This is a genomic window from uncultured Phascolarctobacterium sp. (genome assembly GCF_934190775.1).
GTDB lineage: Bacteria > Bacillota > Negativicutes > Acidaminococcales > Acidaminococcaceae > Phascolarctobacterium_A.
The window spans coordinates 1-44,698 of sequence record NZ_CAKPTG010000021.1; the positions used below are offsets into that span (position 1 = coordinate 1).

Sequence of the window (44,698 nt, forward strand, 5' to 3'; positions counted from 1 at the left end):
AGTTGTAAAGAGTAATTTTACAGATTTCAGGGTGCTAAATTATTAAAAACCCCAAAACTTGACAAAGAACCAGTTTTTTGATTTTCTGTCTCAAAGAATATATAATATTTGCAACGGAACCGGGAGGCGAGTAGAGGATGCAAGTTAATTATCAAGGCAATCGCGACGCAAAAATAGTCTTGCTTCAAATAATAGGAGAACACGAGTTGTCGTTTATCGAAGAGGAGCTTTCCCATATAAAAGCCATAACGCATAGTACAGATTTTTTGTTTATTACAGTGCAGGTTGATAGCTGGAATGACGACCTTTCGCCATGGATGGCAGCGCCGATTTTTGGAGATGATGCCTTTGCTGGCAATGCAGAAAAACTTCTAACACGTATAAAAAATGAAGTAATTGTTCCGTTATTAAGTGAGCATCAAGGTATAAAGATTTTTGCAGGCGGCTATTCCTTAGCCGGATTATTTGTATTGTGGGCAGCTTATCAAACAAATTTATTCGAAGGTATAGCAGCAGTATCTCCGTCTGTGTGGTTTCCTAAATTTGTTGATTTTGTGCATAACAACAAAATATTAACCAATAGAGTCTATTTAAGTCTTGGTGATAAGGAGGCAAAGACACGTAACCCAATAATGGCACAGGTGGCAAATGATATTCGTGATGTGTATCGCTCATTGGAAGATTATAGGTTGAGTAGTATTCTTGTTTGGAACCAGGGAAATCATTTTAAGGAACCTGCTTTGCGTATGGCAAAAGGTTTTGCTTGGTTGATGAACAATGAAAAGATTCACTCATATGAATACCAATAGATTGTTGATTCGTCTGCAATCCAACTCCCGATGCACATAGGTGTGTCGGGAGTTTTTTGATTATATGGATTAACTTTCTTTAGAGTACAATTTGCTGTCTGCATATGCTATAATATAAAAGATGACATACTATATTACTGTGATAAAATGATTGAGTTTTTATAAAGGAGTTTCATATGCTTACAGATGAAAAACGTAAAAAGCTTTTAGCTGGTACGCTGATAGCAGTAATGCTGACTGGTGTTGCCGGTTGTGGCAGCAATAAAGACAGTGAGTGGAGGAATGATAATTCTGCTCAGAATAATCAAGATGAAAAGAAGGATGAAAATAACGGCGGCGGCTTTTTTTATGGCTTCTTTCCTTGGTTCTTTATCGGCCGCACCTTTGGTGTCGGCCCTGCAGCAGGCGTGCGCACTGCGCCTGCTGCTAATACAAAGCAGAATACTGCCACCGCAGGCTCGGCTAATGCTAAGGACAGCGGTAATGCTCCTAACGGAGCCTCTGTGCAGCAGGGAACTACAGGAAGCACGCAAAATTCCAAGCTGGGCAGCACAGGCAGCTCTGGTAAAAGCGGCATCGGTAGCGGCATGAGCCGCTCCAGCGGTAGCGCAATCTCCTGAGGTGATGAAGATGTATAAATATCGTAAGCCTGATACCTGGCTTGATAAAATTGATTTGAATATTATGCCGTATGTGGATGCGCCAGAGTGGGAAAACCGCTATCCTACGCTCAGTGCGCTGCTTATGAGCAGCGCGAATAAGCGTGAGCTGCAGCGCATCAGTACCGGCCTCTCAGCAGCACTGTCCCGCCTGGCAGATGCTTTGCGTAACAATAATAATGGCGCAATGCCCTTTAACCTGTTTAATATGACGGATAAACTCACGCCGTATATCCTTGCGGATAACTCAGATCATGTGAGCTATATCAGCCGTCTTGACTTTGTAAAGAATACCGACGGCTGCTATAAACTAGTAGAAATAAATTCGGATACACCCTGCGCTTTGCCTGAAACCTTTTATGCCAACAAGGTTGCGGAAGCATATTTTGCTAAGGGATACGGCCTGCATTTGCAGCCACGTTCTGACGGCGAGGAGCTGGCGGAGCCTTTCTTAAAGCTGTTGGAGCAGGCTAAGTATGCAGATAAGGATGTAGTGCGCATAGCCTTTGCTGCTGATAAAAGCTACAGCGAGGACTGGGCTAATGCCAAATTCTTATTTGAGCGCGTGCAGAAGGTGCTGCGTGAACGCATTTTGAGCAGGCAGCCCTTTATCTGTCGTCTTGTCGGCTTAGATGAGCTGATTGTACATGATGACGGAGTGTACATTCCCAATGAAATCTTCAAAAACAAGGAAGATAAGCTTGATATCCTCTATCGTCTGCATCCACTGGAGCTTTTGATGGATGATGAAAGTGAAGATGGTTATCCGGTGGGTTTAAAACTCATGGAGCTGGCTAATTTTGGCGCAGTTGATTTGGTTAATCCGGTGAAATCTATTGTGCTGCAGAATAAAGCTCTTTTGGCATTGGCCTGGTATTTATATCAGCACCGCTTGTTCTGGACACCGCAGGAGGAAGAGCTTATAGCTGCGCATTTAACGCCAACATATTTGGACAGCAAGCCGCTGGCAGGACAGCGTTATATCAAAAAGCCTATTTTTGGGCGTGAGGGTGCAGGCATTGCTATTGTAGAGTCTGATGGTGCGCTGAGCTACGAGGCAGAGGAATGTGATGACTGTGATTTGATTTACCAACAGTTTGTGCCTTCGGCTGATGTACAGCAGGAGACGGACAATGGTGAGGTAACCGGTAAATATACGTATTCCTGCTTTGTGATTAATGGTAAAGCATCAGAAACCTTTGTGCGTTTACAGCCAGGTGAAATTACCGGCGTAGAAGCATATTTTGTACCTGTTCTTGATGAAAAATAAGAATTTGAGGAATATCCGAAATGAATATCCAAGTATATCAATCTTTTTTGACTGTTGTACAGTGCCGCAGCTTTACGCAGGCAGCGAAATATCTTAACTTTACCCAGCCTACAATCAGCAATCATATCAACGCGCTGGAAGAGGAATATGGCGTCATTCTTTTTACCAGAGATGGCAAGAATGTTTATCTGACGCAGGCCGGTAAAAATTTTGTGCCGATAGCACAGCAGCTGATGGCTGATTATCAGAAAAGCCAGGAGGTAATGCGCCAGTTTCAGAAGAAGAATTACAGCTTAAAAATCGGCGTTTCTACTCAGGGCATAAACTTTTACCTTTTACCCGTACTGCTGAAGCTCAAAAAAGAATTTCCCGAGCTTGATATAGAGGTTAACCGCTGTATGACGGTAGAATCGACGATAAACGATGCCTTTGTGCAAAAGCTGTATGATTTTGCCTTTGTACATATTGATGTGCAGCCATTATATACTAAGCGTGTGCAGCTTTGGAACCAGCCGATGGTTTTTGTAACGTCCAAAGAACTGTATGAGCAGATGGGCAGAAATAATAGTATTTATGATTATCCGTTTATTGCTTATCCTGCAAGCGAGGTATACTATAAGCATCTGAAATCTAAGGTCGACTTTACACGTCTGCAAAGCGTTCTGACCTTCAGCGATTCGGAATCCGTACTGATGGCAGTGGAGCAGAATCTGGGCATAGCGTTGACGCCGCGAATCAAGGTGAGAAAAGAACTGGAGCAGGGGACGCTTATTGAATTCCCGGCAAAGTATTCAGGAAATATGCCAATCTCGGTTCTTTATGATTATGAATTTAACTTTACCTTGCCAACAAAGCGCTTTTTGGAGCTTTTAAAAGAGTCGCAGGAAAAGATCAAGGGCTAATTTACTTTCTATTGCTTATATAAGCAAAAATTATCAAAGTCTCATGATAACCAAAAAACTCTTATAAGAAATTCAACAAAGGACTTCTTCAGCATATTTGAAGAAGTCCTAAATTTTTAGTATAAAATAGTGTGTATTTAAGCAAATGTCTACGAAATATACTACAAATCTTGTATACAAAATACAAAACGCCTCTAAAAACGCTTATGTATACAAGAAAAAATCCAATAAGTATAGATAAAGAAAACTATTGAGCTAATTAAGTTATAATGATAAAATTTTTATAGATGACGTTGATGTCGCTAAATTAAGCCGGCTAGATGACCGGCAGAAACGAGGGTATTATGTCAAAGGATATGCAAAAAACTGAAGAAAAAACAAATAAGCGTATGCCAACCTTTACGGAATCTATTATTCCTATTATTGCTATGATGGTTATTCTGACTGTCGGCAAAGGTTATCTGGGTTACGCAACTGAGCCGCTGCTGCTTTTGGTAGCTGCTATTGCCGGCCTGATTGCCTACCGCGTTGGTGTTACCTGGGATGAAATGATGGATGAAATCTGCCAGAAGATTGCTAAAGGCATGCCGGCAATTTTGATCCTGACCTGCGTTGGTGCGCTGGTTGGTACCTGGATGGCTTCCGGTACTATCCCGATGATGATTTATTATGGCGTGCAGATTGTAAACCCGACCTTCATGCTGGTAACTGCGTTCCTGATTACCGCAGTTGTATCTATTGTAACCGGTACCTCCTGGGGCTCTGTTGCTACCATGGGTGTTGCACTGATGGGTATCGCCAGCACTCTGGGTGTAAACCTGGCAGCTACTGCTGGTGCTGTAATCGCCGGTTCCTATTTTGGTGATAAAATCTCCCCGCTGTCCGATACCACTAACCTGGCACCGGTTGCAGCTGGTTCTACTCTTTATGAACACATTGCTCATATGTTCTGGACTACTGTTCCGGCAACTATTATTTCTCTGGTTGTTTATGCTTTTGTAGGCTTAAAGGGCAATATCGGCGGTGATGTTTCTTCCGAAGCAGTAAGCACTATGCTGACTCAACTGGATGGCATGTATAACTTCAACATTCTGCTGATTCTGCCTGTACTGCTGATTCTGGCAGGCTCTATCTTTAAGAAACCGACTCTGCCGGTTATGATGGCTTCCACTGTTCTGGCAGGCGCTGAAGCATTGATTTTCCAAAACATCAACCTGAAAAATCTGCTTTTGGCTACCGTAAAAGGCTTCAAAATTTCCATGCTGACCACTCCTGGCTTTGACCCGGCTACTGCTGCTCCGCAGATTATTAAGCTGTTGAACCGCGGCGGTATGGCTGAAATCATGGGCACCACTCTGTTGGTATTCTGCGCATTCTGCTTTGCAGGTATCATGAGCAAGGCAGGCTGCCTGGAAGTAGTTCTGCAAAAAATCCTGACCTTTGCTAAGAGCACTGGTGATCTGATTGCTTCCACCGTTGCTTCCTGCATTACCATGGGCCTGTGCACCGGTAACTCCTACCTGTCCATTCTGATTCCCGGTGAAATGTTCCGTGATGCTTATAAAGCAAGAGGTCTTGCTGCGAAGAACCTGTCCCGTACACTGGAAGATGCAGGTACCGTATTTGTACCGTTGGTTCCCTGGTCTGCAGCAGGTGCTTATATGACGGCCTGCACCGGTATTGAAACTTTGGATTATGCTCCGTGGGCAATTCTCTGCTACACCGGCTTCATTATCGCTCTGTTCTATGGCTACACCGGTATTGGTATTGCTAAGCTGGAAGACGAAAAGAAATAAGCTGGCTGTGCAAGCAGGCTGGCAGTACTGAGCAGCTGCTTAGTACACAATGAAAGGAAAAGTGACAAATTTTGATTAAGTTAATTAGAAACGCTGACGTTTATGCACCTGCTCATCTTGGTAAAAAAGATGTGCTGGTTATTGCAGATAAGGTAGTGCGTATTGCTGATAAAATTGAAGGCTACGAAGGCATGCCTGAAGTAGAGGTATTTGATTTTAGCGGCAAAAAGCTGCTGCCCGGTTATATTGATATGCATATGCACATCACCGGCGGCGGCGGCGAGCAGGGTCCTGCTTCCCGCGTACCTGAAGCAATGCTCAGCCAGATTACCAGCTGCGGCATTACCACTGTGCTGGGCCTGCTGGGCACAGACGGTGTAACCAGAAGCGTAGAAAACCTGGTTGCCAAAGCACGTGCACTGACGGAAGAAGGCATTACCGCCTACTGCCTGACCGGTGCTTACGGAATTCCTTCGCCGACTATTACCGGTTCCATTGAAAAGGATATCATGATGGTTCCGCCGATTATCGGTACCAAGATTGCTGTCAGCGATCATCGCAGCTCTAATCCGCAGGGACCGGAGCTGATCGAGGTTGCTACTGCAACCCGTCGTGGTGGCCTGCTGGCTAATGTTGCCGGCCTGGTAACTATGCATATGGGTTCAGGTGTTGGTAAGCTGGATCCGCTGTTCTATGCATTGGATCATTCCGATGTTCCTGCCAAAAACTTCCTGCCGACTCATATGCTGCGTACGCATGAGCTGATGGAAGAGGGTGCAAAGCTTGTACGTCGTGGTGGTTACTTTGACATGACTGCCGGCAGCACTGATGAGGATATGGAAATCGGCGCAGAGCAGATTATGGAAATTCTGAGCTGGGAGGGTATGAGCACTGACCATCTGACTATGAGCAGTGATGCCTTCGGTTCCCAACCTAAGTTCAATGAAAATGGTGACTGCATTGGTCTCACCTACTGCTCTCCTAAATATCTGCATCTGACTATCAAGAGTCTGGTACGTCGTGGCCTGCCGCTTGAAGAAGCTATCAAGCTGCTGACCTCTACACCTGCTGAGCTGTTGGGCAAGACCGGTGTTAAGGGCTGCGTTGCTGTTGGCGCGGACGCTGACCTGCTGGTGCTTGATGAAAACCTGGATATTGACGCATTGTTTGCTAAAGGCCAGGTAGCTTTGCTGGATAAAGAGATTGTACTTAAAGGACGTTTTGAATAAGACGTGGCTATAAAGTTACAGACACCCATGCAAATGGTGTGTCTGTAATTTTTTTGAGTTAAATCTTGACAGCTTGCAAAATTTATGATAACATATCATACTACATCATTATTATTTTTGCAGGTGTAAATTTTGACAACAAATACTGCCGGGTCAGTGGTTGAACGGCGTATCTTGCTTATAATGAAAGATGAGGCTGCTCATCGAAGACAACTGACAAGGTCCTTGTGGTAAGAACCTTGTTGTTTTTTTTGTCGGGAGTGATGCTGCCAAGTTTAGTATGCTGATAATACAAGAAGGGGTGAGGAATTACATGTTTAAACCGGTTCCAGTAGGTGATAGGACTCGGTATAGTTATGCGAGAATCAATGAAATTCTGGCTATGCCGCATTTGATTGATATCCAGAGAAAGTCCTATGAGTGGTTCATTCAGAAGGGCCTCATGGAGATTCTGCATGACATTTCTCCTATTAAAGACTTTGCAGGCAATCTGGAGCTTTACTTCGAAAGCTTTGAATTAGGAGCTCCTAAATATAGCGTTGAAGAGTGCAAGGAGAGAGATGAGTCTTATTCTGCACCTATGAACGTAAAAGCTCGTCTCGTTTTCAAAGGTGAACTTGACGAGATGAAAGAATCCTCTGTGTTTATGGGTGACTTCCCGCTGATGACTGATACCGGTACCTTTGTTATCAATGGTGCTGAACGTGTTATAGTCAGCCAGCTGGTGCGTTCTCCTGGCGTTTACTATAGTGTAACTATGGATCCGAGCGGCAAAAAGATTTATGGTACTACCGTAATTCCTAACCGTGGCGCTTGGATTGAATATGAAACTGATATCAATGATATCATCTCTGCTCGTGTAGACCGTACCCGTAAGGTTCCGGCAACAGTGCTGCTGCGTGCTTTAGGCTTATCCTCTAATGATGAGATCCTGGCTTGCTTCGGCAATCATCCTGCATTGCTGGCTACCCTGGAGAAGGATACCACTACCAACAGAGATGAGGCAATGCTGGAGCTTTACAGAAAGCTGCGTCCCGGCGAGCCTGTTATCCTGGAAAATGCTGTACAGCTGATCGAGAATACCTTCTTCGACAGCAAGCGTTACGATTTGGCTAATGTTGGCCGTTATAAGCTCAACAAGAAGCTTGGCTGGCGCAACCGTTTGAGCGGTACTGTACTGGCTGAACCTATTGTTAATGAAGAAACTGGTGAAATCATCCTGCCGGAAGGCACTAAGATGACCGACGAAAATCTGGATAAGATTGAAGAGAGCGGTGTCTACAGTGAACGTGGCCTGCGTGCTGTTAAGGTTAAAAATCATGAAGCAGATATGCTGCTGATGTTTACCACTGGCATTGATGCAAAACTGCATACAGTTACCCAAGAGGATGTATTTACCTCCTTTAACTATCTGCTGAACCTGATGGATGGCCATGGTACCGGCGATGATATTGACCATCTGGGCAACCGTCGTGTACGTTGCGTTGGCGAATTGCTGCAAAACCAGTTCCGTATCGGCTTGTCCCGTATGGAACGCGTTGTTAAAGAACGCATGACAATTCAGGACAATGAGGCTATTACTCCGCAGGCACTGATTAACATCCGTCCTGTAGTTGCTGCTATTAAGGAATTCTTCGGCAGCAGCCAGCTGTCCCAGTTTATGGACCAGAACAACCCGCTGGCAGAGCTGACTCATAAACGTCGTCTGTCTGCCCTTGGCCCTGGCGGTCTGTCCCGTGAGCGTGCAGGCTACGAAGTCCGCGACGTACACAACTCCCACTATGGCCGTATGTGTCCTATCGAGACGCCTGAAGGTCCTAACATCGGTTTGATCGGTTCCTTGTCTACCTATGCTGTTATCAATGAATACGGCTTCATGGAAACCCCGTACCGTGTTGTTGATAAAGCAAATAAACGTGTAACTGAAGAAATCAGATACATGACTGCTGATGAAGAAGATAAATATATCGTAGCACAGGCCAACGAACCGTTGGATGATGATGGCTACTTTATGGGCGAGCGTGTAACTGCCCGTGCTAAGGATGATGTCCTGTCTATTACTCCTGATAAAGTAGACCTGATGGACGTTTCTCCTAAACAGGTAGTATCTATCGCAACTGCACTGATTCCGTTCTTGGAAAACGATGACGCTAACCGTGCTCTGATGGGTGCGAACATGCAGCGTCAGGCTGTACCTCTGCTTTGTACTCAGGCTCCGATTATCGGTACCGGTATGGAATACAAGGTTGCTTCTGACTCCGGTGTCTGCGTCCTGGCTAAACGTGCCGGCGAGGTTATCCGCGTAGTAGGCAACGAAATCCGTGTACGTGCTGAAAATGGCGAGGTAGATGTATATCCGCTGCTGAAATTCAAACGTTCTAACCAAGGTACCTGCGTTAACCAGCGTCCTATCGTCTTCAAAGGCGACAAGGTTGTTGAAAAGCAGATTCTGGCAGATGGTCCGGCTACCGATCACGGCGAGCTGGCTTTAGGCCACAACGTTATCGTTGCTTATATGCCTTGGGAAGGCTATAACTACGAGGATGCTGTTCTGCTGAACGAAGACCTGGTAAAGGCTGATATCTTTACTTCTATCCATATTGAAGAATATGACTGTGATGCCCGCGATACCAAGCTTGGTAAAGAGGAAATCACCCGCGAGATTCCTAACGTATCTGACGAAGCTCTGAAGGATCTGGACGAACGTGGCATTATCCGCATTGGTGCAGAAGTACGTCCTGGCGATATTCTGGTAGGTAAGGTTACTCCGAAAGGCGAAACCGAGCTGACTGCTGAAGAACGTCTGCTGCGTGCTATCTTTGGTGAAAAAGCACGTGAGGTACGTGACAGCTCCCTGCGTGTACCGCACGGTGAAGCTGGTAAGATTGTCAGCGTTAAGGTATTCAGCCGTGAAAACGGCGATGATCTGCCGCCGGGAGTAAACGAGCAGGTTCGTGTACATATTGCCCAAAAACGTAAGATCTCCGAAGGCGATAAGATGGCAGGTCGTCATGGTAACAAGGGTGTCGTTTCCCGCATCATGGCGCGCGAGGATATGCCGTTCCTGCCTACCGGCGAACCGGTACATATCGTACTGAATCCGCTGGGCGTACCTTCCCGTATGAACATCGGACAGGTACTTGAGAACCATCTGGGTTGGGCAGCACGTGCTTTGGGTATGGAAATTGATACCACTAACCTGGCAGCTAAGCTGAACGCAGTTGAAAAGACTGGCGCAGCAGAAGGTACTCCGGAATTTGAAGCAGCTTATAAGGAAGAGCTTGCTAATTCCGAAACCGCTAAGAAATTAGAGCATTACGGCTACGATTATGAAAAATATGGTATGCCGGAAACTGTTGAAATTGATAAATTCGGTGGCAAGAGCGTAAAAGCAGTACAGATTTCTGTACCTGTATTCGACGGTGCGCATGAGCAGGATATTGCTGATGCCCTAGAGCTTGCAGGCATTGATAAGACTGCTAAGACTACTCTGTATGATGGTCGTACCGGTGAGCCCTTCGATAACCCTGTTACCGTTGGTCTGACCTATTACCTCAAGCTTCACCATTTGGTTGATGATAAAATCCATGCACGCAGCACCGGCCCGTACTCCCTGGTTACCCAGCAGCCGTTGGGTGGTAAGGCACAGTTCGGCGGCCAGAGATTTGGTGAGATGGAAGTTTGGGCGCTGGAAGCATACGGCGCTGCTTACACCCTGCAGGAAATCCTGACTGTAAAGTCCGATGACGTTGTTGGACGTGTTAAGACCTACGAAGCAATCGTTAAAGGCGAGAATGTACCTGATCCTGGCATTCCTGAATCCTTCAAGGTACTTGTTAAGGAGCTGCAGTCTATCGGCCTGGATATCAAGGTTCTCAACGAGGACGAGGAAGAGGTTTCCCTGCGTGACGATGATGATGAAGATATCGCAACCACCGCTCGCGAAATGGACATGGATATCAGCGGCCAGGTAATTGAAAATGCACCTGAAAAGCCTGTTGATGATTATGCTGATAATGACGCTACCGAGGATGTAAGTGACTCCGGGGACATCATTGCTGATATGGGTAATTTCACAATTACCGATAATCCCGACGGTGACTTAAATGATCCGGATAATATGTAAGAGAAGGGAGCGAATGATTCTTGATCGACGTAAATAATTTTGTGTCTATGCGTATCGGTTTGGCCTCTCCTGACCAGATTAGAGCCTGGTCTTACGGTGAGGTAAAAAAACCCGAAACCATCAATTATAGAACCCTGAAGCCGGAACGAGATGGCCTGTTCTGCGAAAGAATCTTTGGCCCTACTAAGGATTGGGAGTGTCATTGCGGCAAATATAAACGCATCCGTTATAAGGGTATTGTCTGCGATAAGTGCGGCGTTGAAGTAACCCGCAGCAAGGTTCGTCGTGACCGTATGGGCCACATTGAGCTGGCTGCGCCGGTTTCCCACATCTGGTACTTCAAGGGTATCCCTAGCCGTATGGGCTTGATGCTGGACATTTCTCCGAAAAGCCTGGAGCAGGTTCTGTATTTTGCTAAATTCATCGTTCTTGATCCTGGTGAAGGCACTGACTTGGTTAAAGGTCAGCTGCTGACTGAGCCTGAGTATATGGAAAAGCGCGATAAATATCCTGAAGCAGGTATCCGTGTAGGCATGGGTGCTCAGGCTATTAAAGAGCTGCTGCAAGCTATTGATCTGGAAGCTTTGACAGAGCAATTGCGCCATGATATGAAGGAGCTGAGCGGTCAGCGTCGTGTACGCGCTATCCGTCGTCTGGAAGTTGCTGAAGCTTTCCTGAAATCCGGTAACCGTCCGGAATGGATGATTATGGATGTAGTACCGGTTATTCCGCCTGAGCTGCGCCCGATGGTACAGCTGGACGGTGGCCGTTTTGCTACCTCCGATTTGAATGATTTATATCGCCGCGTTATCAACCGTAACAACCGTTTGAACCGTTTACTGGAGCTGCATGCGCCTGATATCATTGTCCGCAATGAAAAACGTATGCTGCAGGAAGCAGTAGATGCTTTGATCGACAATGGTCGTCGCGGTCGTCCGGTTACCGGTCCTGGCAACCGCCCGCTGAAATCCTTGTCTGATATGCTCAAAGGTAAACAGGGCCGTTTCCGTCAGAACCTGTTAGGTAAACGTGTTGACTATTCCGGCCGTTCCGTAATCGTAGTAGGTCCTGAGCTGAAAATGCATCAGTGCGGCCTGCCGAAGGAAATGGCTTTGGAGCTGTTCAAACCCTTCGTTATGAAGCGTTTGGTAAACAGTGGTGAAGCAAGCAATATCAAGAGCGCTAAGCGCATGGTAGAGCGTGCTACCAATGCAGTATGGGACGTTCTGGAAGAGGTAATCAAGGAGCATCCGGTACTGCTGAACCGTGCGCCGACTCTGCATAGACTGGGTATTCAGGCCTTCGAGCCTATCCTGTCTGAAGGCCGTGCTATTAAGCTGCATCCTCTGGTATGTACCGCTTATAACGCCGACTTCGACGGTGACCAGATGGCTGTCCATCTGCCGCTTTCCGTTGAGGCTCAGGCTGAAGCACGTATGCTGATGATGTCTGTAAACAATATTCTGGCACCGAAGGATGGCAAGCCTGTTGCTGTTCCTACCCAGGATATGGTTTTGGGCTCCTACTATCTGACTATCGTCAAGACCAGCAAGGATGATCCGAACATCAAGGGTGAAGGCAACCGCTATAGCAGCGTGGACGAGGCTCAACTGGCTTACTTCCACCAGGCTGTAGATCTGCAGGCAACCATTGAGGTTTATATTCCTAATAGCGAAATCTATGACGAAGAAAAGGGTGCAGCCGTTGGTGAAAGCGGTGTATCCCTGGTAGTTACAACTGTTGGTAACACTATTTTCAATGGCGAGCTGCCTCTGGAAATGCGTTACTATCATAAAGAAAAAGATCAGGTTGTTGAAAAGCATCTTGATGCTGAAGGCAACGTTGTGGAAGAAACCGTTGAGGTTGAACGTTGGCACCTTGGCAAGCTGATTGACAAAAAAGAATTGGGCAAACTCGTTGCTAAAGCTCATAAGCTGTACGGCAACCTGCGTACTGCCGAGATTCTGGATATTGTTAAGAAGATGGGTTACGATAATGCTTGTAAATCCGGTATTTCTATCGCAACCTCCGATATTCAGATTCCTGCTGAAAAAGAAGTTATTCTGGAAGCAACAGAGCATGAGGTTGATAAGGTTGAGCGTCTCTTCCGTCGTGGTTTGATGAGTGATGACGAACGTTATCGTAAGGTAATCGACCTTTGGAATGATGCAACCGATAAAGTTACCGAAAAGCTGATGAAATCCACCATGAACAAGTTCAATCCTGTTTCCATGATGGCTGACTCCGGTGCCCGCGGTAACAAACAGCAGATTCGTCAGCTGGCTGGTATGCGTGGTTTGATGGCCGATCCTTCCGGTCGTATCATTGACCGTCCTATCAAATCCAACTTCCGTGAAGGCCTGACCATTTTGGAATACTTCATTTCTTCTCATGGTGCTCGTAAAGGCTTGGCCGATACCGCTCTGCGTACTGCTGACTCCGGTTACCTGACTCGTCGTCTGGTTGACGTTGCACAGGACGTAATCGTACGTGAGGACGATTGCGATATTGTAGGTATGAACCTGGTTAAGGAACGTAGCCGTCTGAGCAAGGCTGTTCTTGGTGCAAGCCAGAACAAAATCCGCGAAAAGGTTATGGGCCGCACCCTGGCATCCGGCGTACTTGACGCAGAAGGCAACCTGATTGCAGAAGCAGATACCAACATCACTGAAGAGCTTTTTGCTAAACTCAATGATGCTAAGATTGAAGAGATTAATCTCTATTCTGATGAAGATATGAATGGTGAGGACATTGAAACTGTCCGCATCAACATCAGCGATACCTTTGCACATAATGTGCTGAAGGAAGCTATGATGCATAACTTCAACAATAAAGAGGTAGCAGCTGATATTGTTAACGGTGCAGGCGAAGTGCTGGCACATACCGGCGACACCATGACTGAGGACATTATCAACGCTATTCTGGCTGACGGTACTGTTAAGGAAATGCGTATCCGCAACAACGAAATTGCCGGCATTGAGGTTGAGGCAATTACCGAAGGCAAGAAAGAGAAAACTATCATTGAAACATTGCATGACCGTATCATTGGCCGTAACCTGGCTGAGGATATTCTGGATGAAAATGGTGAAATTCTCTATCATATCAATGAATATGTTACTGAGCCTATGGCAGAACGCATCTGCCAGCTGCGTGAAAAGGTTAAGATTCGCAGCGTACTGACCTGTAAGGCTAAATTCGGCGTTTGCCGCAAGTGCTATGGCCGCAACCTGGCAACCGGCAAGAACGTTGATGTAGGTGAAGCAGTCGGCACTATCGCTGCACAGTCCATCGGTGAACCTGGTACTCAGCTGACCATGCGTACCTTCCATACCGGCGGTGTTGCAGGTGCTGATGATATTACCCAAGGTCTGCCGCGTGTCGAGGAACTGTTCGAAGCACGTAAGCCGAAGCATCCTGGTATTTTGTCCGAGGTTTCCGGTCACGTACATATTACCCAGGAAGGCAACAGCCGCAAGGTAACTGTAATGGCACTGGACGGCGAAAACCAGGAATATCAGATTCCTTATGGTGCTAAGCTGTCTGTTGTTGAGGGCGAGGAAATCGCTAAGGGCGACCGTCTGACTGAAGGTTCTCTTAACCCGCATGACGTACTGCGTATCAGCGGCGTTAAAGCTACCCAGAACTATCTGGTATCTCAGGTAGTTGGCGTTTATAAGTCTCAGGGCGTAGATATCAACAGTAAGCACATCGAGGTTATGGTTCGTCAGATGATGCGCAAAATCCGCATCGAGGAATCCGGCGATACTACGATGCTGCCGGGTGAAGACGTTGATGTGGCAGAATTTGAAGATCAGAATACCGAGATGCTGGAAGCAGGCAAGGCTCCTGCAGAAGGCCGCGCTATTCTGCTTGGTATCACCAAAGCTTCTTTGGCTACCGATTCCTTCCTGTCCGCCGCTTCCTTCCAGGAAACCACTCGCGTGCTCACCGATGCCGCTATCAAAGGCAAGGTTGACCCGCTGCTGGGCCTGAAAGAAAACGTTATCATTGGTAAGCTGATTCCTGCTGGTACTGGCATGAGCCGTTACCGTGATATCAAAGTAAAATATAATGTTCCGATGCCGGAAGTTCAAACTGTTGAAGCTACTGAAGCTGAAGCAGAGGAAACTACTGATAAGGAATAACGTATAAGCAAGTGCGCCTCAAAGCCTTAGGCTCTGAGGCGCTTTGCTCTATGAGGAGAACGATTTTATGCTGATAAAAAAATTTCCTGTTCCCTGTCGCGTTGACTACGTGCCTTCTCCCTATGAGCCTGATGAGGATGGCGTGCAGGATGTTGGCTATTATAACGGCAAGCTGAGCGATGGCCGCGCCTATCGCCTGGAATGCTGGCGTATGGACGATATGCTTATGCTGACAGTAATGTTTTCTGACCAGTGCCTGGAAGGCTACAGACGCGATGATATGCCGCTTTTGCTGGAGCTGGAAGGCATTGTAAGCTTTACCGGCACCAGCCGTAAGCTGCAGGCTACGCGTACTGAAGACGACCGTGGGCAAGCTGTATGGGCCATTAATCTTATGCTGGCCAATAAAAAAGGCACGTATGCGGAAATTGTGCCGCCATTGAACAGATATATCATGTAAGACAATCGCTGCTGAAGGCAATGCCCTGGCAGCGATTTTTTTCAGCTTAAATTAACTTTACCGGCCTATACTGCATTGTGGTACAATAGCAGTAATGGAGGCGGAAGCAATGAAGATTTTATTAGCTGAGGATGATATAAATTTAGGCAAGCTTTTAAGCATGCTGCTGAAAAAGCAAAACATAACAGTGAACTGGGTGCAGGATGGCGAAGCGGCCTATGATGCGGTGTATGCCGACGGCTATGATGTGCTGGTGTTAGACTGGATGATGCCACGTTTGAGCGGTCTTGATCTGTGCAAGCGTCTGCGAGAGGAGGATTATCAGGGAAAAATATTGCTGCTGACGGCCAAGGATACGTTGGCGGATAAAGTACAAGGGTTAAACAGCGGTGCCGACGACTATCTGGTAAAGCCTTTCGAGCTGGAGGAGCTGGTGGCACGTCTGAACGCCCTTTGTCGCCGCCAGGGACAGTACAGCGCGGAAAAGCTGCGCTACGGTGCTTATACGCTGGAAAGCTCTACCTATTGCCTGGCATACGGTGAGCGTCGTGTAGAGCTGCGACCGCGTGAATTTAAGCTGCTGGAGCTGCTTTTGCGCAACCGTGGGCAGGTTATGCCGCGTGCGGTGCTGCAGGACCGTATCTGGGGCATTGACAGCGATGTGACGGAGAACAATCTTGATGTGCATATCCGTCTGTTGCGTAAAAAAATTATGGAGCTGAACGGCGAAGAGCTGATAAAAACGATGCGGGGCGTGGGCTATTATGTGGAATAAGCCTTTTGAAAAGCTGCGCCGACGCATGACCTGCTTATATGCGGCAATCTTCGGTGTTTTGATTTTGGTTATTGTGGCTGCTGCCTATACCTTTATCTGGTGGGAAATATTGGCGCACGAAAAGGAAAACCTTGTAGCGCAAATTTACCATGAGGGCGAAGAATGGGTAGAGTCGGAGGAGGCTCCCTGCTCCGAAGCAGCTATCCGCAGCGGGAAGATGCTTGCATACTTTGTGAATTCAGATGGCTCGAAGGTAATTTTAAACCAGCTTGGAACAGGCGAGGCGGGGCAGGCGCTGATGAGTCATAAAAATGATTGGCCGAAGGAGCTGAATACATCGCGTCTTTTGCGGATGCATGGAGTGAATGGTGAGCGTTATCGCTATCTTGCCGCAGTTGCTCCTGTTATTGACGGTGATAAGCAGGTTGGCAGGCTGTATATGTTCAAAAATATGGAGTTTTATTATCATGCGGCTTATAAAACATTATTTCTGCTGCTATGCATGGCGCTGGTGCTGTATTTTGCCGCCTGTTATTTCGGTTATTGGCTGGCAGGCCGCAATATCCGTCCTATAAGCAACATGTACGCTAAGCAGCAGCAGTTCACGGCAGATGCTTCGCATGAAATGCGCACGCCGCTTGCCGTTATGAAGCTGGCTGTGCAGGGACTGCAGGAGGATGAGGACAGCAGGCTGAGCGATTTTGCCAAAGAGTCTGTAGATATGCTGCAAAGCGAGTCGGAAAGACTTAGCCGTCTTACGGAAAATCTTATGACGTTGGCGCGCAGCGATGAGGATTTTCTTCCCGTGTATACGGCGCAGGTGGATATTACGGCGCTGTGTAAAAAGGTTGCGGCGCAGATGTCGCTTTTGGCAGCAGAAAAAAAGCTGCAGCTCAAGCAGGCAATAGGTGATAATCTGGTAATGCAGGGTGATGAAATGGCTTTATCACGCTTGCTGATTATACTTTTGGATAATGCTATGAAGTATTCGCCGCAGCAGACGACAATTACTCTGCGTGCCGCTAAGGTAAAAACTCATCTCGTACTGGAGGTACGCGACGAAGGCTGTGGCATCAGTGACGAGGATAAGCAGAAAATATTTGACCGCTTCTTCCGTGTGGACAAGGCGCGCAGCCGCAGTCAGGGTGGCCTGGGCTTAGGCTTATCGCTGGCCTTGGCGATTGTGCGTCAGCATGGCGGTAGCATTAAGGTTCTCGACAACAAGCCGTGGGGAACTGTCATGTATGTGAAGCTGCCGCTAGAGGCTAAGTAATGCTTTGGCTATATTAACCTGATATAATCTAAAGGCAAGATTAATTTAAGATGAATACCCCTTTCAGTAATCGTTAAGCAGAAGCGTTTATACTGTGCTTAATGAAAAGCAGAATGACAATATTCTGCTGCTGAAGGGGGATTTTTTTATGCCACGAAAATATTGGCTGCTGCTTTTTGCAGCTGCCGTAGTATTGCTTTTTGCGGGCAATGCCAGCCTCTTGATAACAGACAGCGTAGAATCTAATTACGCTTTGACGGCGAAGGAGATGGTGCTGAGCGGCGATTGGCTTTCACCGCAGATTTATGGTCATTATTGGTATGATAAGCCGATTTTCTTTTATTGGCTGACGGCGTTGGCTTATAAGCTGTTTGGCTTTACGGAATTTGCTTCGCGCTTCTTCCCGGCGTTGTTCGGTTTTGGCAGTGTAGCACTGCTGGCGTGGGGCGGCAGCAAGCTGGAAAATGCGCGTAGCGGCTTTTTCAGTGCGTTGGTGCTGCTGAGCAGTGTGGAATTTTTCCTGATCAGCAAGTCCGTGATTACGGACGCGGTGCTGTTCTTTTTCTTCAGTGCGACATTGCTGTTTTTCTATCTTGGCTATCGTGACGGCAGGGCGCGCTATTGGTATATTATGTATGCTGCAGCAGGCTTTGCGGTTTTGACCAAGGGACCGATTGGCGTGCTGCTGCCGGGATTGATTATTACGTTATTCCTGTTGTGGCAGCGTGATTGGCACGTACTGAAGCGCATGCATCTTGTAAGCGGCACACTGCTGTGTGCCGCGGTTGCTGTGCCTTGGTATGCTGTTATGTACAGCCTGCACGGCAGCGACTTCGTCAATACCTTCTTTGGCACGCACAACTTCCTGCGCGCAACGGTATCGGAGCATCCTCGTGATGATGTGTTTTATTATTATACGCTGGTGAATCTGCTGGCGCTGTTCCCTTGGAGCGGACTGATTCCCTGGGCGGTTTATAAATGGTGGCGGCAGGAACATCGCAAGCTGGGGGTGCAGCAAAAATTTTTACTGCTGTGGGCTTTGGTTGTTTTCGTTTTCTTCCAATGCATGGCAACGAAATATATCACCTATACATATCCGTTGCTCTTTCCGGCAAGCCTTTTGCTGGGAAGCATGCTGGCAAAATATACAGACTGCGTGGATGGTGGTTATATGTATTTTGTCGGCAGTGGCTTTGGCCTGCTGCTGATAGGTGCGTGGTTTGCAGTAAGTAATCAGCTTATAGCCTCTGAGCTGCTGTTCTTGCTGCCGTTGGCGCTGATTGTCGGCGTGATGCTGGATTATATCTTGCGCTTAGTGACGAGCGAGCGTGCCTGCAGTGTTGCAACCATGTCAGTAGTGTTTTATATCGCGCTTATTTTCAGCATTGCTGTGCCGCTTAGTGAGCAGCGCAGTGCGAAGGATTTGGGAGAGATGCTGACGGAAAATGATGTGCAAGTGGTAGGCTTATATGGCAAATATCCTACTTCTGCAGTTTTTTACAGCAGCAGTAAAATTGTCAAGCTGATGCATGAGCGTGAGGTTGCAGGCTATGTTCCCAAGGATTTTTCCTGGACCAGCAAAAATGTTATGCCTTATGCGACGCTGGAGCAGAATCCGTATCGTATTGTGGTGGTTACGCCCAAAAGCTATGATGGATTTATCACTCAGCAGAATAATAAATGGCAGGTTATTGATGCCGATAATAGCTGGATTATGCTGAGAATGAAAAAGGGATGAACTTAGATATTATTGTCTATATAACCGATAAGTGCCTGTGACGTGATGTTGCAGGCACTTTTAGTAGTTTTTGGGTAAATTAAAGTGTAATTAAGCTTAAAATATTATGCTATAATAAGAGAATGATAACTGAATTGGAGGCGTAAGCATGCACAATAAAAATTCCGCTATGGCGTTTATCGTACTGCTAGGTGTTGTCAGCTTGTTCAGCGATATGACGCATGAAGCGGCGACAAGTATTAAGGGAGCTTATTTATTAATTTTAGGAGCGAGTGCTTCTACCATCGGTTTTATCTCCGGCGTAGGCGAGCTTTTGGGCTATGGCCTGCGTTATCTTTTTGGGCGTCTAGTAGATAAAACGCATAACTACTGGGGCTTTATGATTTTAGGTTATGTCGTGGATGTTTTTGCGGTGCCGGCATTGGCGCTGGTGCATCGTGACGGCTGGATAGCAGCTTGTGTACTGCTCGTTGTTGAGCGCATCGGCAAGGCGATAAAAAAGCCTGCGAAGAACACAATTCTTTCCTTTGCGGCCTCACAGGAGGGTGTCGGCAAAAGCTTTGCTATACAGGAAGCCTTGGATCAGCTTGGCGCTTTCATCGGCCCATTGCTGCTTTATGCGGTGATGCTGTATAAGCATGGCGATGAATACGAGGTATACAATGCAGCCTTTGCTTTTCTGGCTTTGCCTGCTGTCTGCACAATTGCTTTTTTACTGTTTGCTAAAAGACGTTTCCCAAATCCGGAAGCCTTTGAGCCGGAAGCTAAGACAGAGAAGAAGGATAGCTTTGTAGGCAAGAAAAGCTTTTATTTATATCTCGCAGGCATCAGCTGTTTCGCTTTCGGTTTTGTAGATTTTCCGCTGGTGACCATGCATTTGGCAAAAAATAAGCTTTTTGACGACAGCACTTTGCCGCTGCTTTATTCAGGGGCAATGCTTGTGGATGCGGTTGCGGCGCTTTTCTTTGGCTGGCTGTTTGATAAAATGCGCACGAGAGCACTGGTTATTTCTACAGCTATTTCAGCTTTCTTTGCAATTTTTGCCTTTGGTATGACTTCACCGGGAATGATTATGCTGGGCGTTGCTTTGTGGGGCGTAGGCATGGGCGCTCAGGAATCTGTTATGAAGGCTGCGGTTGCCACCATGACGAGCAAGGAGCATCGTGCCGGCAGCTACGGTGCGTTCGAATTTTTCTTTGGCTTGGCGTGGTTTTTAGGCAGCTGGCTGTTGGGAGCTATTTATGATTATTCGCTGAATACCTTCATCATTGTTTCCGTAGCAGCACAGCTTATCGCTTTACCATGTTATCTTTTGAGTGAGCGCAGTCTTGCACGTGAAAACTGCTAATGAATTGCTTCAAAAGTTACACTCCCTTATGTATTCGTGTATACATAAAAATTTGTTGAAAAAAAGGCTTGCGTTCTTCAAAAAGTGTGTTATAATAGCGTACATAAGTAAATAACGAGTGGATGATGTATATGGGAGAAGGCACTGCCTACCGAAGGAGCAAAACTCTCAGGTGCTTAATTTTTAAGCAGGAACCGTATGCTGACACAACTCTGGAGAGTCCCTTAAATGGGCGCCGAAGGTGCAAAGATGTCTTCTGAAATTCAGAAACGTCCTTATCTCTCAGGCCAGTGGACAGAGCAAAGCTTATGTGATGGCGCTATTGCCTATCATATGTCATTGACTTTTACCGGAGTATTTTTTGTATACTCCGGTTTTTTATTTGCTTATAAATAATTAATGGGAACTAAAAGGGAGATGTTTTAATCATGTTGGAAATTTTGAATGAAATTGATGCGTTTGTCTGGGGTCCGCCGCTTCTGGTACTTTTGGTTGGTACCGGTATTCTGCTGACCTTCCGTCTGAAGCTGCTGCAGGTTTTCAAGCTGCCGCAGGCTTTAGGCTTGATCTTCAGTGCTAAGAACGATGGCAGCGGTGATGTAAACAGCTTTAAAGCACTGTGCACCGCACTGGCTGCAACTGTTGGTACCGGTAACATCGTCGGTGTTGCAACTGCTATTAAAGCAGGTGGCCCGGGCGCTTTGTTCTGGATGTGGATGGCAGCCTTCTTCGGTATGGCAACCAAATATTCCGAATGTCTGCTGGCTGTAAAATATCGTACTGTCGATGCTAACGGCAATATTTCCGGTGGTCCGATGTACTATATTGAAAATGGCTTAGGCAAAAAATACAAACCGCTGGCTGTTATGTTTGCTGTATTCGGTGTTCTGTGCGCATACTTTGGTATCGGTACCTTTGCTCAGGTAAACTCCATTGTTGAAATTACTCAGATTTCTGCCGGTATTCCTGTTGTTTACACCGGTATTGCTCTGACTGTTGTTGTTGCCGCTGTAACCATCGGCGGTCTGAAATCTATCGCAACTGTTGCAGCGAAGGTAGTTCCTGCTATGGCTCTACTGTACTTCCTGACTACTGTTGGTATCATGATTGTTTTTGCAGACCAGGTTCCTGCTGCAATCGCAACCGTACTGAATTCTGCTTTCACTCCGACTGCTGCTCAAGGAGGTTTCCTTGGTGCAACTGTTATGCTGGCAATGCGCAGTGGTGTTGCCCGCGGTGTATTCTCCAACGAATCCGGCTTAGGTTCTGCTCCTATCGTAGCTGCTGCTGCTAAAACCAAATGGGCTGCAGAGCAAGGCTTGATTTCTATGACCGGTACCTTTATTGATACTATCATCATTTGTACTCTGACAGGCTTGTCCCTGGTTGTCAGCGGTGTATGGTGCGGACCTCTGAACGGTGCTGCAATGACTGAATCTGCCTTCACCATGGCATTCCCTGCATTCGGCAGCCTGCTGCTGTTGGTTGGCCTCGTGCTCTTTGCTTTCACCACCATCCTTGGCTGGAACTACTACGGCGAACGCTGTGTAGAATACCTGATGGGCGTAAAGGCAATTCTGCCGTACCGTATCATCTTCATCTGCCTGATTGCCTGCGGTCCTTTCCTGAAGCTGGAGGAGATTTGGGTTTTGGCGGATATTGTTAACGGCCTGATGGCTATTCCTAACTTAATTGCTCTGATTGCTTTGTCCGGCGTAGTTGTTGCCGAAACCAAGGCTTATCAGAAGCATCTGGATGAACAGAAGAATAAATAAGTAAGCCTAATATTTCATCTTTATATAGCAAAGCGGCGTTGTGCGACTCTCCCCAGAGTTCCCACAACGCCGTTTTGTTATTAAAAAAATCGAATAAAATACTTTAGTTTACAGTTTGATATGTATGCATGTATACATTGCTATAGACTCTTGATTTTTGTATAATGTGTGCTATAATCAAATACATAAGTAAATAGTGAGTGGATGAAGTACATAGGAGAAGGCAATGCCTACCGAAGGAGCAAAAACTCTCAGGTGCTTATCAAAAGCAAGAACCGTGTACAGACACAACTCTGGAGAGTCCCTTGAATGGGCGCCGAAGGTGCAAAGATGTGAATATTTACATCCTTATCTCTCAGGCCAGTGGACGGAGCAAAACAACGATGATAGTACAGCTATCAGGGCCGCTGACAAACCGGAGTATCAGATAATTATACTCTGGCTTTTTTATTTACTTAGGGAACTTTAAAAATGAGAGGGGAAATCATCATGTTGGAAACATTGAATGCAATTGATTCGTTTGTCTGGGGCCCGCCTCTGCTGGTGCTCCTTGTAGGTACCGGTATTATGCTGACTATACGTTTAGGCTTGCTGCAGGTATTGAAGCTTCCGCAGGCCTTGAAGCTTATCTTCTGTGCCAAGAATGAAGGTCATGGTGACGTAAACAGCTTTAAAGCACTGTGTACCGCTCTTGCTGCAACTGTTGGTACCGGTAACATCGTCGGTGTTGCTACCGCAATTAAAGCCGGTGGTCCCGGTGCATTGTTCTGGATGTGGCTGGCTGCTTTCTTCGGTATGGCAACCAAATATGCAGAATGCCTGCTGGCTGTAAAATATCGTACTGTCGACGCTAACGGCAATATCTCCGGCGGTCCGATGTATTACATTCAAAACGGCCTCGGCAAGCAATATAAACCCTTAGCTACTATGTTCTGCGTTTTCGGTATCATGTGCGCATACTTCGGCGTAGGTACCTTCGCTCAGGTAAACTCCATTGTTGAGATTACCAAAATTTCTGCAGGCATCCCGGTTCTCTATACCGGCATTGCGCTGACAATTCTTGTTGCTGCCGTAACCATCGGCGGTCTGAAATCCATCGCTACCGTTTCTTCTAAGGTTGTTCCCGGTATGGCAGTAATTTACTTCCTGACTACCTTAGGTATTTTGATAGCTTTCTCTGATCAGGTACCGGCTGCTATCGCACTGGTTATTGAAAGTGCTTTTACTACTACCGCAGCACAGGGCGGTTTCCTCGGTGCAACTGTTATGCTGGCAATGCGCAGCGGTGTTGCCCGCGGCGTATTCTCCAATGAATCCGGCTTAGGCTCTGCTCCTATCGTAGCAGCTGCTGCCAAAACTCAATGGCCTGCTGAACAAGGTCTGGTTTCCATGACCGGTACCTTTATTGATACCATCATCATCTGCACCATGACCGGCTTGTCCTTGATTGTTACCGGCGTTTGGAACGGTGAGCTCAACGGTGCTGCTATGACTAATGCAGCCTTCACCTCCGCATTCCCTGCCTTCGGCAGCTGGCTGCTGTTGGTTGGCCTGGTGCTCTTCGCCTTCACTACTATCCTCGGCTGGAACTACTACGGCGAACGTTGCGTAGAATACCTGATGGGTGTTAAAGCAATTCTGCCGTACCGCATCGGCTTCATCATTCTTGTTGCCTGCGGCCCGTTCCTGAAGCTGGAAGAAATCTGGGTTATGTCCGATATCGTTAACGGTCTGATGGCTCTGCCTAACCTGATTGCTCTGGTTGCTCTTTCCGGCGTAGTTGTTGCTGAAACTAAAGCATATCAACAACATCTCAAGGAAGAATCTGAGCTGGTTCCGGCAAAATTAGCCGAAGAAACCAATCATTAAGTTATCCCATTTAATTTTATATAGCGCAGCGGCACTGTGAGACTCTCCCCAGAGTTCCCACAGTGCCGCTTGCCTTTGTGCTTGCACAAAAGTTTGCGTTATGCTAAACTAGCCTTAGAGAGATTACTTACAATCTTTTAAATCAAATGTATCAGTAACCAACTACTTGTATATTTTTTCGGTGTGCCGGTTGGTTTGTCAGTAGATGAAAGGAAGTGCGCAATGAGCATTATCGGTAATATTATCTGGTTTTTATTTGGCGGTATTTTAGCAGGCATTATCTGGTATCTGGTAGGCCTGTTATGGTGTTTGACGATTATCGGTATTCCGGTAGGACTGCAGTGCTTTAAGCTGGGACGCTTGAGCTTCTTCCCCTTTGGCAAGGATGTAGCCTTGAGCGGTGAAACAACCTCTTTGCTGTTAAATATTTTCTGGCTGATTTTCGGCGGTATCGAACTGGCAATTACGCATGCTGTTTTTGCTGTCATTTTATGCTGCACAATCATCGGCATTCCCTTCGGCATGCAGCACTTTAAGCTGGCCAAGCTGGCACTGCTGCCGTTTGGAGCGCAAATTGTAGATAATTAAGAATAAACTTATAATATGGGAATAGTTCATGCAAGATTATACTTCACGTTTTTTTCAAAACTTTGCCCTTGCTCTGTCACAGCAATATAGTATACTATGAGTGTAGCAAGAAGTTGCTACACCCTTCCCATCAAATTCATCATAAACAGCTTTCCTAAGAGAAACAGCCTGCAATATCCCCTGCAGGCTGTTTTCTCGTTTATATGTAAGACTACTGCTTTTTTATTATAAATTTGCAGTTGTCTTGTTTTTTTACTGGAAAATGCTTTCTGACATTGTTAAAATAAAGGTTATATAGTTAGTTATAATGGGGGGCTGAAAATGATTTTTTTGGCAATGATTCTCTTGGGCTGTCTGCTTGGCTTTGCCGGTGCAGGTGGTGCAGGTTTAACTATTACACTGCTTTCTGTAGGCTTTGGCGTGCCGATTCATACTGCGCTTGGCGTTGCACTGGCTGCCATGTCATTTACGATGCTTTCCGGTACTGTAAGCCATTTTCGTGAAGGTGATGTTCTGCTGCGTCTTGGCCTGACAACAGGTGCTGCCGGTATGCTGGGAGCTTTTGCCGGTGCGCGTGTTTCTGATGCCTTACCCGGAGATGTTTTATCCAAAATGACAGCGGGCTTGATGCTTGCATCATCTGTACTGCTTTATTTCATTCTTTTCCGTAAGGATATGCTGGACAGCTTTGTAGCAAAGCATGCATCAAAAGCAGAGGGTGCAAGCTTTTATGCACATGCGCTGACAATCGGTGTAGTGACAGGTTTTTTGAGCGGAGCCTTCGGTATCGGTGCGACAGCTTTTATTCAGATAAGTCTGATGCTGTTTTTCGGTATATCTCTTTATCATGCTATCGGTACAACGATGCTGGTTATTTTACCGATATCTGTTTCCGGCGGTTTGGGGTATTTAGTAAACGGTCATCTTGATTTTTATATTTTTGTCCAGACCTTGGGTGGCCTGACTATCGGTGCATATTTGGGAGCGAAGCTTACACGTATGGCATCGCGTAATACTTTGCGTTATATTATTCTCAGTATGCCGACGATAGGCGGATTAATGCTGTTATTTAAGTAAAAATAAGCCGTAAACGTGCCTTGGCGTTTATGGTTTACTTTTTTATCACTATGGTTAACCTTGAAATAAAAGGCGGTTGACTAATCTTTTTATCGCGTATATAATTAGTAAGTACACGAATTTATGATGGAGGCACTGTTGTGATTAGTATAAAGAATTTGAAGCATTACTATACAGATGCTGATGGCAACGAGGTAAGGGCACTGGACGGCGTAAGCCTGGAAATTAAGCAGGGCGAATTTGTTGCTGTTATCGGCGCTAACGGCAGCGGTAAATCTACGCTGGCACGTCATTTGAACGCTTTGCTGCTGCCGACTGACGGCACTGTGCTGGTAGATGGCATGGACACTGAAGATGAAAGCAAAATGTGGGATATCCGCCAAAAGGTGGGCATGGTGTTCCAAAATCCCGACAACCAGATAGTTGCTGCGATTGTCGAAGAGGACGTGGCCTTTGGTCCGGAAAACATCGGCGTACCTGGTCCGGAAATACCGCAGCGTGTAGCAGATTCATTAGCTGCAGTAGGCATGACGGAATATGCCAAGCATGCACCGCATCTTTTGAGCGGCGGCCAGAAGCAGCGTGTGGCTATAGCAGGTATTCTGGCACTGCAGCCGGAATGCATTGTGCTGGACGAGCCGACAGCGATGCTTGATCCGCAGGGACGCAAGGAAATTGTGGGCACTGTACGCAAGCTTAATGAAGAGAAAAAGATGACTATAGTTTATATTACGCACTACATGGTGGAAGCACTGGCTGCTGATCGTGTAGTTGTTATGGAAAAAGGTCATATCAGATTTATGGGTACTCCGCGTGAGGTTTTCAGCAGGGTAGATGAGCTGGAGGCTTTGGGCCTGGAGGCTCCGCTGGCGGCGAAGGTAGCCAGTGAGCTGCGCAAAAGCGGGGTAAAGCTGCCGCAGGATATTATTACAGATGAGGAGCTGGCGCAGGCATTATGTCAATAAAACTTTCTAATATATATCATACATATTCCAAGGGCACGCCATTTGAACGCCTAGCGCTCAATGATGTGTCGCTGGAGATTGCCAAGGGCGAAATAGTTGCTATTATAGGACACACCGGCAGCGGTAAATCAACATTAGTACAGCATTTAAACGGCTTGCTGAAGCCTGATAAGGGCAGTGCAAGCATTGATGGTATTGATATTACCGCCAAGGGGGCGGAAGCCAAGACTGCACGCCAGCAGGTTGGCATGGTATTTCAGTATCCCGAGCATCAGCTGTTTGCGGAAACTGTTTTCGAGGATATCGCCTTCGGTCCGCGTAACAAAGGCTTTGCTGAGGATGAGGTAGAAAAGCAGGTGCGTGAGGCTATGGCCTTCGTCGGTCTGGATTATGATACCTATGCGCAGCGCTCTCCCTTTCAGCTGAGCGGCGGCCAGATGCGTCGTGTAGCTATTGCCGGCGTAGTGGCGATGAATCCGGATTATCTGGTATTGGATGAGCCTTCCGCAGGCCTGGATCCGCGCAGCCGTAATGCTGTATTCAAGGAAATTATGTCACTGCACAAAAGCCGCGGTATTGCCATTGTTTTGGTAACGCACAGCATGGAGGAGGCAGTAAAATATGCTGACCGTCTGCTGGTTATCAACGCCGGCAAGGTGCTGTTTGACGGCACTCCTGCAGATATTTTCAAGCAGCATGCAGATGAGCTGGTCAAGGTTGGCGTAGATGTGCCGCAGGTGTATAAGCTGGCGGATTTACTGCGCAAAAACGGCTTGGCAGTGAAAGAGAATATTAAGGACGAAATGAGCCTGGTTAAGGCGATTAAGCAAGCAAAGGGGTGGAAATAATGCTGACAGATATAACCTTAGGACAATATTTCCCCGGTAACTCCTTTATCCATAAGCTTGATCCGCGTACTAAGCTGTTGGCTACCTTGATTTATATTATTGCTATTTTCTTTGCGGTAACACCGTTGGCCTATGGTATTCTGACTGCCTTTGCAGCTGTGGTAATTCTTATTTCCAGAGTACCCTGGATGCTGGTCTTTAAATCCTTGAAGCCTATCTGGATTATTGTTATTCTTACGATGCTGATTCATATGTTTACTGCTCCCGGAGAGCATATTGTCTTTACCTGGAAGTTTTTGAGCGTAACTGCCGAAGGCATCGACATGGGCGTAAAGATGGCAGTGCGCCTGATTCTGCTGCTGCTGTTTTCTTCGGTGCTGACCTTTACGACATCTCCGATTGTACTGACAGACGGTATTGAAAATCTGCTGCGTCCGTTCAAAAAGCTGGGTGTTCCTGCGCATGAGCTGGCTATGATGATGACTATTGCTTTGCGCTTTATTCCTACATTATTGGATGAAACGGACCGTATTATGAAGGCGCAGACTTCTCGCGGCGCTGATTTTGCCAGCGGCAATATCTTCCAGAGAATGAAAAATATGCTGCCACTCTTGGTGCCGCTGTTTATCAGCGCTTTCCGCCGTGCCGATGAGCTGGCGGTGGCTATGGAAGCACGCTGCTATCGTGGTGGTGAAGGTCGTACACGCATGCATGAGCTGGTATATGCCGGTCGCGATTATCTGGCCTTTGCTCTGATTATTATGTTGGCGGTTGGCCTGGCAGTATTGCGCTGGGGGAACGTATGCGTACAATAAAGCTGGTTGTAGCCTATGATGGCAGTGCCTATCATGGCTTTCAGAAGCAGAAAAACGTGCAGACGGTGCAAAATGTTCTGGAAGAAGCGTTGACTATGCTGTGCGGCGAAAAAGTAGTAACCGCAGGCAGCGGACGCACTGATGCCGGAGTGCATGCTTTGGCGCAGACGGTGACCTTTACTACCAACGGACGCATTCCCTGCGCTAATCTGGTGCGTGCGGCGGCGAGCCTGCTGCCGGAGGATATCGTGGTAGTGAGCGCCGAGGAGATGCCGGAAGGCTTCCACGCGCGCTTCAGCGCACAGTGGAAGACGTATCACTATAAGCTGCTTGTCAATGAGCACGTCAATCCCTTTATGGTGCGTTATGCCTGGCAGCTGCGTCAGCAGCTTGATGTGAAGGCTATGAACGAGGCGGCGAAGCTGCTGCTGGGAACGCATGATTTCAGTGCCTTCCGCAGTAGCGGCAGTGTTGATACTTCGCCGATAAAAACAATTTATGCTGCCAGGTGGCAGCAGCAGGGTGAAGAGCTTCTTTTCAGCATCAGCGGTGATGGCTTTTTGTATCACATGGTGCGCAACATTGTCTGGTCCCTGGTGCAGGTTGGTCAGGGCAAGCGTACTGTGCAGGATTTTGCTGCCGAGCTGACGGCGCAGCGCTGTGAATTTCTAAGCGAGCCTGCTCCGGCACAGGGGTTATACCTTGATGAGGTCGGTTATCGGGAGTATCCGCAGCTTTAAGGGAAAAACTCTGGGAAAATGCTAAAATTTTAACAAAAATACTTGACTTAAACTCTTAAGTTGCGTATAATATATCTACGTGATTTTCCGCTTGATTTCACTAGCCCCGAAATACGGTGAGAAGATCGCAACGAACTGTATATTTGGAAAATATCTAGGAGGGACACAAGCGATGAAATCTTTTATGGCTAATCCGTCTAACATCGAACACAAATGGTACGTTGTTGACGCAGCTGATAAAACTCTGGGCCGCCTGGCTGCAGAGGTTGCAAAAGTCCTGCGCGGTAAACACAAACCGACCTTTACCCCGCATATGGACACCGGTGATCACGTAATCATTATCAATGCAGATAAGGTTGTTCTGACCGGCAAAAAACTGACTCACAAAATCTATTTCCGTCATTCCGGTTATCTCGGCGGCGACAGCTATGTAAAAGCTGGCGACATGCTGAAGAAAAACCCTGTAAGAATGGTAGAGCTCGCTGTTAAAGGCATGATTCCGCACAACAGCCTCGGCGCTCAAATTTTCTCCAAACTTCATGTATATGCTGGTAGCGAACATCCGCATGCAGCTCAAAAACCTGAAGTAATGGAAATCAACGTTAGATAATATCCGGGAGGGAACAAATAAATGGCAGTAGTTACTTATAACGCAACTGGTCGTCGTAAATCTTCTGTTGCTCGCGTTCGCCTGGTTCCGGGTGAAGGCAACATCGTTATCAACGACCGTGAATTGAACAAATACTTTGGTCTGAAAACCTTAGAGCTGATTGTTAACCAACCGCTCGAAGTTACCGAAACCAAAGGCAAATATGACGTACTCGTTAACGTAAACGGCGGCGGCATTTCCGGCCAAGCTGGTGCTATCCGTCACGGCATTGCTCGCGCACTGCTGAAAGTTGACGCTGAATTCCGTCCTGCTCTGAAAAAAGCAGGCTTCCTGACTCGCGACCCGCGCGAAAAAGAACGTCGTAAATACGGCTTGAAGAAAGCCCGTAAAGCTAGCCAGTTCTCCAAACGTTAATTTTTGGTTTACTGTCAAGCACCAATCACAAACACAAATCGCACAAATTACTCCGCAACTGTTGCAGTTGCGGAGTTTTTGTATTGTGGTTATAGGAAAACTTGGGAAAAACGTAGGTTTTATGGTACAATATAAGAAAAGGGAATTTATTGGAAAATATTATGACTTACAGGAAGGACAATTATCATGGGAACATATTTAAACGTTGATACAAGTTCTTTTGAGAGCTTACGAAATACTGAGTATATTGATAAGTCTATGCTGATTTCCTATTTTAATTCCTGCCTTGATACGACTAATAGGCTACTATGTGTAAGCAGGCCAAGACGTTTTGGTAAAACCTCGAGCATTAAAATGTTGGCAGCATATTACAATAGGGATATTGACAGCCATGCTTTGTTTAATGATTTATTGATTGCGCAAGACAAGAGTTATGAGATGTTTATCAATAAATACAATACGATTTTTATTGATATATCAGAATTTATTGTTACAGCAGAAAAAAATGAAAACGTTGTTGATAACATTCAAAAAAAGATTTGTGCCGAGCTTACTGCAATTTTCCCTAACGTAACTAATACACAAAAGCTTTTTGATGTACTGAAAGAGATACGCGATGTAACTGGAAACAAATTTATTGTGCTCATAGACGAGTGGGATGCAATTTTTAGAGAACGCTCTTCGGATATTGAATTGCAAAATCAGTATATTGCTATGCTAAGAGGCTTGTTTAAAAGTTCTATTACAGACAGAGTTATAGCAGGTGCCTATCTTACAGGTATTTTGCCGATAAAAAAGTATGGCACGCAGTCTGCTTTGAATAACTTCAACGAGTTTACGATGTTGAATCCAGAGCCGTTAAGCGAATTTATTGGCTTTACTGAGCGCGAAGTTCAAGATTTGTGCGTGAAACATAATGTAAATTTTTCTGAAATGCAGAGATGGTATGATGGTTACGTATTTGGTAATACGCATATTTATAATCCTAAGTCTGTATTGAGTGCATTACAGCGGAAGCTGTTTGAAAGCTATTGGACTGAAACAGAAACTTATTTGAGCCTGAAAAAGTATATTGATATGAATTTTGATGGGCTTAAAGACAGTATTTTGATAATGGTTAATGGAGGTCGTCGTGAAATAAAGACGCGCACCTTTCAAAACGATATGCTGAATATAAAAAGCCGAGATGATGTTTTAACTTTGCTTGTGCACCTGGGATATCTTGCGTTTGACAGAATGACGAAGGAAGTGTATATTCCTAACGAAGAAATTTTTGAGGAATTTAAAAATGCGTTAGATAGCAAAGCCTGGATTGTTGTGCAAAAAGCGTTGGAAGAATCGGAGCTACTTTTGCAAGCAACCTTGACAGGCGATGGTGCTAAAGTTGCTGAGATTATCAGCAGAGAGCATCTGCGCAGTGCATCAGTGATTAAATATAATGATGAAAATGCGCTGGCAAGCGTTTTGTCAATAGCTTATTATAGTGCTAAAAAGGATTATTATATTTTTCGTGAATTACCTACGGGCAAAGGTTTTGCTGATTTAGTTTTTTTGCCAAGAACTGATATGATGCTGCCTGCGCTAATTGTGGAATTGAAATGGGATAAGTCAGCACCATCTGCGATTAAGCAGATCAAAGATAAGCAATATACTGAAGCTTTAGCTGATTATGCAGGCAAGGTGCTTTTGGTGGGAATCAATTATGATAAGGTGACGAAAGAGCATCAATGTGTAATTGAGCAGTGGAAACGAAATTAGTTTATTATAATCGCACAAATTACTCCGCAACTGTTGCAGTTGCGGAGTTTTTGTATTGTCTGTGTTGTTTGGTTTCTATCTGTAAAACACCTTTTGGGGTGTCATTTTGTTATTGCAATCAAAGCCGGTGCGAATAGCACAGCTTATGATGCTTTAATTTCGGTATTTCAAAGGAATGTACGGTTTATGAATATAAGTTGCCTAATCAAACAGTATAATCAGATATTTTGGAATTGTGCTATACTCTAATGTAAATAAATTTACAGAAAGAAACACTTATAATTATTTTTGAGCAAAAATGTATGTTATGCTTGTCAGAAACCTATGAAACATATATACTATAACAAATCGGTCCATTTTCGGACTGAAATAATATATGTTTTTTTGAAAGGGGTATTGTTTTGTTTACAAGTATGTTTTTTTATTTATTTGTCTGCCTGTTGCTTTTTGGCATTGGTGACGTTTTAGGCGTTGCGACAAAAGCAAAGGTATCTGCTGTATTTGTCAGCCTGATGCTTTTCCTTGTTGGTTTTATGACAGGCGTTCTGCCGCCGGATATTATCAAGCTTGCCGGTCTTACCGACATTGGCAAATGGTCTTTGATTTTCGTAGTATTCAGCATGGGTACCAGCCTGAATATCAAGCAGCTGATTGCCGAATGGCGTACAGTTGCAGTCGCTGTTTTATCCATGATTGTTTTGATTGTCGGCAGTGTTGTATTGATTCCGGTAATCGGTTATCAGGAAACTATTGTCAGCATTCCTATTATCAACGGCGGTATCGTTGCTACTCAGATTATGACCAGCGCTGCTATGGATAAAGGCTTTGCTATGGCTGCTGCTTTGGGTACTGTTTTATACGCTGTACAAAAATTCTTCGGTACTCCTGTTGCTTCTTACTTTGGCCTGCGTGCTGCCAAGGAAGCTTTGGCGGAATTCCGTCGTACCGGTGTTAATCCTTACGCACTGAAGGAAGAGGTGCATGGCGGTGCAGCTCCCAAAGAAACCTTCTTTGAAAAACACAAAAAATTCTATGGTCCTTTTGCTTCTCTGACTATTGCAGCCTTCTTCAGCTGGCTGGCATTTGTCATCGGTAAATATACCGGCCTGAGCGCTACTATTTGGGCTTTGATTTTAGGTGCAGTAATGGGCAGCACCGGTCTTGTTCCGCCGAAAATCCTGGATCATGCAAAATCCTCCGGTATTTTCAACGTAGGTGTATTTGCAGTAATCATTCCTTCTCTGGCAAAAATTAAAGTCAGCGATTTGCTTGTACTGAGCTTTAACACTATTATGGTGTTTATTGTAGTATTTGTTGTACTCTTCCTGTTCTTCTACATTCTGCCGCTGTGGAAAATCCTGGGCAACAGAAACCTGGCTATGGGCGTAGCCGTAATGCAGCTTTTGGGCTTCCCGGCAACCTATCTGGTAGCAAACGAAATTGCAATTGCTACAGGCGAAACGGAAGAGGAAAGGCAGGTTGTCAACGATGCCATTATGCCGAAATATCTTGTAGGCGGTTTTGCTACCGTTACTACCTTCTCGGTAATTACTGCCGGTATTTTAGAGAAATTCCTGTAATTTAGTAAAGGAGAATAGCAATGAAATTTGATGCACAAAATTATCCGTATGCTTCTAAACGTAGTGTTGTTTATGCTAAAAACGGTATGGTATGCGTAGGTAATCCTACTGCTGCTTCCGCAGGTCTGCAAACCTTGCTTAAAGGCGGTAACGCAATTGATGCCGCTATTACCGTGGCAACCTGTCAGCCTGTAGTTGAGCCTACCGGCAATGGCCTGGGCAGTGACTGCTTTGCACTTATCTGGTATAAGGGGAAGCTGTACGGCATTAACGGCAGCGGTCCGGCACCTATGGCTGCATCTATCGCAGCTCTGAAGGAACGCGGCTTTGATAAAATTCCTCCCTATGGTGTTGAACCGATTAACGTTCCTGGTGCTGTAGGTGCATGGATGGAGGTTCATAAAAAGTTTGGCAAGCTGCCTATCAAAACTGTCATGGAGCCTTCCATCAACTATGCGGAAAACGGCTATCCTGTTTCTCCGAATATGAGCCGTCTGTGGGAAGAGGCTGACGGCTTCTATACCAAATATAAAGACAGACCGGAATTCAAAGGCTGGTTTGATACCTTTGAGCCTAACGGACATTGGCTGCAGCCGGGTGAAGTATTCAAGAATCCCGATATGGCTAAAAGCCTGCGCCTGATTGCCGAAACTTATGGTGATGCCTTCTATAAAGGTGAGCTGGCAGATAAGATTGACGCATTTATGCAGGAGCATAACGGCTTCCTGCGTAAGAGCGACCTCGAAGCCTACAAGCCGGAATGGGTTGAACCGTTGAGTGTTAACTATCGTGGCTACGATATCTGGGAGCTGCCTCCTAACGGTCATGGTATTACCGTACTCATGGCGTTGAATATTCTTAAGGGTTATAACTTTACCGAACGCGATACTGTAGAAACCATGCATAAGCAAATCGAAGCTATGAAGCTGAGCTTTGTTGATACTAAAGAATATGTTGCCGAACCTTCCTACATGAAGGTTACTGCCGAGCAGCTTTTGAGCGAGCGCTATGCAGCAGACCGCCGTGCGCTGATTAATGATAAAGCGCTGGAGCCGGTTGTAGGTGATCCGCGCTACAGCAGCACTGTTTACTTCTGCACTGCTGATGCCGAAGGTAATATGGTCAGCATGATTCAAAGTAACTATCGTGGCTTCGGCAGCGGTATCGTTGTACCCGGCACTTCTATTTCCTTTAATGACCGTGCCGAGAACTTCTCCTTTGATGAAAACCATCCGAATGCACTGCAGGGTGGCAAGCGTCCGTACCACACCATTATTCCTGCCTTCATGACCAAGGATGGTCAGGCTGTGAGTGCCTTTGGTATTATGGGTGGCTTTATGCAGCCGCAGGCTCATGTTCAGGTTGCTATGAACATGATTGATTTCGGCCTGAATCCGCAGCAGGCGCTGGATGCGCCGAGATGGCAGTGGATTGGCGGTAAAACTGTAGAAGTGGAACAGGATACTCCTAACCACATTATCCGTCAGCTGCAGCGTATGGGCCATAATGTTGTGGTTCAGCCTGATCCGTATCATATGGGCCGCGGACAGATTATTATCCGCGATGAGGATGGCGTGCTGTGCGGTGCAACCGAAAAACGTACTGACGGTCAGATTGCCTGCTTCTGATTTAACAGCGGCCTAATAAAAAATATTTCCCCGGTATTGCGTGCTGATGCAATGCCGGGGATTTTTTCAATGCCGAAGAAAGATAAGCCTCCGGATATCATTAATAAAAGAAGTATCTCTTTAAATTTTGCAATATCTTTGTGAAAAACAAAAATAAAAAAAGGATTTTGGATATACTTGCAAGAATTAGTAATAGTTACGAAGCTGTGTGAAGGAGTGAAAGCAGATGATTGTAGGCATTGGCTGTGATATTATAGAAATAGAACGTATTGCCCGGGCAATAAAGCGCGAGTCTTTCATTCAGCGTGTATTTACAGCAAAGGAGGCTGCTTATTGCCAAAGCCGTGGCCAGCAGGCAGCAGCAAGCTTTGCAGCGCGTTTTGCAGCTAAGGAAGCAGTGCTGAAGGCTTTGGGAACAGGTCTGCGCGAAGGCTCATTGCAGGAAATAGCTGTAGCTAATGATGCATTGGGTAAGCCTTTAGTGCAGCTTAACGGGCATTTTGCAGCGCTGTCCAGACAGCTTGGCGTAAAAAATATACAAATCAGCCTGAGTCATAGCAGAGATTTTGCTGTGGCCTATGTGATAATGGAGGATGACAAATGAAATTAGTAAATGTACAGGAAATGCAACAGCTTGATCAACTGGCAACAGCAGAATATGCTGTACCGGGAATTTTATTGATGGATAATGCAGCGCAGGCTGTTGCTGATGCTGTTAATGATTCTTTGGACGAGCTGGATGGTGAAAGCGTAGTTGTTTTTTGCGGTGGTGGCAATAATGGCGGCGATGGCTTTGGCGCTGCCCGCTGGCTGCAAAATTATGGCGCCAAAGTACGCGTTTTTGTTGTTGGCAAGGCATTGGAGGCTGTTACCGGTGATGCTGCAGCAGAGCTTGCGATGCTGCAAAAAACTGATGCTAAGGTAGAGGCTATTGCCAGCGAGGATGACTGGCTGCTGGCGGAGCTGGCTGTTGCTAAGGCAGATTTGCTGGTTGATGCGTTAGCAGGAACTGGCTTCCACGGCGAGCTGGAGGGAGATATTCTGCGTGCCTGCAAGCTGTTAAATGAAAGCGAAAAATATATTGTTGCTGTTGATGTGCCTACGGGTGTAAATGCAGATAATGGTGCTGTTGCTGAAAATGCAGTGCGTGCAGATAAAACTGTAACTATGGCTTTGCTGAAAACCGGTCTTTTACTTTATCCCGGTCGCGAATATTGCGGTGATATTGAGCTGGCAGATATTGGTATGCCTGCAAAAATGGTTGAGGAATGTGCGAGCAAAAAATATCGTCTGACAGACGATATTGTGCGCGAGCTGTTGCCGCTGCGCAAGTCAGATGCGCATAAGGGTGATGCCGGACGCGCTGTAATCTGCGCTGGCAGCCCCGGTTTTACCGGTGCTGCAGCTTTGAGCAGCTACGCTGCTGTTAAGGCAGGCGCCGGGCTTGTATCGCTTTATACTCCGCTCAGCAGCCGTGATGTGCTGGCAGGCAAGCTGACAGAGGTTATGGTGCATGGCTTGTTGGAACGCATGCCTGGTATTTTGGGCGGTGGCGCTGCAGGCGATGTAGCAAGAAATGCTAATGCAGCTGACGTGCTGGCGATTGGTCCCGGCTTAGGCACCAGTGAAAGCACTCAGCAGGCAGTGCGCGATATCCTGCTGCAGCTGCATGTGCCTGTTGTTATTGATGCAGATGCACTGACAGCTTTGCAGGGACATACAGAAATTTTGGCGCAGATGCAGGCAGCAAAGGTGCTGACACCGCATCCTGGCGAAATGGCACGCCTTATTGGCAGGGAAATCGGTGAAATTAATGCTGACCGTATTAATATTGCTATGCAATATGCTAAGGAATGGAATGCTGTGCTGGTGCTCAAGGGAGCGCCGACTGTTATTGCCTGCCCGGATGGCAGCGTTTATGTAAACAGCACAGGCTCCAGTGCTTTGGCTACAGGTGGCAGTGGTGATGTGCTGACAGGTATTATTGCCGGTCTGGCAGCGCAGGAGATTACTTTGCAGGAAGCGGCTTTGTGCGGTGTTTATCTGCATGGAAAGGCTGCGGACATCAGTGGTATTGATATTGGTCTGGCAGCAGGTGAGCTGGCGCAATATTTGCCGGAAGCGCGACATGAGGTTCTGAAAGGCAATTAATGCTTTAATACTAATTTTGTTTACAGACTTCTGCAATTAGTGTTAAAATAGATTATTGAAGTAAAATCTTTAGTAAGGGTATATAAGTTTGCGAGGTGGAACTATTGCGCAAGATTTTCCTGCTGACGCTCCTGGCCTGCTGTATGCTTTGGAGTGCAGTGGCTCAGGCAGCGAAGATAACGGATGTAAAATGGGGTGTCAATAAAGCAGACGTGCTGCGTATCGTTGTTGATGTGACGGATACTGCAGGATACGCTGTTGATATGGATGGCAATACGCTGAATTTGACGGTAAACGCTGATAAAGGAGCACAGGTGCCGCAGAGCAAGGCTGTAAAAAGCTCTTTGGCTGACTCCTTGAAAATTGTGGATAAAGGCAGCTATACGGTGGTGCGTGTGCCTTTAAAGCAGCATGTGCCGGGAAAAAATTATAAAGCCTTCGTCTTGAAGAAGGATCCGGCAACTGGCCGTCCCTTCCGCGTAGTGCTTGATGTTACGCCTAAGCAGGCTTCCTACAGCAGCTCTGGTACTGTGGCAGGTGCGGCAAGTACTGTTGTAAGCAACAGGCCGGTAGTAAGCAACCGTCCGACAAAGACTAACAGCAGCATCAAGCAAAATACTGTTGTCAAGACAAATACTACAGCGGTTAAGACACCGGATAAGAAAAAGAATAATAAAAAGAAAACCGAAAACAAGAAGGTTGACAATAAGAAGAATACTGTAGCTGCTAAAACAGAAACAACGGTAAATAAGCAAGAGAATAAATCTGCCGGTGATAAGCTTTCAGTAATAAAGGGAAATGGCAAGTTCCGCACCAGCGGCGGCTTGGATGGTAAAATCATTACCCTGGATGCAGGTCATGGCGGCAGCGACCCGGGTGCTATCGGCAGTGATGGTACGAAGGAAAAAAATATCACCCTGGCTATTACAAAAATAGTTAAAGAAATTTTGGAAGATAAGGGTGCTAAGGTCTATATGACGCGTACTACCGATGTAGATGTATTCGGACCTAATGCCAGTGATGCAGAGGAACTGCAGGCACGTGTAAACGTTGGCGAAAAATATAATTCAGATATGTTCGTCAGCCTGCATATCAATTCTTCTGTCAATAAAAATATCGGTGGCTTTTCTACCTACTATTATCCGAAAACTGATAATGATCTGCGCTTAGCCAAGAATATCCAAAATAAGCTGGCTGCTAATTTCGGTGTAGATGATCTGGGTGTACGTCAGGCAAACTTTTATGTTATCAAGCGTATCAGTATGCCGGCAGTTTTGGTAGAAATGTGCTTTATCAGCAATGAAAAGGAGCTGACCTTGATGAAGGGACAATGGTTCCAAAAGAAGACAGCGCGCCTGATTGCTGAAGGCATTGAAAAATATTTTGCATAATACGGAGGCGGCAAGAATGAGAAAGCTAATTTTATTGATGCTGCTTTTGTGTGCAGTAATAGCAAGCGGTTGCAGTGAAAATGTTCCGCCGAAAGAGGATGCCAAGAATGCGGCAACAGCTGTGGTGCAGGAAAAAAAGTATATCAGCTTTATTGTTTATCGTGCAGCTTCTGATGGCAGCGAAAAGCTGTTGCCGGAAAAAATTACAATGAAGGATAACGGCAAAAGTTTGCCGGAAAATGCTTTGATTGCCTTGGTGACTACTAAACCGCAGGACGCGAAGATGGATGATGTTGTACCTATCGGCACTAAGGTGCGCAGTCTGAAAATTGAGCAGGATGGCACTGCCTATGCTGATTTTACGCGCGAGCTGGCCAAGAAGGGACAAGGCTCCTATGGCGAGATGATGCTTTGCTACGCTATTACCAATACCTTGACAGAGTTTCCGGAAATTAAGCGGGTACAAATTCTGATAGAGGGCAAAAAGGTTATTACTTTGAGTGGTCATATGGATATTGAGGATCCGCTGACGCGTAATACGACTTTACTGTAAAAACAAAGAAGCGGTACTGGTAAGTCTGGTGCCGCTTTTTCAAATTATTGATTACTATGGCAGGGGATTTCTTTCTTGCCAAATGTGAGGAGAGTTGGTTATGGAAATTTATTTGCAGGACAGCGCTGCAACGGAAGCCTTGGGAAGGCTTTTGGGCAAGCATGCGGCAAGCGGTGACGTTTTCTGCCTGAGCGGTGACCTGGGCGCAGGCAAAACGCTGCTCAGCCGCGGTGTTGCTGTAGCCTTGGGAGCATCTGCGGAGGATGTCAACAGTCCTACTTTTGCTATCATGAATGTTTATCAGGGGCGTGAGCTGGAAATAAGGCATTTTGATTTATATCGCCTCAACCGTCCGGAGGAGCTGGAGGACATCGGCTTTGAGGAATATGCCGGAGGCGATGGAGTAACATTGATTGAATGGGCTGAGCTGTTCAAGGAGGAGCTGCCGGAGGAATATCTGCAGATTACTTTGCTGCATGATGGTGAAGGCCGTCGTGCTGTGCTGCAGGCTCTGGGTGAAAGATATGAAAAACTGCTGCGGGAGGTAGAAGAAGATGCTGACTTTGGCAATTGATACGGCCACTAAGGTGTGCACGATTGCATTATGCCGTGACAAGGAAATTTTAGCTGAATATACGATAAATATGGGGATGACACACAGCGAAGGCTTGCTGCCGCAATTAGACCAGCTGCTGCAGCGTACCGGTGTACAAAAGCAGGACATCGAGCTTTTGGCTGTCAGCATGGGCCCCGGTTCCTTTACCGGTCTGCGTATCGGTCTGGCAACGGCGGAGGCTATGGCCTACAGCTGGCAGTGCTGCCTGCACGGTGTTGATACGCTTAAGGCGATGGCTTATAATATTCAGCTTGAGGGCAGGGTGCTGTCACCTGTGCTTGATGCCCAAAAGGGGAATTTTTATCAGGCCTTATATGAATGGCGCAATGGCGAGCTTGTAGAGCTGGCACCTGTTGAGGTTGTCAGTGCGGAAAAAGCATTGGAAAGAATTGCGCTGCAGGGTACACCGGCTTTGCTTTTGGGCGAGTGCGGCAAGCTTGCAAAAAACGGTCTGCCGGATTTTATCAGCGTAGCACCGGAAGCATTGCGCATGCCCAAGGGAAGCTCTGTGGCCTTGGCTGCCTTGGCTGAATTTGATGCAGAAAATGATAAGAAAATTTTTGGCCTGGAGCCATACTATATCAGAAGATCGGAGGCTGAGGAATTGTGGGAGAAGAAGCACAAGCAACAATAAGCTTCAGAGCAATGACGGAAGCAGATATTCCGGCATTGGTTGCTGTAGAAGCACAATCCTTTTATGATGCCTGGAATGAAAATATGCTGCGCAATGAAATAGCCAACGAGCTGACTACCTATCTGGTGATGGAATGTGCCGGCAAGCTTGTCGGTTATGCTGGCTTTTGGCTGGTGGCAGGCGAAGCGCAGATTACACGCGTAGCTGTTGCTGATGAGGAGCGCGGCCAGGGCTATGGTACACGCCTGACGGCAGCACTGGTCAACAAGGCCTGGGAGCTTGGTGCTACGGCGATGACGCTGGAGGTGCGCGAGGGCAATATTGCCGCGCAGAAGGTTTATCTGACCTGTGGCTTTGCCAGCGAGGGCATTCGTCCGAATTATTACGAAGACAATCATGAAAATGCAGTTATAATGTGGCTGTATAAAGAAGGAGCAGGCCATGAATAAAGAGCAGAAGGATGTATATATTTTAGGTATCGAAAGCAGCTGTGATGAAACTGCTGCTGCTGTAGTAAAGAATGGGCGTGAGGTACTGAGCAATATTATTTCCTCACAAATTGTTATTCACCGCAAATTTGGCGGCGTTGTGCCGGAAATTGCTTCGCGTAAGCATATCGAAAATGTCATGCCTGTTATTGACGAAGCTTTGTCTCAGGCAGGCGTTGGCATGGAGCAGATAGATGCTGTTGCCGTTACCTACGGACCTGGCCTGGTCGGCGCGCTGCTTGTCGGCCTTTCGGCCGCCAAGGCGCTGGCCTGGGCAACGGATAAACCGTTGATAGGTGTCAACCATCTTGAAGGACACGTATTTGCCAACTTTTTGGCTGACAGCGAGCTGAAGCCGCCGTTTATGGCGTTGGTTGTCAGCGGCGGACACACGGCGCTGCTCAAGGTTACCGGCTACAACAGCTTTGAGCTTTTGGGACAGACACGTGATGATGCAGCGGGCGAAGCCTTTGACAAGATTGCCCGCGTTATGGGACTGCCTTATCCCGGCGGTCCGGAAATAGAGCGCCTGGCATTGGACGGCAATGACCACGCTATTGATTTTCCGGTAGCACGTCTGGATAAGCCTTATGAATTCAGCTTCAGCGGCTTAAAATCTGCTGTAATCAATTATCTGCACAACCAGCAGCAGGCAGGACGTGAGGTGAACCGCAGCGATGTAGCGGCATCCTTCCAGCGTGCCGTTGTTGATGCCCTTGTTAAGGAAGCGGTGCATGCTATGCAGCATACCGGTTATAACAAAATTGTGCTGGCCGGAGGTGTTTCTGCCAATAAAACACTGCAAAACACGCTGGCAAAGGCTATGGAGGGGATTGGCGCCCAACTGGTACATCCGACACCAATTTTGTGTACCGATAATGCTGTAATGATTGCCTGTCGCGGTTATTTTATGTATCAGGCAGGTAGCTTCAGTCCATTGGATTTAAACGCTAATCCATCTTTGAAACTAGGCTAAACAAATGTCTTTTATGGTGTATAAGCCTGTGGATATTGTGGATAACTTGGAAATATCCATATATAAGCGCATTAATGTTGTGGAAAAGCTTGTGGATATAGTGGATAAAATAGTGGATTAATCAGAAAAAGCTGTGGAAAGGACAACAGCAGGAAGAAGAGGGGAAACATGCTGAGCAATTTAACAGCAGAACAAAGAAACAGTTTACAAGCTATGCCACAGGTGCTCGGCTTGGCAGCAGATATAGCGCATGCTGCTGTGACGATTTATCTGCCGGGAGAAAATAAAAAGTTTTTAAATGTTTATAAGCAGGAACAACCGATGACGCAGGTTGGCAATGTGCGTCCTGATATGACGGGGCGGCGTGTGCGGGCGGTTGAGGAACCGCTTGTAGCGAGGGTGCTGCAGAAAAATGTGCCTGTCAACGGCAAGCGTGAGTGGGCCTTGGGCATGTTCAGCAGCCTGAAGGTTTTTCCGCTGCGTGACAGTCGTGGTCATTGCTATGGCGCTGTCAGCTTTGAAAGTGCTGCTCCTGACGATATTATTATTGCGCAGTCACTGGAGCTTTTATGCAACCTGCGGCAGGACGTGAGCAATAACAGTAATTATCGCCGGCTGCTGCCTTCTGATGGCATTATGGTGGTAGATACCAACAGAGTGATTGTTGCTGCCAATAATCGTGCGCGCCATATGTTTGACGTGATGGATATTTCCCATCTTGTAGGCTGCCGTACTAATGATGTTGCTATCAACTGGCCGCTGGTCGGCATGGTTATGGAAACAGGCACGGCAGAAAGCAAGGAATTTACCATGCATGGCATTTTGCTTTCTATACGCATTCTGCCGGTAATACCAAGGCCGAAGGCCGGTTGTGCAATTGTGATATTGCAGGATATTACTGAACTGCGCAAAAAGGACGAGGAGCTGCTGATAAAATCTGTAGTCATCAAGGAGATTCATCACCGGGTTAAGAATAATCTGCAGACTATCGCCAGCCTTTTGCGCTTGCAGGAACGCCGCGCGCAGTGTGATGAAACTAAAATCGTTTTGCGTGACTGCGTCAACAGAGTCAACAGCATCGCAATTGTGCATGAATATCTATCGCAGCAGGATACCGGGCTGATTGATGTCGGTAAAGTGGCCAAGGGAATTTATCAGGCGATTATCAGCAGTATGCTGAATCCTGAATTTACGCTGCATGCTGATTTTAAAGCAGATCCGGTGCAGCTGCCGTCGGACAAGGCGACGAGCATTGCGTTGATTTTAAACGAATTGCTGCAAAATACTATAGAACATGCTTATGAAGGGCGCATGAGCGGCAGCCTGCAGGTGCGCTTTACAGAAGAGAGCAAGCGTTATGTTTTGTCAATTGCTGATGATGGAGTTGGTCTTCCGGAAGGCTTTTCCTTAAACAGCAGCCGTCAAAGCTTAGGACTGAAAATTATCAAGACTATGGCGGAAGCCGACCTGCAGGGAAGCTTTAGCTTGACGAATCGTGAGGATGGCGGTACACTTGCATTAGTAACAATTCCAAAGGGGGGACTGGAAGATGTTAAATAAACTGAGAATATTATTGGCAGATGACGAAGCTATTTTGCGTCTTGATTTGCGCGAAATGCTGGCGGATGCCGGTCATGAAATAGTAGGCGAGGCTGCTAACGGGCAGGAGGCAGTAAAGCTGGCTAAAGAGTTAAAGCCTGATTTTATTATCATGGACGTAAAAATGCCGATTATGGACGGTATTACCGCAGCAAAAATTATTGCTGCCGATAATATTGCGCCGGTATTACTGTTGACAGCGTATAGTCAGCAGGATATTGTTGAACAGGCATCGGAGGCAGGTGTTATCGCTTATCTGGTCAAGCCTGTACGCGAGGAGCAGCTCTTTCCGGCAATGGAGATTGCGGCTAAGCGCTTTCAGGAAATGCAGAAGCTTAATCTGGAGCTTGGCAAGCTGAAGGAAAGCCTGGAGACACGTAAGCTGCTGGACCGTGCCAAGGGGATTCTGATGACAGCGCATGGCATGACGGAACAGGAAGCGTATCGTAAGATGCAGCAGTTCAGCATGGCTAAACGTATCAGCCTGAAGGAGCTTGCGGAAAGCATTATTGCCGCGGCGGCGAAGAAGCAAGGATAAGCGAAAAGAGCAGTGAGAACTGCTCTTTTTTTGTGCTCAAGCAAAAATTTGGACCTGCGAAGCAAAAAAATAGAGTGCTGAAGCAGATTTTTGAGGGTGTGAAGCAGAAATTGCGACAAAATTGTAAAAAACAGCGAAAAAGCACTTGCATTTTTTCCTAATATGGATATAATAAGAATTGTGGTTAGCACTCGGAGTAAATGAGTGCTAATGACCAAGAAGCAAATTACTCTCACGTTAGTAAGAATACTCGAAAGGGGTTATAAAAATGTTAAAACCATTAGCTGATCATGTAATTGTAGAGGTTGTAGAAGTAGAAGAAAAAACTGCCAGCGGCATTTTCCTGCCGGATACTGCAGTAAAAGAAAAACCGCAACAGGGCAAGGTTCTGGCTGTAGGCAGAGGTAAATACAGCGACAACGGCACTTTGATTAAACCCGAAGTAAATGTTGGCGACGAAGTTATCTTCGCAAAATATAGCGGAACTCCTGTTAAACATCAAGGTAAGGATTACCTGATTCTCAGCGAACGCGATATCTTAGCAACAATCGAAAA

At 46.4% G+C, this 44,698-nt stretch carries 37 protein-coding genes and 2 riboswitches; all 37 genes read left to right on the forward strand.

The features are described 5' to 3' along the window. The first annotated feature begins 137 nt into the window (after window positions 1-137). Window positions 138-809, forward strand: a complete 672-nt coding sequence (locus Q0G26_RS10070; protein ID WP_293830320.1) for a hypothetical protein — start codon at window positions 138-140, stop codon at window positions 807-809. Between the two features lie 176 nt (window positions 810-985). Next, window positions 986-1,429 carry a hypothetical protein gene (locus Q0G26_RS10075; protein WP_293830322.1) on the forward strand — a complete coding sequence of 148 codons (444 nt, stop codon included), beginning with the start codon at window positions 986-988 and terminating at the stop codon, window positions 1,427-1,429. Between the two features lie 10 nt (window positions 1,430-1,439). Beyond that, window positions 1,440-2,738 carry a glutathionylspermidine synthase family protein gene (locus tag Q0G26_RS10080; RefSeq protein WP_293830324.1) on the forward strand — a complete coding sequence of 433 codons (1,299 nt, stop codon included), beginning with the start codon at window positions 1,440-1,442 and terminating at the stop codon, window positions 2,736-2,738. A 20-nt stretch (window positions 2,739-2,758) separates the two neighbouring features. Continuing rightward, entirely contained in the window at window positions 2,759-3,640 is an 882-nt protein-coding gene (locus tag Q0G26_RS10085) for a LysR family transcriptional regulator (protein ID WP_293830326.1), read from the forward strand. A gap of 344 nt (window positions 3,641-3,984) precedes the next feature. Further along, complete coding sequence (nhaC, locus tag Q0G26_RS10090; RefSeq protein WP_293830328.1) at window positions 3,985-5,436, forward strand: Na+/H+ antiporter NhaC; 1,452 nt, start codon at window positions 3,985-3,987, stop codon at window positions 5,434-5,436. Between the two features lie 71 nt (window positions 5,437-5,507). Next, window positions 5,508-6,665 (forward strand): beta-aspartyl-peptidase, encoded by a 1,158-nt coding sequence (gene iadA, locus Q0G26_RS10095; RefSeq protein ID WP_293830329.1) that lies wholly within the window; start codon window positions 5,508-5,510, stop codon window positions 6,663-6,665. A 313-nt stretch (window positions 6,666-6,978) separates the two neighbouring features. Further along, entirely contained in the window at window positions 6,979-10,791 is a 3,813-nt protein-coding gene (gene rpoB / locus Q0G26_RS10100; RefSeq protein ID WP_293830331.1) for a DNA-directed RNA polymerase subunit beta, read from the forward strand. Between the two features lie 20 nt (window positions 10,792-10,811). Beyond that, window positions 10,812-14,936, forward strand: coding sequence for a DNA-directed RNA polymerase subunit beta' (rpoC, locus tag Q0G26_RS10105; RefSeq protein ID WP_293830333.1), 4,125 nt, complete (start codon window positions 10,812-10,814; stop codon window positions 14,934-14,936). Window positions 14,937-15,003: 67 nt separating this feature from the next. Then, on the forward strand, window positions 15,004-15,396 hold the full coding sequence (locus tag Q0G26_RS10110) for a hypothetical protein (protein ID WP_021720950.1): 393 nt from the start codon (window positions 15,004-15,006) through the stop codon (window positions 15,394-15,396). A 109-nt stretch (window positions 15,397-15,505) separates the two neighbouring features. Further along, window positions 15,506-16,171 (forward strand): response regulator transcription factor, encoded by a 666-nt coding sequence (locus tag Q0G26_RS10115; protein WP_293830336.1) that lies wholly within the window; start codon window positions 15,506-15,508, stop codon window positions 16,169-16,171. Then, complete coding sequence (locus tag Q0G26_RS10120) at window positions 16,161-17,444, forward strand: HAMP domain-containing sensor histidine kinase (protein WP_293830338.1); 1,284 nt, start codon at window positions 16,161-16,163, stop codon at window positions 17,442-17,444. The genes Q0G26_RS10115 and Q0G26_RS10120 overlap by 11 nt, the downstream gene beginning before the upstream one ends. Window positions 17,445-17,592: 148 nt before the next feature. Beyond that, entirely contained in the window at window positions 17,593-19,182 is a 1,590-nt protein-coding gene (locus tag Q0G26_RS10125) for a glycosyltransferase family 39 protein (protein ID WP_293830339.1), read from the forward strand. A gap of 148 nt (window positions 19,183-19,330) precedes the next feature. Next, complete coding sequence (locus Q0G26_RS10130) at window positions 19,331-20,530, forward strand: MFS transporter (RefSeq protein ID WP_293830340.1); 1,200 nt, start codon at window positions 19,331-19,333, stop codon at window positions 20,528-20,530. A gap of 202 nt (window positions 20,531-20,732) precedes the next feature. Further along, window positions 20,733-20,838, forward strand: a riboswitch (glycine riboswitch). Between the two features lie 120 nt (window positions 20,839-20,958). Then, entirely contained in the window at window positions 20,959-22,305 is a 1,347-nt protein-coding gene (locus Q0G26_RS10135; protein ID WP_293830341.1) for a sodium:alanine symporter family protein, read from the forward strand. Between the two features lie 283 nt (window positions 22,306-22,588). After that, a riboswitch (glycine riboswitch) is annotated at window positions 22,589-22,686 on the forward strand. Between the two features lie 108 nt (window positions 22,687-22,794). Next, window positions 22,795-24,174, forward strand: coding sequence for a sodium:alanine symporter family protein (locus Q0G26_RS10140; protein ID WP_293830342.1), 1,380 nt, complete (start codon window positions 22,795-22,797; stop codon window positions 24,172-24,174). A 222-nt stretch (window positions 24,175-24,396) separates the two neighbouring features. Continuing rightward, a complete protein-coding gene (locus Q0G26_RS10145; RefSeq protein ID WP_293830343.1) occupies window positions 24,397-24,762 on the forward strand; it encodes a YccF domain-containing protein in 366 nt (121 codons plus the stop codon). 321 nt (window positions 24,763-25,083) lie between these two features. Beyond that, window positions 25,084-25,839: a sulfite exporter TauE/SafE family protein gene (locus Q0G26_RS10150; protein WP_293830345.1), complete on the forward strand. Its 756-nt coding sequence runs from the start codon at window positions 25,084-25,086 to the stop codon at window positions 25,837-25,839. 140 nt (window positions 25,840-25,979) lie between these two features. Continuing rightward, the gene (locus Q0G26_RS10155; RefSeq protein WP_293830346.1) at window positions 25,980-26,804 is read left to right on the forward strand and encodes an energy-coupling factor transporter ATPase; all 825 of its coding nucleotides are present in this window, start codon (window positions 25,980-25,982) and stop codon (window positions 26,802-26,804) included. Next, window positions 26,795-27,652 (forward strand): energy-coupling factor transporter ATPase, encoded by an 858-nt coding sequence (locus tag Q0G26_RS10160; protein WP_293830348.1) that lies wholly within the window; start codon window positions 26,795-26,797, stop codon window positions 27,650-27,652. The genes Q0G26_RS10155 and Q0G26_RS10160 overlap by 10 nt, the downstream gene beginning before the upstream one ends. Beyond that, on the forward strand, window positions 27,652-28,467 hold the full coding sequence (locus tag Q0G26_RS10165) for an energy-coupling factor transporter transmembrane component T (protein ID WP_293830350.1): 816 nt from the start codon (window positions 27,652-27,654) through the stop codon (window positions 28,465-28,467). The genes Q0G26_RS10160 and Q0G26_RS10165 overlap by 1 nt, the downstream gene beginning before the upstream one ends. Continuing rightward, the gene (gene truA, locus Q0G26_RS10170) at window positions 28,455-29,207 is read left to right on the forward strand and encodes a tRNA pseudouridine(38-40) synthase TruA (RefSeq protein WP_293830351.1); all 753 of its coding nucleotides are present in this window, start codon (window positions 28,455-28,457) and stop codon (window positions 29,205-29,207) included. Before Q0G26_RS10165 ends, truA begins: the two co-directional genes overlap by 13 nt. A 172-nt stretch (window positions 29,208-29,379) precedes the next feature. Then, window positions 29,380-29,817 (forward strand): 50S ribosomal protein L13, encoded by a 438-nt coding sequence (gene rplM / locus Q0G26_RS10175; RefSeq protein WP_021720962.1) that lies wholly within the window; start codon window positions 29,380-29,382, stop codon window positions 29,815-29,817. A gap of 21 nt (window positions 29,818-29,838) precedes the next feature. Then, window positions 29,839-30,231 (forward strand): 30S ribosomal protein S9, encoded by a 393-nt coding sequence (rpsI, locus tag Q0G26_RS10180; RefSeq protein WP_009145170.1) that lies wholly within the window; start codon window positions 29,839-29,841, stop codon window positions 30,229-30,231. Between the two features lie 186 nt (window positions 30,232-30,417). Next, window positions 30,418-31,989: an AAA family ATPase gene (locus tag Q0G26_RS10185; RefSeq protein ID WP_293830353.1), complete on the forward strand. Its 1,572-nt coding sequence runs from the start codon at window positions 30,418-30,420 to the stop codon at window positions 31,987-31,989. A 401-nt stretch (window positions 31,990-32,390) separates the two neighbouring features. Next, complete coding sequence (locus Q0G26_RS10190) at window positions 32,391-33,569, forward strand: hypothetical protein (protein ID WP_293830355.1); 1,179 nt, start codon at window positions 32,391-32,393, stop codon at window positions 33,567-33,569. Between the two features lie 20 nt (window positions 33,570-33,589). Then, entirely contained in the window at window positions 33,590-35,197 is a 1,608-nt protein-coding gene (ggt, locus tag Q0G26_RS10195) for a gamma-glutamyltransferase (RefSeq protein ID WP_293692051.1), read from the forward strand. A gap of 226 nt (window positions 35,198-35,423) precedes the next feature. Beyond that, window positions 35,424-35,801, forward strand: a complete 378-nt coding sequence (locus tag Q0G26_RS10200) for a holo-ACP synthase (RefSeq protein ID WP_293830357.1) — start codon at window positions 35,424-35,426, stop codon at window positions 35,799-35,801. Beyond that, window positions 35,798-37,348 (forward strand): NAD(P)H-hydrate dehydratase, encoded by a 1,551-nt coding sequence (locus tag Q0G26_RS10205; RefSeq protein WP_293830358.1) that lies wholly within the window; start codon window positions 35,798-35,800, stop codon window positions 37,346-37,348. Before Q0G26_RS10200 ends, Q0G26_RS10205 begins: the two co-directional genes overlap by 4 nt. A 104-nt stretch (window positions 37,349-37,452) precedes the next feature. Continuing rightward, a complete protein-coding gene (locus tag Q0G26_RS10210; protein ID WP_293830359.1) occupies window positions 37,453-38,739 on the forward strand; it encodes an N-acetylmuramoyl-L-alanine amidase in 1,287 nt (428 codons plus the stop codon). Between the two features lie 16 nt (window positions 38,740-38,755). Beyond that, the gene (locus Q0G26_RS10215) at window positions 38,756-39,292 is read left to right on the forward strand and encodes a GerMN domain-containing protein (protein ID WP_293830360.1); all 537 of its coding nucleotides are present in this window, start codon (window positions 38,756-38,758) and stop codon (window positions 39,290-39,292) included. A 100-nt stretch (window positions 39,293-39,392) separates the two neighbouring features. Next, a complete protein-coding gene (gene tsaE, locus Q0G26_RS10220) occupies window positions 39,393-39,866 on the forward strand; it encodes a tRNA (adenosine(37)-N6)-threonylcarbamoyltransferase complex ATPase subunit type 1 TsaE (protein WP_293830361.1) in 474 nt (157 codons plus the stop codon). Next, entirely contained in the window at window positions 39,847-40,542 is a 696-nt protein-coding gene (gene tsaB, locus Q0G26_RS10225) for a tRNA (adenosine(37)-N6)-threonylcarbamoyltransferase complex dimerization subunit type 1 TsaB (protein WP_293830362.1), read from the forward strand. Before tsaE ends, tsaB begins: the two co-directional genes overlap by 20 nt. Further along, the gene (gene rimI / locus Q0G26_RS10230) at window positions 40,515-40,991 is read left to right on the forward strand and encodes a ribosomal protein S18-alanine N-acetyltransferase (RefSeq protein WP_293830364.1); all 477 of its coding nucleotides are present in this window, start codon (window positions 40,515-40,517) and stop codon (window positions 40,989-40,991) included. Before tsaB ends, rimI begins: the two co-directional genes overlap by 28 nt. Beyond that, complete coding sequence (gene tsaD / locus Q0G26_RS10235) at window positions 40,984-42,006, forward strand: tRNA (adenosine(37)-N6)-threonylcarbamoyltransferase complex transferase subunit TsaD (RefSeq protein WP_293830366.1); 1,023 nt, start codon at window positions 40,984-40,986, stop codon at window positions 42,004-42,006. The genes rimI and tsaD overlap by 8 nt, the downstream gene beginning before the upstream one ends. Before the next feature lie 168 nt (window positions 42,007-42,174). After that, window positions 42,175-43,566: a PAS domain-containing sensor histidine kinase gene (locus Q0G26_RS10240; protein ID WP_293830368.1), complete on the forward strand. Its 1,392-nt coding sequence runs from the start codon at window positions 42,175-42,177 to the stop codon at window positions 43,564-43,566. Next, window positions 43,556-44,143 carry a response regulator gene (locus Q0G26_RS10245; RefSeq protein WP_293830370.1) on the forward strand — a complete coding sequence of 196 codons (588 nt, stop codon included), beginning with the start codon at window positions 43,556-43,558 and terminating at the stop codon, window positions 44,141-44,143. Before Q0G26_RS10240 ends, Q0G26_RS10245 begins: the two co-directional genes overlap by 11 nt. A gap of 268 nt (window positions 44,144-44,411) precedes the next feature. Continuing rightward, window positions 44,412-44,698: co-chaperone GroES (gene groES, locus Q0G26_RS10250; RefSeq protein ID WP_293830372.1), on the forward strand; the 287-nt coding region annotated here is incomplete at its 3' end.

Coding starts and splice junctions, on each gene's coding strand:
- Q0G26_RS10070 (WP_293830320.1), top strand. CDS start 138: ATGCAAGTTAATTATCAAGGCAATCGCGACGCAAAAATAGTCTTGCTT.
- Q0G26_RS10075 (WP_293830322.1), top strand. CDS start 986: ATGCTTACAGATGAAAAACGTAAAAAGCTTTTAGCTGGTACGCTGATA.
- Q0G26_RS10080 (WP_293830324.1), top strand. CDS start 1,440: ATGTATAAATATCGTAAGCCTGATACCTGGCTTGATAAAATTGATTTG.
- Q0G26_RS10085 (WP_293830326.1), top strand. CDS start 2,759: ATGAATATCCAAGTATATCAATCTTTTTTGACTGTTGTACAGTGCCGC.
- nhaC (WP_293830328.1), top strand. CDS start 3,985: ATGTCAAAGGATATGCAAAAAACTGAAGAAAAAACAAATAAGCGTATG.
- rpoB (WP_293830331.1), top strand. CDS start 6,979: ATGTTTAAACCGGTTCCAGTAGGTGATAGGACTCGGTATAGTTATGCG.
- Q0G26_RS10110 (WP_021720950.1), top strand. CDS start 15,004: ATGCTGATAAAAAAATTTCCTGTTCCCTGTCGCGTTGACTACGTGCCT.
- Q0G26_RS10115 (WP_293830336.1), top strand. CDS start 15,506: ATGAAGATTTTATTAGCTGAGGATGATATAAATTTAGGCAAGCTTTTA.
- Q0G26_RS10120 (WP_293830338.1), top strand. CDS start 16,161: ATGTGGAATAAGCCTTTTGAAAAGCTGCGCCGACGCATGACCTGCTTA.
- Q0G26_RS10125 (WP_293830339.1), top strand. CDS start 17,593: ATGCCACGAAAATATTGGCTGCTGCTTTTTGCAGCTGCCGTAGTATTG.
- Q0G26_RS10130 (WP_293830340.1), top strand. CDS start 19,331: ATGCACAATAAAAATTCCGCTATGGCGTTTATCGTACTGCTAGGTGTT.
- Q0G26_RS10135 (WP_293830341.1), top strand. CDS start 20,959: ATGTTGGAAATTTTGAATGAAATTGATGCGTTTGTCTGGGGTCCGCCG.
- Q0G26_RS10140 (WP_293830342.1), top strand. CDS start 22,795: ATGTTGGAAACATTGAATGCAATTGATTCGTTTGTCTGGGGCCCGCCT.
- Q0G26_RS10145 (WP_293830343.1), top strand. CDS start 24,397: ATGAGCATTATCGGTAATATTATCTGGTTTTTATTTGGCGGTATTTTA.
- Q0G26_RS10150 (WP_293830345.1), top strand. CDS start 25,084: ATGATTTTTTTGGCAATGATTCTCTTGGGCTGTCTGCTTGGCTTTGCC.
- Q0G26_RS10160 (WP_293830348.1), top strand. CDS start 26,795: ATGTCAATAAAACTTTCTAATATATATCATACATATTCCAAGGGCACG.
- Q0G26_RS10165 (WP_293830350.1), top strand. CDS start 27,652: ATGCTGACAGATATAACCTTAGGACAATATTTCCCCGGTAACTCCTTT.
- truA (WP_293830351.1), top strand. CDS start 28,455: ATGCGTACAATAAAGCTGGTTGTAGCCTATGATGGCAGTGCCTATCAT.
- rplM (WP_021720962.1), top strand. CDS start 29,380: ATGAAATCTTTTATGGCTAATCCGTCTAACATCGAACACAAATGGTAC.
- rpsI (WP_009145170.1), top strand. CDS start 29,839: ATGGCAGTAGTTACTTATAACGCAACTGGTCGTCGTAAATCTTCTGTT.
- Q0G26_RS10185 (WP_293830353.1), top strand. CDS start 30,418: ATGGGAACATATTTAAACGTTGATACAAGTTCTTTTGAGAGCTTACGA.
- ggt (WP_293692051.1), top strand. CDS start 33,590: ATGAAATTTGATGCACAAAATTATCCGTATGCTTCTAAACGTAGTGTT.
- Q0G26_RS10200 (WP_293830357.1), top strand. CDS start 35,424: ATGATTGTAGGCATTGGCTGTGATATTATAGAAATAGAACGTATTGCC.
- Q0G26_RS10205 (WP_293830358.1), top strand. CDS start 35,798: ATGAAATTAGTAAATGTACAGGAAATGCAACAGCTTGATCAACTGGCA.
- Q0G26_RS10215 (WP_293830360.1), top strand. CDS start 38,756: ATGAGAAAGCTAATTTTATTGATGCTGCTTTTGTGTGCAGTAATAGCA.
- tsaE (WP_293830361.1), top strand. CDS start 39,393: ATGGAAATTTATTTGCAGGACAGCGCTGCAACGGAAGCCTTGGGAAGG.
- tsaB (WP_293830362.1), top strand. CDS start 39,847: ATGCTGACTTTGGCAATTGATACGGCCACTAAGGTGTGCACGATTGCA.
- tsaD (WP_293830366.1), top strand. CDS start 40,984: ATGAATAAAGAGCAGAAGGATGTATATATTTTAGGTATCGAAAGCAGC.
- Q0G26_RS10240 (WP_293830368.1), top strand. CDS start 42,175: ATGCTGAGCAATTTAACAGCAGAACAAAGAAACAGTTTACAAGCTATG.
- Q0G26_RS10245 (WP_293830370.1), top strand. CDS start 43,556: ATGTTAAATAAACTGAGAATATTATTGGCAGATGACGAAGCTATTTTG.